Origin of the sequence: Massilia sp. PAMC28688 (assembly GCF_019443445.1) — a bacterium.
Lineage (GTDB): Bacteria > Pseudomonadota > Gammaproteobacteria > Burkholderiales > Burkholderiaceae_D > Telluria_A.
The window spans coordinates 173,015-227,815 of record NZ_CP080378.1; the positions used below are offsets into that span (position 1 = coordinate 173,015).

The 54,801-nt window shown below is 63.9% G+C and carries 59 protein-coding genes (2 of these 59 only partly in view); 24 read left to right on the plus strand and 35 right to left on the minus strand.

Translation table 11 applies throughout. The annotated features are described in order from the left end of the window. Window positions 1–1,066: the 3' portion of a TolC family outer membrane protein gene (locus tag KY495_RS00635; protein WP_229518664.1), read on the plus strand. Its footprint begins 539 nt before the window's first position; 1,066 of the gene's 1,605 nt are visible here — the last part of the coding sequence; its start codon lies off the left edge, out of view; it ends in the stop codon at window positions 1,064–1,066. Here KY495_RS00635 and KY495_RS00640 read toward each other — a convergent pair. The 6 genes from KY495_RS00640 to KY495_RS00665 form a co-directional block, all read right to left on the minus strand. Further along, the gene (locus KY495_RS00640; RefSeq protein WP_219881866.1) at window positions 1,063–1,605 is read right to left on the minus strand and encodes a TIGR00730 family Rossman fold protein; all 543 of its coding nucleotides are present in this window, start codon (window positions 1,603–1,605) and stop codon (window positions 1,063–1,065) included. The two genes, KY495_RS00635 and KY495_RS00640, sit on opposite strands and share 4 nt — an antisense overlap. Then, window positions 1,602–2,378 carry a hypothetical protein gene (locus KY495_RS00645; RefSeq protein ID WP_219881867.1) on the minus strand — a complete coding sequence of 259 codons (777 nt, stop codon included), beginning with the start codon at window positions 2,376–2,378 and terminating at the stop codon, window positions 1,602–1,604. The genes KY495_RS00640 and KY495_RS00645 overlap by 4 nt, the downstream gene beginning before the upstream one ends. A 10-nt stretch (window positions 2,379–2,388) precedes the next feature. Continuing rightward, window positions 2,389–3,054, minus strand: a complete 666-nt coding sequence (locus tag KY495_RS00650; protein ID WP_219881868.1) for a TetR/AcrR family transcriptional regulator — start codon at window positions 3,052–3,054, stop codon at window positions 2,389–2,391. A 74-nt stretch (window positions 3,055–3,128) separates the two neighbouring features. Further along, window positions 3,129–4,340 (minus strand): patatin-like phospholipase family protein, encoded by a 1,212-nt coding sequence (locus KY495_RS00655; RefSeq protein WP_219881869.1) that lies wholly within the window; start codon window positions 4,338–4,340, stop codon window positions 3,129–3,131. Window positions 4,341–4,409: 69 nt separating this feature from the next. Then, entirely contained in the window at window positions 4,410–5,081 is a 672-nt protein-coding gene (locus KY495_RS00660; protein WP_219881870.1) for a phasin family protein, read from the minus strand. 125 nt (window positions 5,082–5,206) lie between these two features. Further along, the gene (locus KY495_RS00665; protein ID WP_219881871.1) at window positions 5,207–5,638 is read right to left on the minus strand and encodes a hypothetical protein; all 432 of its coding nucleotides are present in this window, start codon (window positions 5,636–5,638) and stop codon (window positions 5,207–5,209) included. Window positions 5,639–5,800: 162 nt separating this feature from the next. Here KY495_RS00665 and KY495_RS00670 point away from each other — a divergent pair, with 162 nt between their 5' ends. Continuing rightward, window positions 5,801–7,786 carry an SDR family oxidoreductase gene (locus tag KY495_RS00670; RefSeq protein ID WP_219881872.1) on the plus strand — a complete coding sequence of 662 codons (1,986 nt, stop codon included), beginning with the start codon at window positions 5,801–5,803 and terminating at the stop codon, window positions 7,784–7,786. A 70-nt stretch (window positions 7,787–7,856) separates the two neighbouring features. On the opposite strand, the gene KY495_RS00675 is transcribed toward KY495_RS00670, so the two are convergent. From KY495_RS00675 to KY495_RS00705, 7 genes are all read right to left on the minus strand, one after another. Then, on the minus strand, window positions 7,857–8,489 hold the full coding sequence (locus tag KY495_RS00675) for a hypothetical protein (RefSeq protein WP_219881873.1): 633 nt from the start codon (window positions 8,487–8,489) through the stop codon (window positions 7,857–7,859). Window positions 8,490–8,587: 98 nt separating this feature from the next. Further along, window positions 8,588–9,202, minus strand: a complete 615-nt coding sequence (locus KY495_RS00680; RefSeq protein WP_219881874.1) for a phasin family protein — start codon at window positions 9,200–9,202, stop codon at window positions 8,588–8,590. A gap of 194 nt (window positions 9,203–9,396) precedes the next feature. Then, window positions 9,397–12,411 (minus strand): EAL domain-containing protein, encoded by a 3,015-nt coding sequence (locus tag KY495_RS00685; protein WP_219881875.1) that lies wholly within the window; start codon window positions 12,409–12,411, stop codon window positions 9,397–9,399. 1 nt (window position 12,412) lies between these two features. Next, entirely contained in the window at window positions 12,413–16,075 is a 3,663-nt protein-coding gene (locus tag KY495_RS00690) for an EAL domain-containing protein (protein ID WP_219881876.1), read from the minus strand. 146 nt (window positions 16,076–16,221) lie between these two features. Further along, complete coding sequence (locus KY495_RS00695; RefSeq protein WP_219881877.1) at window positions 16,222–17,160, minus strand: triacylglycerol lipase; 939 nt, start codon at window positions 17,158–17,160, stop codon at window positions 16,222–16,224. A 7-nt stretch (window positions 17,161–17,167) separates the two neighbouring features. Then, window positions 17,168–18,790, minus strand: coding sequence for a GMC family oxidoreductase (locus KY495_RS00700; RefSeq protein WP_219881878.1), 1,623 nt, complete (start codon window positions 18,788–18,790; stop codon window positions 17,168–17,170). Then, window positions 18,787–19,287: a hypothetical protein gene (locus KY495_RS00705; protein ID WP_229518449.1), complete on the minus strand. Its 501-nt coding sequence runs from the start codon at window positions 19,285–19,287 to the stop codon at window positions 18,787–18,789. The genes KY495_RS00700 and KY495_RS00705 overlap by 4 nt, the downstream gene beginning before the upstream one ends. 129 nt (window positions 19,288–19,416) lie before the next feature. Here KY495_RS00705 and KY495_RS00710 point away from each other — a divergent pair, with 129 nt between their 5' ends. Then, a complete protein-coding gene (locus KY495_RS00710; RefSeq protein ID WP_219881880.1) occupies window positions 19,417–20,112 on the plus strand; it encodes a hypothetical protein in 696 nt (231 codons plus the stop codon). A 44-nt stretch (window positions 20,113–20,156) separates the two neighbouring features. On the opposite strand, the gene KY495_RS00715 is transcribed toward KY495_RS00710, so the two are convergent. Then, complete coding sequence (locus KY495_RS00715) at window positions 20,157–20,909, minus strand: RNA methyltransferase (protein ID WP_219881881.1); 753 nt, start codon at window positions 20,907–20,909, stop codon at window positions 20,157–20,159. A gap of 178 nt (window positions 20,910–21,087) precedes the next feature. On the opposite strand from KY495_RS00715, the gene KY495_RS00720 reads away from it, so the two are divergent. From KY495_RS00720 to KY495_RS00730, 3 genes are all read left to right on the plus strand, one after another. Next, a complete protein-coding gene (locus KY495_RS00720; RefSeq protein WP_219883996.1) occupies window positions 21,088–21,867 on the plus strand; it encodes an inositol monophosphatase family protein in 780 nt (259 codons plus the stop codon). Between the two features lie 213 nt (window positions 21,868–22,080). Next, window positions 22,081–23,448: a DEAD/DEAH box helicase gene (locus tag KY495_RS00725; RefSeq protein ID WP_219881882.1), complete on the plus strand. Its 1,368-nt coding sequence runs from the start codon at window positions 22,081–22,083 to the stop codon at window positions 23,446–23,448. 132 nt (window positions 23,449–23,580) lie between these two features. Next, the gene (locus KY495_RS00730; RefSeq protein WP_219881883.1) at window positions 23,581–24,027 is read left to right on the plus strand and encodes a MarR family winged helix-turn-helix transcriptional regulator; all 447 of its coding nucleotides are present in this window, start codon (window positions 23,581–23,583) and stop codon (window positions 24,025–24,027) included. Window positions 24,028–24,040: 13 nt separating this feature from the next. Here the strand turns inward: KY495_RS00730 and KY495_RS00735 are convergent, their stop codons facing one another. Further along, the gene (locus tag KY495_RS00735; protein ID WP_219881884.1) at window positions 24,041–24,541 is read right to left on the minus strand and encodes a GNAT family N-acetyltransferase; all 501 of its coding nucleotides are present in this window, start codon (window positions 24,539–24,541) and stop codon (window positions 24,041–24,043) included. 50 nt (window positions 24,542–24,591) lie between these two features. On the opposite strand from KY495_RS00735, the gene otnI reads away from it, so the two are divergent. Continuing rightward, a complete protein-coding gene (gene otnI, locus KY495_RS00740) occupies window positions 24,592–25,371 on the plus strand; it encodes a 2-oxo-tetronate isomerase (protein WP_219881885.1) in 780 nt (259 codons plus the stop codon). Between the two features lie 56 nt (window positions 25,372–25,427). Here otnI and KY495_RS00745 read toward each other — a convergent pair whose 3' ends face one another. Then, complete coding sequence (locus KY495_RS00745; RefSeq protein WP_219881886.1) at window positions 25,428–25,742, minus strand: hypothetical protein; 315 nt, start codon at window positions 25,740–25,742, stop codon at window positions 25,428–25,430. Next, on the minus strand, window positions 25,739–28,213 hold the full coding sequence (locus KY495_RS00750; RefSeq protein ID WP_229518450.1) for a M43 family zinc metalloprotease: 2,475 nt from the start codon (window positions 28,211–28,213) through the stop codon (window positions 25,739–25,741). Before KY495_RS00750 ends, KY495_RS00745 begins: the two co-directional genes overlap by 4 nt. Window positions 28,214–28,642: 429 nt before the next feature. On the opposite strand from KY495_RS00750, the gene KY495_RS00755 reads away from it, so the two are divergent. The 3 genes from KY495_RS00755 to KY495_RS00765 all read left to right on the plus strand — a co-directional run bounded on the left by KY495_RS00755 (window position 28,643) and on the right by KY495_RS00765 (window position 30,435). After that, entirely contained in the window at window positions 28,643–29,494 is an 852-nt protein-coding gene (locus KY495_RS00755; RefSeq protein ID WP_219881887.1) for a hypothetical protein, read from the plus strand. Window positions 29,495–29,509: 15 nt separating this feature from the next. After that, the gene (locus KY495_RS00760; RefSeq protein WP_219881888.1) at window positions 29,510–29,968 is read left to right on the plus strand and encodes a hypothetical protein; all 459 of its coding nucleotides are present in this window, start codon (window positions 29,510–29,512) and stop codon (window positions 29,966–29,968) included. Window positions 29,969–30,072: 104 nt separating this feature from the next. Continuing rightward, window positions 30,073–30,435 (plus strand): TraR/DksA family transcriptional regulator, encoded by a 363-nt coding sequence (locus KY495_RS00765; RefSeq protein ID WP_219881889.1) that lies wholly within the window; start codon window positions 30,073–30,075, stop codon window positions 30,433–30,435. 63 nt (window positions 30,436–30,498) lie between these two features. Here KY495_RS00765 and phbB read toward each other — a convergent pair whose 3' ends face one another. After that, window positions 30,499–31,275, minus strand: a complete 777-nt coding sequence (phbB, locus tag KY495_RS00770; protein WP_219881890.1) for an acetoacetyl-CoA reductase — start codon at window positions 31,273–31,275, stop codon at window positions 30,499–30,501. A 129-nt stretch (window positions 31,276–31,404) separates the two neighbouring features. On the opposite strand from phbB, the gene KY495_RS00775 reads away from it, so the two are divergent. Next, window positions 31,405–32,259: a universal stress protein gene (locus KY495_RS00775; protein WP_219881891.1), complete on the plus strand. Its 855-nt coding sequence runs from the start codon at window positions 31,405–31,407 to the stop codon at window positions 32,257–32,259. A gap of 117 nt (window positions 32,260–32,376) precedes the next feature. Here KY495_RS00775 and KY495_RS00780 read toward each other — a convergent pair whose 3' ends face one another. From KY495_RS00780 to KY495_RS00800, 5 genes are all read right to left on the minus strand, one after another. Continuing rightward, window positions 32,377–32,934 carry a hypothetical protein gene (locus tag KY495_RS00780; RefSeq protein WP_219881892.1) on the minus strand — a complete coding sequence of 186 codons (558 nt, stop codon included), beginning with the start codon at window positions 32,932–32,934 and terminating at the stop codon, window positions 32,377–32,379. A gap of 84 nt (window positions 32,935–33,018) precedes the next feature. Further along, window positions 33,019–33,882 (minus strand): zinc-dependent peptidase, encoded by an 864-nt coding sequence (locus KY495_RS00785; RefSeq protein WP_219881893.1) that lies wholly within the window; start codon window positions 33,880–33,882, stop codon window positions 33,019–33,021. Then, a complete protein-coding gene (locus tag KY495_RS00790; RefSeq protein ID WP_219881894.1) occupies window positions 33,883–34,896 on the minus strand; it encodes an LLM class flavin-dependent oxidoreductase in 1,014 nt (337 codons plus the stop codon). A gap of 9 nt (window positions 34,897–34,905) precedes the next feature. Beyond that, complete coding sequence (locus KY495_RS00795; protein WP_219881895.1) at window positions 34,906–35,661, minus strand: glutathione peroxidase; 756 nt, start codon at window positions 35,659–35,661, stop codon at window positions 34,906–34,908. Window positions 35,662–35,850: 189 nt separating this feature from the next. After that, window positions 35,851–36,465, minus strand: a complete 615-nt coding sequence (locus KY495_RS00800) for a winged helix-turn-helix domain-containing protein (RefSeq protein ID WP_219881896.1) — start codon at window positions 36,463–36,465, stop codon at window positions 35,851–35,853. 346 nt (window positions 36,466–36,811) lie between these two features. On the opposite strand from KY495_RS00800, the gene KY495_RS00805 reads away from it, so the two are divergent. The 3 genes from KY495_RS00805 (at window position 36,812) to KY495_RS00815 (ending at window position 39,294) form a co-directional block, all read left to right on the plus strand. Then, entirely contained in the window at window positions 36,812–37,081 is a 270-nt protein-coding gene (locus KY495_RS00805) for a hypothetical protein (RefSeq protein WP_219881897.1), read from the plus strand. 189 nt (window positions 37,082–37,270) lie between these two features. After that, the gene (locus KY495_RS00810) at window positions 37,271–38,305 is read left to right on the plus strand and encodes an OmpA family protein (RefSeq protein WP_229518451.1); all 1,035 of its coding nucleotides are present in this window, start codon (window positions 37,271–37,273) and stop codon (window positions 38,303–38,305) included. Between the two features lie 68 nt (window positions 38,306–38,373). Next, window positions 38,374–39,294, plus strand: a complete 921-nt coding sequence (locus KY495_RS00815; protein WP_219881899.1) for a YihY/virulence factor BrkB family protein — start codon at window positions 38,374–38,376, stop codon at window positions 39,292–39,294. A 190-nt stretch (window positions 39,295–39,484) separates the two neighbouring features. On the opposite strand, the gene KY495_RS00820 is transcribed toward KY495_RS00815, so the two are convergent. From KY495_RS00820 to KY495_RS00830, 3 genes are all read right to left on the minus strand, one after another. Then, window positions 39,485–40,717: an AI-2E family transporter gene (locus KY495_RS00820; RefSeq protein ID WP_219881900.1), complete on the minus strand. Its 1,233-nt coding sequence runs from the start codon at window positions 40,715–40,717 to the stop codon at window positions 39,485–39,487. A gap of 82 nt (window positions 40,718–40,799) precedes the next feature. Beyond that, on the minus strand, window positions 40,800–41,111 hold the full coding sequence (locus KY495_RS00825) for a BON domain-containing protein (protein ID WP_219881901.1): 312 nt from the start codon (window positions 41,109–41,111) through the stop codon (window positions 40,800–40,802). 113 nt (window positions 41,112–41,224) lie between these two features. Continuing rightward, window positions 41,225–41,776, minus strand: coding sequence for a hypothetical protein (locus tag KY495_RS00830; RefSeq protein ID WP_219881902.1), 552 nt, complete (start codon window positions 41,774–41,776; stop codon window positions 41,225–41,227). A 190-nt stretch (window positions 41,777–41,966) separates the two neighbouring features. On the opposite strand from KY495_RS00830, the gene KY495_RS00835 reads away from it, so the two are divergent. The 3 genes from KY495_RS00835 to KY495_RS00845 all read left to right on the plus strand — a co-directional run bounded on the left by KY495_RS00835 (window position 41,967) and on the right by KY495_RS00845 (window position 43,124). Next, window positions 41,967–42,443: a glycine zipper 2TM domain-containing protein gene (locus KY495_RS00835; RefSeq protein WP_219881903.1), complete on the plus strand. Its 477-nt coding sequence runs from the start codon at window positions 41,967–41,969 to the stop codon at window positions 42,441–42,443. 63 nt (window positions 42,444–42,506) lie between these two features. Continuing rightward, window positions 42,507–42,665: a DUF3309 family protein gene (locus KY495_RS00840; protein ID WP_219881904.1), complete on the plus strand. Its 159-nt coding sequence runs from the start codon at window positions 42,507–42,509 to the stop codon at window positions 42,663–42,665. A gap of 63 nt (window positions 42,666–42,728) precedes the next feature. Continuing rightward, complete coding sequence (locus tag KY495_RS00845) at window positions 42,729–43,124, plus strand: hypothetical protein (RefSeq protein ID WP_219881905.1); 396 nt, start codon at window positions 42,729–42,731, stop codon at window positions 43,122–43,124. 33 nt (window positions 43,125–43,157) lie between these two features. On the opposite strand, the gene KY495_RS00850 is transcribed toward KY495_RS00845, so the two are convergent. The 7 genes from KY495_RS00850 to KY495_RS00880 all read right to left on the minus strand — a co-directional run bounded on the left by KY495_RS00850 (window position 43,158) and on the right by KY495_RS00880 (window position 47,597). Next, window positions 43,158–44,288, minus strand: a complete 1,131-nt coding sequence (locus KY495_RS00850; protein WP_219881906.1) for a patatin-like phospholipase family protein — start codon at window positions 44,286–44,288, stop codon at window positions 43,158–43,160. A 165-nt stretch (window positions 44,289–44,453) separates the two neighbouring features. After that, entirely contained in the window at window positions 44,454–44,873 is a 420-nt protein-coding gene (locus KY495_RS00855) for a hypothetical protein (RefSeq protein ID WP_219881907.1), read from the minus strand. A gap of 18 nt (window positions 44,874–44,891) precedes the next feature. Continuing rightward, entirely contained in the window at window positions 44,892–45,278 is a 387-nt protein-coding gene (locus KY495_RS00860) for a phage holin family protein (protein ID WP_219881908.1), read from the minus strand. Window positions 45,279–45,296: 18 nt separating this feature from the next. Beyond that, window positions 45,297–45,632: a YqjD family protein gene (locus tag KY495_RS00865; RefSeq protein ID WP_219881909.1), complete on the minus strand. Its 336-nt coding sequence runs from the start codon at window positions 45,630–45,632 to the stop codon at window positions 45,297–45,299. A 55-nt stretch (window positions 45,633–45,687) separates the two neighbouring features. Further along, window positions 45,688–46,224 carry a ferritin-like domain-containing protein gene (locus KY495_RS00870; RefSeq protein ID WP_219881910.1) on the minus strand — a complete coding sequence of 179 codons (537 nt, stop codon included), beginning with the start codon at window positions 46,222–46,224 and terminating at the stop codon, window positions 45,688–45,690. A gap of 15 nt (window positions 46,225–46,239) precedes the next feature. Further along, entirely contained in the window at window positions 46,240–47,151 is a 912-nt protein-coding gene (locus KY495_RS00875) for an OmpA family protein (protein WP_219881911.1), read from the minus strand. 59 nt (window positions 47,152–47,210) lie between these two features. Further along, entirely contained in the window at window positions 47,211–47,597 is a 387-nt protein-coding gene (locus KY495_RS00880; RefSeq protein ID WP_219881912.1) for a DUF4398 domain-containing protein, read from the minus strand. A 255-nt stretch (window positions 47,598–47,852) separates the two neighbouring features. On the opposite strand from KY495_RS00880, the gene KY495_RS00885 reads away from it, so the two are divergent. From KY495_RS00885 to KY495_RS00895, 3 genes are all read left to right on the plus strand, one after another. After that, on the plus strand, window positions 47,853–49,943 hold the full coding sequence (locus KY495_RS00885) for an AsmA family protein (RefSeq protein ID WP_219881913.1): 2,091 nt from the start codon (window positions 47,853–47,855) through the stop codon (window positions 49,941–49,943). Window positions 49,944–50,067: 124 nt separating this feature from the next. Beyond that, window positions 50,068–50,379, plus strand: coding sequence for a BON domain-containing protein (locus KY495_RS00890; protein ID WP_219881914.1), 312 nt, complete (start codon window positions 50,068–50,070; stop codon window positions 50,377–50,379). Window positions 50,380–50,409: 30 nt separating this feature from the next. Further along, window positions 50,410–50,631: a glycine zipper 2TM domain-containing protein gene (locus KY495_RS00895; protein ID WP_219881915.1), complete on the plus strand. Its 222-nt coding sequence runs from the start codon at window positions 50,410–50,412 to the stop codon at window positions 50,629–50,631. Window positions 50,632–50,727: 96 nt separating this feature from the next. Here the strand turns inward: KY495_RS00895 and KY495_RS00900 are convergent, their stop codons facing one another. Continuing rightward, complete coding sequence (locus tag KY495_RS00900; RefSeq protein WP_219881916.1) at window positions 50,728–51,462, minus strand: Crp/Fnr family transcriptional regulator; 735 nt, start codon at window positions 51,460–51,462, stop codon at window positions 50,728–50,730. Between the two features lie 279 nt (window positions 51,463–51,741). Between KY495_RS00900 and KY495_RS00905 the strand changes: the two genes are divergently transcribed. The 4 genes from KY495_RS00905 (at window position 51,742) to KY495_RS00920 (ending at window position 54,398) form a co-directional block, all read left to right on the plus strand. Continuing rightward, on the plus strand, window positions 51,742–52,563 hold the full coding sequence (locus tag KY495_RS00905; RefSeq protein ID WP_219881917.1) for a glycine zipper 2TM domain-containing protein: 822 nt from the start codon (window positions 51,742–51,744) through the stop codon (window positions 52,561–52,563). Window positions 52,564–52,748: 185 nt separating this feature from the next. Then, on the plus strand, window positions 52,749–52,895 hold the full coding sequence (locus KY495_RS00910; RefSeq protein WP_018059223.1) for a lmo0937 family membrane protein: 147 nt from the start codon (window positions 52,749–52,751) through the stop codon (window positions 52,893–52,895). A gap of 106 nt (window positions 52,896–53,001) precedes the next feature. Further along, window positions 53,002–53,664: an OmpA family protein gene (locus KY495_RS00915; RefSeq protein WP_219881918.1), complete on the plus strand. Its 663-nt coding sequence runs from the start codon at window positions 53,002–53,004 to the stop codon at window positions 53,662–53,664. A 167-nt stretch (window positions 53,665–53,831) separates the two neighbouring features. After that, window positions 53,832–54,398 (plus strand): DUF3617 domain-containing protein, encoded by a 567-nt coding sequence (locus tag KY495_RS00920; RefSeq protein ID WP_219881919.1) that lies wholly within the window; start codon window positions 53,832–53,834, stop codon window positions 54,396–54,398. Here the strand turns inward: KY495_RS00920 and KY495_RS00925 are convergent, their stop codons facing one another. Further along, window positions 54,399–54,801, minus strand: partial view of a branched-chain amino acid aminotransferase gene (locus tag KY495_RS00925; protein ID WP_219881920.1) — the 3' portion only. Its footprint extends 434 nt past the window's final position; 403 of the gene's 837 nt are visible here — the last part of the coding sequence; its start codon lies beyond the right edge, outside the window; its stop codon occupies window positions 54,399–54,401.

A 54,801-nucleotide genomic window follows, 5' to 3' on the forward strand; every position in this document is an offset into this window, starting at 1 on the left:
GATCGCCGGTCGCCTGGCACTGGCCGAATCCAACCTGCTGCAGGAGACGGCCAACCTGCATGATGTCTCGGCCCGCTTCCAGCGCCTGGTAGGCGTGGTGCCGTCGCCTGCGATGCAGCCCCTGGCACTGTTGGACAAGGACCTGCCGCCGACCATGGCGCAGGCGCTTGGCACCGCCCTGCGCGCCCACCCTTCGCTACAAGCGTCAGTGGAAAACGTGCGCGCCAACGAAAAGGCGGCCCGCCTGCGGCGCGCCACTTACCAGCCGCGCGTAGACCTGCGCATGCGCTCGGACAATGGCAGCAACCTCAATGGCCTGCCCGGCTCGTCCTCGAACAAGGCGCTTGAAGTGCAGCTGTCGTGGAACCTGTTCAATGGCTTTTCCGACGTGTCGCGCGTGCGCCAGCAGGCGGACCTGATCAACGTGGCGCGCGACCAGCGCGATAAGGCCTGCCGCGACGTGCGCCAGACCCTGTCGATTGCCTACAACGACACCACCAAGCTCACCGAGCAGCTGGCCTACCTGGACCAGCACCAGCTGTCGATTGAAAAGGCGCGCGACGCGTACCGCAAGCAGTTCGATATCGGCCAGCGCTCGCTGCTCGACTTGCTCGATTCGGAAAATGAGTTGTTCCAGTCGCGCCGCTCGTACGCCAACGCGGAATTCGACCGCCTGTTCGCGTTTGCCCGCGCCCACGCCGGCATGGGCACGCTGTACCAGGCGCTCGGCCTGGCGCGCCGCCAGCCTGCCAGCCTGCCGGCCGTGGCGGACAAGAACGATGGCGAAAACATCGCCAGCAACTGCCCGGTTGAGGCGCCGCCGGTCTACACCATTGACAAGGAAAAGCTCAATGCCCGCGCGCGCGAATACGTCTTCGAATCGGCCAGCGCACCAGCGCCGGCCCCGGCAACCCTGCTCACGCCTGCGCTGATGCCGGCACCCGCGGCGCCTGCCGTGGTGGCGCCGAAACAGGACGCGGCACCGGCCAGGCCGGCGCGCAAGGCCCGCACTCCGGCCAGGACGGCACCGGCGCCGGACCAGTTCAAGCTGTCGGAAGAAAGTTAGCGCGAAGCCAGCAGGCGTGCAAGCAGCGCCTCTGGATCACTCTCGACCATCATCAGGTCGCGATGCTGGGCTCGGATGAAGCCTTCCGATGCAGCGTGCGCGATGAACTGCGCCAGCTGGTCATAGAAGCCGGCCACATTGAGCACGCCAATCGGCTTGGCGTGAATCTCCAGCTGCGACCAAGTAAGCATTTCAAACAGTTCTTCCAGCGTCCCCATCCCGCCGGGCATGGCCACGAAGCCGTCCGCCAGTTCGGCCATCATGGCTTTACGCTCGTGCATGTTGCGAACGACGAAAAGCTCGGTCAGGCCGGCATGGGCCAGCTCGCGGTCGACCAGCTGCTGCGGGATCACGCCGATCACTCGCCCACCCGCGGCCAGCGCAGCATCTGCAATCACGCCCATCAGGCCCACATGGCCGCCGCCGTAGACCACGGTCATGCCGCGCTGCGCCAGCAGCCGCCCAAGTGCACGCGCAGCCGCCGCGTACACCGGATCGGTGCCGGGATTGGCACCGCAATACACTGCAATCGACTTCATTCGTCCTCGAGTTCTTCCCTGGCCGCTTCCACGTCGAGGCGTTCCATCGCATCCTTCGGCTCGACCGCGGCCGCCGCTTCGTACAGCTTCACGGCGTCGTCCATTTTCTTCTTGCCGTCCAGCGTCACCAGCGCATTGGCGTACTCGATGCGGCCGATGGCGGTGTCGGGGTTGAGCTCAATGGCCTTCTTGAAGGCCTTGTAACCATCCTCCTTCTTGACGCCATATGTGAGGCCGCCGATCATGGCGCCCACGCTGTTGATGATCTCGGCGTGGAAGGCGCCCAGTGCAATGTGGGCGTCCGAATGCTTGGGCGCAAGCGCGATGGTTTTATCCAGGCTGGCGCGCACCTTGGGCGCGATGCCCTGGGCCAGCGCCTTGACGATGGAAATCCCCTGGGCGTAGCGGCCCAGCGCATAGGCATGCCAGTAGTAGCCGGCCGGGTTGTCAGGCTGCTCGGCCTGCTGGCGCTCGCAGCGCTCGGCCACTTCCTCGAACATGGCGATTTTCTTCTTGTCGCTCTTTTCCAGGTAGGTGGCGTACATGCAGCTGGCCTTGTGCGCCACCGAGTAGCCGTCCACACCCGCGTCCAGACCGAGCTTGGTGGCTTTCTCAAACTCGCCCGCATGGAACGCGATCCACGCATCGACCAGCGCCGCCTTTTTGGGAAACGGCTCGGCATCTCCCACGTGCAGGCGTGGCCAGGCTTTTTTCAGCGTGGCCGCCGTGTACACGTAGGCATCGTCAGCGTGGGGGAACTTGGTCCATGCCATGGTTGGCTCCTTATTTGAGTTGTTTGAGATATTCTTCGGACAGCTTTTCGAACAGCAGGTGGGTGTCGCCGCGCAGGTAGGGGCCAATCAGCGACAGCACCTGGTAACAGCCGCGCGCCAGCGCGTCCGACATAGCCTGCTGCTCGGTGTATTTGCGCGGATTGCGCACGTATTCATACGACAGCCAGTAGGTCGCCACCACCACCATGTTGGTGGCCAGGGCGGCGATGTCGGCGTCAGACGCTTCCAGCGACTTTTCGGTGCGCAGGTCTTCGCACAGCTGGCGCGCGACCTTGATCTTGTGCGCCAGGATGACCTTGAAGTGCAGTTCGAGCTTGCGGTTGCGCGACAACAGGTCATTGAGGTCGCGGTAAAAGAAGCGGTAGCGCCATACCAGCTCGAACATCAGGTGCAGGTACAGCCACACGTCTTCGATGTTGGAGCGGCGCCCGTCCGGCACCGTCAGGATGCGCTCGATCTCCGCCTCAAACTGCACGAAGATGGAGTTGACGATGTCGTCCTTGTTGCGGAAGTGGTAGTACAGGTTACCGGGCGAGATGTTCATCTCTTCGGCAATCACCGTGGTGGTGATGTTCGGCTCCCCGAACTCGTTGAACAGCCGCAGGGACAACTCGAGGATGCGTTCGCGGGTGCGGCGTGGAGCTTTCTGTAGCATGGCGGGCGGTCTGATGTTTTACTCACACAAGCATAACACCGAAACTGCCCGCTTCACCAGTGGCAGCGCCAGGTTCAGGCCGAGCGCGCCACCTTGAGGTAGCGTTCCAGATCGTCCAGGGTCTGGCGCAGCCGGGCCAGGGCCTGGCGCGATGGTGCCTGCTGCACCAGCGACAGGCTGGCGTCGCGCAGCACACCGAGCTTGAGCTTGAGGCCATGGCGTTCGAGCTTGGGGGCGATCTCGGCGCGCCGTTCGAGCAGCATGAGGCGCGTGTTCTGGTACGCCTGCTCGCACATGCGGCGCCGGTTGGCATAGCTGAAGATATTGGTGAAGAACAGCTCGGCGTCGTCCTGGTTGGGCTGGAACAGCAGGATATCGACACCCGGATGGCTTCTTTCGTAGCTGGCCATGCCCGAGGCGATGCGCGAGTGCAGGATGGAGCGCAGGGTCTGCGACATGACGTCGAGCAGGCCGCCGTCGAGCAGCTTGCCGCCCTTCTTGCGCGACGCCTTGCCCAGGGCGTTATAAGGGACGATGGCATTCACGCAGAACAGCACATCGACCCCGGCCTCGAGCGCGATCGAGGCATGCATGCTTTTGCGCAGCGCACCATCGACAAAATGGTGGCCGTCCAGCTCCACCGGCGGGAACAGCCCGGGAACGGCGGCGCTGGCCTGCACCGCGCGCGAGATGGGCGTGTGGTCCCATTCCGGCTGGTCGCCAAAGCGCACCGCTTCGCCGGTATCGAGATCGGTGGCGACGATCACGAGGCGGTTGCGCAGCTTGCGAAAGTCGTTGGTGCGGCCTGCACGGGCAAAGGTGGCCGCCATGTAGCGGTGGATGCCGTCGCCCGAAATCAGTCCTGCCGGCAGCGCTTCCTTGAGCCGCTCGAAAGAGGAAAACACGCTCTGACGGTTGCGCGCGTAATGGAACAGCGACGAGGCAATCAGGCCGGGCAGCTTGACGGCGCGCCGCGTCAGTTCTGCCGTGGCGGGGCGCAGCAGCAGTTCGGGCTTGAACAGGGCGGCGCCGTCGGCGGCATCGACATCGCTTTCGATGAACAGGCGGCACATCTGGTGCGGCGTGATGCCGTTGGCCAGCGCCGCGGCGATGATGCCGCCGGCCGAAATGCCGACATAGATGGCCGCGTCATTGACGTCCAGCCCTTCGATCGACTCTTCCAGCGCGGCCAGCACGCCAATTTCATACACTGCAGCCAGGGGGCCGCCACCGGCCAGTGCCAGGCCGATTTTGGGAGCGCTGCTGCGCGGAGTAGTCTTTTTCATTGGATGCACCTTTTACACGTGAAAAGGGCCTGCGCAAGCACAGGCCCTTCGTCTTGCCAGCCGTGGCGATTACGCTGCGGTGCTGCTGCTCTCTACTGCCACGTCATTGACCTTGGGAGCGCTCTTCCTGACCGCTGCCTTGCGTGGCGCGGCGGCCTTTTTAGGCGCGGCTGCCGGTTTGACGGCGATTTTTTTCGCGGCCGGCTTGGCCGATGCAGCCTTCTTCACTGCAGGCTTGGCGGCGGCCTTTTTGGCTGCCGGCTTGGCTGCGGCCTTGGCCGAAGCAGCTTTCTTGACTGCCGGCTTGGCGGCGGCCTTGGCGGCCGGGACCTTCTTGCCGGTGGCTGCCGCCACTGCACGGCTGAGCTGCTCGACGCGGCGGGTCAGCTCCTGGATGTCTTTCTGGGTCGGCACGCCGATGGTCGACAGGGCGCGTGCCACGCGGTCTTCAAACACCTGCTCAAGCTTGTCCCAGGAACCGGAGGCTTGCTTGGACACGCCATCGGCAACCTTGGTGACGGTGTCGGTGACTTCGGAGACCTTGTCTTCGGCCATCGAGCGGGTACGGCGCTGCAGGTTGTTGCCTTCTTCGACCAGCTTGGAGAAGACGCGTCCGCCCTCTTCCTGGGCCTTGGCGAATGCGCCCAGGCCAGCCTGCCAGATCTGGGAAGCGGAGGTACGAACCGCGCTAGCCAATTGTTTGTCTTCGGTTTTTGCCAGTGTCTTCAGTTTCTTTACCATGGTGGAGCTCCCAGTGTGGATGTGTCGAGGTCTTACCCTTCTTTGATGATGCCATTCTAGATAGCTATTCTAGAGATCGGACACTAAAACCATAGAGAGCAGCTTCTAAACCCCACACCGGATCATCAGCGCCCAAAGGCCTTGAAGATGGCGTCGACTTCGTACTGGCGGGTGCACATGGCGATGCCGGGGCCGGTGCGGCTTTCACCGGGGCCGCCGAACCAGCGCAGTGCCACCACATCGCCCTTCATGACGACGTGGAAGGCACCGCCCTGGGCCGACCACAGCGTGGTGCCCATGCGTGGCCCCAGGCGTTCGTCGCCGCTGATGGGAACCGGGTCGCACACATAGCGGGCGCAGGGCGCCGCCTGGCCGTGCTGGCAGGCCGAGGGCTTGAGGCAGGCGTTGGCAAACACGCGGCGGCACTCGGCGAAGTCGGCGGCCGATGGCGGAATGGCGGTGGCCGGCGTGGCCATGGCCGCTGCCATTGGCAGCAATCCCAGGGCCAGGGCGGCAGATAGAGTCTTGACGGCGTTCTTGAGGGCGTTCACGTTCATCCTTAACAATGGTCCACCGGGCGATGCTACAGCACCAGTCTATATCCTGCAACGGCGCACGACTGTTTCTGGCCGGGGAAGGCGTACAACTCCTTGCCAAGCGTCCAATCCCCTGTAATGATTGGCACATCAATTCATTTAACCGGCATAAGGGGAACCACGATGCAGTATTTCGTCACGGGTGCGACAGGGTTTATCGGCAAGCGGCTGGTCAGGAAGCTGTTAGCGCGCAAGGGCAGCGTGGTCTACTTCCTGATGCGCGAAGGCTCCCGGGACAAGCTGGCCGACCTGCTTGACTACTGGGGCGCGCCCAAGTCGCGTGCCATCCCCGTGTACGGCGACCTGCGCGAATCGAAACTGGGCATTTCCAAGGACGACAGCAAGAAGCTGTCCAAGGAAATCGACCATTTCTTCCACCTGGCGGCCATCTACGACATGACGGCCGACCCGGATGAGCAGGCCGAAGTGAACGTGGCCGGCACCCGCAATACCGTGGAGTTTGCCAACGCCATCGGCGCCAAATGCTTCCACCACGTCAGCTCCATCGCCGCTGCCGGTATGTACGAAGGCATCTTCCGCGAAGACATGTTCGAGGAAGCAGAAGGCCTGGACCATCCCTACTATATTTCCAAGCACGAGTCCGAGCGCATTGTGCGCAGCGACATCAAGGGCGCCTTTCGCGTCTACCGTCCGGGCCTGGTCATTGGCGACTCCAAGACCGGCGAGATGGACAAGATCGATGGCCCCTACTATTTTTTCAAGCTGATCCAGCGCATCCGCCAGTTGCTGCCGCCATGGATGCCGACCATCGGCATCGAAGGTGGCCGCATCAACATCGTGCCGGTTGACTTCGTGGTCAACGCCATGGACCACATTGCGCACCAGGCCAACCTGGACGGCCAGTGCTTCCACCTGACCGACCCCGAGCCGATGCGCGTGGGCGAAGTGCTCAACGTGTTCTGCCGCGCGGCCCATGCGCCGACCATGAGCATCCGCATCAATGCGGCCCTGCTGGGATTCATTCCCAAATCGGTCAAGAAGGGCATCATGGCGCTGTCGCCGGTGCGCCGCGTGCGCGATGCCATCATGAAGGACCTGGGCTTGCCGCCCGACGTCATGGGCTTCATCAACTACCCTACCCGCTTTGACAGCCGCGAAACCCAGCGCGCGCTCAAGGGCAGCGGGATCGCGTGTCCGCCGCTGGAATCGTACGCCGCGCCGATCTGGGACTACTGGGAGCGCAACCTCGACCCGGACCTGTTCATCGACCGCACCCTGCGCGGCACGGTGGCCGGCAAGGTGGTCCTGATCACGGGCGGCTCGTCCGGCATTGGCCTGGCCGCGGCGCACAAGATGGCGGAAGCCGGTGCCACCACCATCATTTGCGGGCGCGACGAAGACAAGCTGGCGGAAGCGAAAAAGGAAATCAACGAGCGCGGCTTCGACTGCATCATCTACCAGGCCGACGTGGCCGACATGGCCGACTGCGACCGGTTTGTGCAGCTCCTGATCGAGAACCATGGCTGCGTCGATGTGCTGGTCAATAACGCCGGGCGCTCCATCCGCCGCGCCATCGAATCGAGCTACGACCGCTTCCACGACTTCGAACGCACCATGCAGCTCAATTACTTTGGCTGCCTGCGCCTGACCATGGGACTGCTGCCGACGATGATCGCGCAAAAGCGGGGCCACATCATCAACATCTCGTCGATCGGCGTGCTGACCAACGCGCCGCGCTTTTCGGCCTACGTGGCGTCCAAGGCGGCGCTGGAAGCGTGGACCCGCTGCGCCTCGTCCGAGCTGTCGGACGTGGGCATCAAGTTCACCACCATTAACATGCCGCTGGTACGCACGCCCATGATTGCGCCGACCAAGATCTACCAGAACGTGCCGACCCTGGCGCCGGAAGAAGCGGCCGACATGATCGCCGAAGCCGTGGTCTACAAGCCGGTGCGCATTGCCACCCGCGTGGGCGTGTTCGGCCAGGTACTGCATGCCCTGATGCCGCGCGTGGCGCAGATCGTGCTCAACACGACCTTCCGCATGTTCCCGGATTCGGATGCAGCCAAGGGCGGCGACAAGAAGGCGCCGCAACTGAGTTCCGAACAGATCGCCATGCAGCAGCTGCTGCGCGGGGTGCACTTCTAGGCCGGCTTGCCGGCATATCCAGCGCCGCCTGCGGGCGGCGTTTTGCATTGCCTTGCCGATGCCGGTGTGCTTAGTTGCAGCTCACGTTCCACGGATCGTAAGCCAGGCCGGAACGCCGTACCCATACCGTGGCACTGGTATGGCGGTCGCTGCGAAAGATCAGCTCCGCCATCTCCTCGCCGCCCGATACGGGAGCCCCCACATCGATCGCATGCAGCCGGAACGGCAAGGAGCGCTGCACCGCGCACGAGGTATTGCCGGCAAAGAGCAGGCGTGCGCGTTTCAGCACGGCCGGGGCATGCGCTGCCAGCGCCGTGACATCGGTGTCCGGCATGCTCTGCAGGATCAGGATATGCTGCGGCGGCGCTGCGGCGCAGGCCACCGGGTGGAACCAGGCCAGCCCGATGGGCCGTTCCATGGCCCATTCGCTGCCAAAGACAAAGCGCATGCGCTCCATGCGGCACAGGCCACGCGCTGCGCGCCGCGCTTGGGCGTCGACCCGGGCCGTCAGGCGCCAGGGCTGGCCCGGTCCCCCGCGCTCGATCGTGAAGACCGGGCCTGGGGCTTTGGCGCCGGGAAAGCGGGAGCGGTAGAAATCAGCAAACGCGGCCCGCTCTGCGTCCGTGGCGGCGCGGGTCTCGAGCGCGCACGCCGGCAGCGCAAGCGCGTACAGGAAAGCTGCCAGCGTCATCATGCGTACCATCTTCGTCCCCCTTTGCGTAGAGACGAGCATGATACAGAAAAGCCGGGGCCGGCGGGGCATGGCGCCCTGCCGGCCTGCGTTGGCGTTATGCGATTTCGTCAGTTCGATTTGCCGGCGCCCTTGCCGGTGGATGCATGCGCAGGCTGGCCCTGCACGTTGCCCTGGAATGAAGCGTGCTGGCCGTCGAACTGCCCATCGACCTGGACACTGGCGCTGCTGCTCTGCATATTGCCGTGGGCATGGGCGCCGTTGCCGCGCTGGTGTTCGAACGGATCGCGGAAGTTCTTCATCGATTCCTGCTGCTCGCGCAGCGACCTGTCCTTTTCTTCCGACGCCGTGCGGGCGACCTGGTCGGCCAGCTCACGCGCGGTGCGGCCCGTTTCCTGCACATGCTGCTCCGTCACGCGCGCCAGTTCAACCTGGGTGTCGGCCACGGCGCGCGACATGTGCTGCTGGTAAGCGCGCAGCTTGTCGGTTGCCGGCTGGGCGCGGGCGGCGGTGACGGCGATGGCGTCGGTCGGGCTTTGCATGGTCAGCAGCTGGTGGCTGGCAATCGTGCTCTCTTCAAGCATGGTCTGGCCCAGCTGCATATTGAGCTCGCACAGGTGCTGGAACGAGCGTGACAAGGACTTGGAAAAGTCGTTGAAGAACGAGACCTGGGCGTCCAGGTGGGTGCGAACGGCAGGCGTAACAGATGGCGAAAATGGATACATGATTGACCTCTATAGTGTGCGTTGCAATGGGCGGACCAGTCCGGCGTACCGGGCCGCGCCTGGAATGGGGTCTGACTGCCGGGATATTGCGGTCTTGTTCATTTACCGCAGCTGTAGATTAGGATGCCGTCATGACAGCCGCGTGACCGAAATACGCATCGGAAACAGATCGGCAAAAGAGGGGAAACAGGCGGCTATGTCCGGGGTGTGGCCGCCCGCGCCAGGAAGGTGGCAGCCGCCTCCCCCGCCACCGGCCGGCTGTACAGATAGCCCTGGATGTCGTCGCAGTGTTCGTCGCGCAGCAGCGCGAGCTGTTCCTGGGTTTCCACGCCCTCGGCCACCACTGTCAAGCCCAGGCCGTGGGCCAGGCCGATGGTGGCGCGGGCAATGGCAAGGCTCTTGACGTCGTCGGTGATGTGGCGCACCAGGCACTGGTCGATCTTGATCTTGTCGAGCGCAAAGCGGCTCAGGTAACTGAGGGAAGAATAGCCGGTGCCAAAGTCGTCCAGCGCCACCGTGATGCCCATGGCGCGCAGCTGGTCGATCTGGCGCATGGCGGTATCGGCTTCGCTCATGAGCACACTTTCGGTCAGCTCGATGCCCAATGCCGACGGTTCCAGGCCATTGACGGCCAGCGCATCGGCAATCAGGGCCGGCACGTTGCCCAGCATGATCTGGTGGCCGGACACGTTCACCGCAATCGGTACCGGCGCCAGGCCGGCATCGCGCCAGGCGCGGGACTGGGCGCAGGCGGTGCGGATCACCCATTCGCCAATCTGCACAATCAGGCCGGTATCCTCGGCCAGGGGGATGAATTCGGCCGGCGATACATTGCCCAAGGTTTCATTGTTCCAGCGGATCAGCGCTTCCATGCCGCACAGGTGCCCGCTCGCCAGGTCCATCTGCGGCTGGTAATGCAGCGCCAGCTCGCCCCTGGCCTGGGCCCCACGCAGGCGGTGCTCCAGCGACATCCAGTGCAGGGCGCGGATGTTCATCTGGCCGGTGTAGTAGCGAAAGCTGTTGCGCCCACTTTCCTTCACATGGGCCAGCGCGGTATCGGCGTTCTTGATCAGGTCCACCGGCGTGGTGCCATCGCCCGGATAGAGGGCGATGCCGATGCTGGCGGTGACGGTCAGTTCATGCCCCAGCGCGTGCACCGGCTGGGCCACCAGTTCCAGCAGCTGCTGGGCACAGGCGTTGACATCGTCCAGGTCATCGAGGTGGGTCATCAGCAGCACGAATTCATCGCTGCCAAGGCGCGCCAGCGTGTCCCCGGGCTCGATGCGGGTGCGCAGGCGTTCGCCGATTTCGCGCAGCAGCAGGTCGCCCGCATCGTGGCCAATGCCTTCATTGATGCGCTTTAAGCGGTCCACGTTCATCAGCAGCACGGCCAGCTGGCGCTGCTCGGGCCCGGCGCCGTCAATGGCCTGCTGCAGGCGGTCATTGAGCAGCGAACGGTTGGGCAGGCGCGTGAGCGGGTCGTGGTTATTCATGAACTGCAGCTGCTCGGTGGCGCTGCGAATGGCGGACAGGTCGCTAAACACGCCCACATAACCTTCCACCTCGCCCCGTTCGCTGCTGATCGCGCTCATATTGAGCCATTGGGGGAACAGCTGGCCGTTCTTGCGGCGGCTGCGGATCTCGCCGCGCCACTGGCCCTGGTTCTGCAGGCTGTGCCAGAGCGTGCCGGCCAGGGCGCTGTTGTCCACGTCCGCGTGCAGCATCAGCGCCGACTGGCCCAGCACCTCGGCCTCGGTGTAGCCCATGATGCGTTCAAACGCGGCGTTCACCGCCACGATCATGTTGGCCGCATCGGTGACCACGATGCCGTCGCCAGTGTGCTCGAACACGCGCGCCGACAGGCGCAGCTTGTCCTGCGCCAGACGCTGCTCGGTGATGTCCTGCAGGGTGCCCAGCAGTGCAGTGGGCCGCCCGTCCGCGCCTTTGACCAGCGAGGCACGGGAATGGAAATAGCGGATCGGCCCCAGTGCCGGGTTCGAGCGCAGCTCCTGCGACCATTCTTGCACCGTGGGGTCGCCGTGATAAATCTCCGGAACATCATCGGGATGCAGCATGGCGTTGAACTGCGCCATCGATGGTGGCGTAGCGGCTGGCTCGAGCCCCATGACGCGATACATTTCTTCGGACCAGTACTCTCTACCCGTATCGTATTCCAGGCGCCAGCTGCCAATCTTGGCCAGGCGCTGGGCAGCGCGCAGCTCACGGCCACTTTCCTCCAGGGCCTGGTTGAGGGCGTGGCGCGCCTTGAGTTCCTTGAAGGTCAGCCGGCTTAGCCACAACACAAGCAGCAGGAAACCCAGCGATACCGCGACGTACGCAATCGAGGCGCGGCGCCAGGAAGCGAGCGTCTCGTCGGTGCTCACGCCAAGCACCAGCACCAGCGGCTGGCGCTCCACGTGGCGGAAATGGAACTGGCGCTCGATGCCGTCAATCGTGCTGCGCGCCAGATAACTGCCTTCGCTGCGCGCCGCGCTCTCCGCGATCAGGCGCGTCAGCGGCGCCGGCCTGGTGTCGGTACCGGCTTCGGGCACGCGCAGCATCAGCACACCGTCCTTGCGCGCCAGGGTGACCACGCCGTCGCGTCCAAGCTTGATCGCCTCATAAAATTTGCGCAGCGCCTGGGGCTCGAGCGCCGCCACCGCCACGCCGCCAAAGCTGCCGTCGGGGCGATTGATGCGCCGGCTCAGGGCGATGGTGGACACCCCATGCTTGCTCACGAAGGGCTGGTCAATGTACAGCCCCGCGTCGGCGGCGCGATGGGCCTGGAAATAGGCGCGCTCGGCGAGATTGTATGCGCCGGGCAGGCGCTCGCTGTCATGGATCATGTTGCCGTCGGCGTCGAGCACGAACAGCGCGCGCACGAACGGCAGGCTGGCCAGGTGATCACGCAAGGTGCCATCGACATCGGCATTGCTGCCTTGCGCGGCCAGGGCCGCGCGCTCGGCCGAGCGCAGCGCCAGGTCCGCCGCGTCGAGCGTGGCACTGGTCTGCTTTTCGAGCACGCGCACCATCGCGGTGGCGCTGCGAGCGGCGCTCTTGAGCGCGTCGGAACGGGACTGCAGCAGCTGGAACGCCAGGTTGCCGAGAATGGCCGCCGAACACAGCAGCGAAAACGCAATGACGGGGGAACCTGCCGCAACGCGCAGCCGTGACGCAAACCTCTTGATCGCCCCCGGCAAAGCGCCCACCCTACTGGATCAGGTTGCGGCCGGTGCCAAGGCTGTTCCCGTCGCCGTGCAGCTGGCTGTGCAGGCGAAAGCCCTCGCGGATATTTTCACGCAGTACCGCGCCTTTCCACGGCTTGGTATAGAAGCGGTCGATCGCGCCATGGTTGATGGCGGCCATGATGGGCGCCAGGTCGGCATAGGCCGACAACATGATGCGGAAGGTATCCGGGCACAGGTTCTTGACCCGTTCCATGAATTCGGTCCCGCTCATGGTGGGCATGCACTGGTCGCACAGGATCACATGGACCTTGTTGCGGGCCAGGATATCGAAGCCTTCGGCTGCCGTCTGCGCGGTCAGGATGCGGTAGCCGTCCTGCGACAGGAAGTCGGTCAGCACGTCGAGCATAAAGGCGTCGTCGTCCACGATCAGGAGCGTCTGCTGCGCCAGCGAGGACTCGTCCACGGGCGCCGCCAGCGCCTTGCCATCGCCCAGCATGGCCACGAAATCGTCTTCCGACACCGGCTTGCTGAAGTAGTAGCCCTGCATCTCGTCGCAGCCGTGGCGGCGCAGGTACGCGAGCTGCGCATCGCGCTCGACGCCTTCCGCGATCACCTGCAGCTTCAGGCTGTGCGCCATGTTGATGATGGCCAGTACAATGGCCGCGTCGTCGGGATTGCTGGTCACTTCGCGCACAAAGGCGATGTCGATCTTCAGCTTGTCGATCGGGAAGCGCTTGAGATAGGCCAGACTGGAGTAGCCGGTGCCGAAATCGTCGATCGAAATCTTGATGCCGAGCGCCTTCAGGTTGCGCAGCACGGCGATGGTGTCTTCGGCATTGGACATGAGCGAGCTTTCGGTCAGCTCCAGTTCCAGCAGCTCGGGGGCGATCTCGTGGACCTTGAGCGCCCGCAGCACTTCTTCTTCCAGCCCGCCCAGGAAAAACTGGACCCCCGAGACGTTGACCGACAGGTGCACCGGGCCGACCTTGGACTTGCCCCATTTGCTGATCAGGCGGCACGCTTCATTGAGCACCCAGGTGCCGACCGGGACAATCAGGCCGGTCTCTTCGAGCACCGGGATGAACAGCGCCGGCGACACCATGCCGTGCCCGGGCCGCTGCCAGCGGATCAGCGCTTCGGCGCCGCTGATGCGCCCCGACCCGATGTGCACCTTTGGCTGCAGGTAGAGCACGAATTCCTTGTTGTCGATGGCGCGGCGCAGCGCATTTTCCAGGTCCAGGCGGGCCAGCGACTGCGCGTTCATCTCCGCCGTGAAGAAGCGGTAGGCGTCGCGCCCGGCTTCCTTGGCGCGGTACATGGCCGTGTCGGCGTATTTGATCAGGGTATCGGCATCGAGGCCGTCGTCAGGATAGATCGTGATGCCGATGCTGGACGTGACGGTGACTTCATGGCCACCGAGGTCGAACGGGCGGCGCAGCGAATCGCGGATCTTGTCCACCACGGCCAGCGCGCCCTGCGGCCCTTCCGGCAGGATCAGGATGGCGGCAAACTCGTCGCCGCCAAACCGGCCGACGGTATCGCGCACGCGCAGGCTGTCGACCAGGCGCGCCGAAAACTGGCGCAGCAGATCGTCGCCGCACGGGTGGCCAAGCGTGTCGTTGATGTTCTTGAAGCGGTCCACATCCAGGAACAGCACGCCCACCGACCAGTGATGCTCGGCGGCCTGCTCCAGCGAGCGGGTGAGCGAGGAATAGAACTGGCTGCGGTTGGGCAGGCCGGTCAGGGTATCGAAGTGGGCCAATTTGAGCAGGCGCGATTCCGATTCCTTGCGCTCGGTAATGTCGCGTGCCACTGCCACCAGAATCCAGTTGGCGCCCGAACGCAAGGTGCGGCGCTGTACCTCCACCGCCACTTCGCTGCCATCCTTGCGCATCACGGTCAGCTCCGCCATGGCGCCGCTCTGGTCACCCGAGAGCAGCTTGTCATACAGGTCCTGCAGGCGCTCGCGGTCGCTGCCGCCGACGTTGTTCGTGCCCAGCGCCAGGTAGTCATTGCGCTCGTAGCCAAACATGCGGCACGCGGTGGCATTGACGTCCACGAACAGGCCGTCGGAGCGGTCGATCAGGAAGATGGCGTCGGCGGTGACGTCCATGGCCGTACGAAAGCGCCGCAGGTCTTCGTCGAGCCGGATGCGGGCCGTCATGTCGGCCGTCAGCTGCGCATGGTGGCGCTTGATTTCGTCGTACAGCAGCAGGTTCTCGTAGGCCACCGCAATCTGGGCCGACACCGTCACCGCCACCCGTTCATCGACTTCCGAGAACGCGGCCGCGCCCAGTTTGTCGACCAGGTACAGCCAGCCATGCACCCGCTCGCGCGAGGCAATCGGCACGCCCAGGAAGGAATGGACCGGCGGGTGCGACTGCGGCAGGCCGAGGGCGCGCGGGTCGCCGCCCTCGTTCTCCATGCGCACCGGCTGGCGCTTTTCAAGCAGGGTATTGAGTACCCCCGCGCGCGGCGAACTGGAGACCACGCGCGCCTGGCGGTTGTCGCCGCAGGAGGAAAAGTAACTGAGTTCGTCGGCGCCCTCCTCCATCACCCCGATGCAGGCAAACTTGGCCACCGACACGTTCTGCGCCACGCGGCAGCCGATCTCGATCAGGGCGGCCGGGTCGCGCTCGGCCCCCAGTTCGATACCCAGCTCGATGAGCGACGTCAGGCGCAGGCTCACTGCCTGCAGGCTTGACAGACTGCTGGACAGCCGCCCCGTCATGTCGGCCAGTCCGTGGGAAGGGACGGCGGCATCGCCGTCGTTGTCGCTGGCCATGCGCGACAGGCCCTGGCTGCTGGACTCCACCTCATCGAGGTATTCGGCCACCGTGTTTTCGATCAGCGACATGGGGCTGGCGTCAACCGCCGCGCTGGCCATGGCCGGCAGGGCCTTCGGTTCGTTCATCCCCAGCGCTTCGTGGACCGTGCGCAGGATTTCATCGGGATCGGACGGCTTGCCCAGCACCCAGCGCACGCCGCACGCTTCGGCCATGTTGTGCGCTTCGCGTTCACGGTAGGTTGCGGTATAGAAGATGACGGGAATATCGGCGGTGGCCGGGTCGCCCTGCATGCGCGTGACGAATTCGTAGCCATCCATATTCGGCATGAGGATGTCGGAAATGACCAGGTCCGGTCTTTCCTTGCGCACCATGGCCAGGCCTTCAACGCCGTTGGACGCCTCCACCAGCCGGTGCCCGCCGTAGCCGAGCAGCGTGATGAGGAATTCGCGGTTGAGCACATGGTCGTCCACGATCAGGATCGTGGCCCGGCGCGGCTCCGGCGCCGGCGGTGCGGGCGTGGCGCCGCTGCGGCTGGTGAGGAAATTTTCAAGCTCGGTGACGAAGGTATCAGGCTCGATCGGCTTGCCGATGTAGCCGTCAAAGCCCGCTTCCAGCAGCCGTTCGCGGTCGCCCACCATGGCCAGCGCCGTCACCGCCAGCACGGGAATGTGGGCCAGCGCGGGATCGGCCTTGAGTGCGCCCACCACGCCGTAGCCATCGAGCTTGGGCAGGTGGACGTCGCAGATGATCAGGTCGGGCCGGGTTTCACGGGCCGCCTCCACGCCGCTGGTGCCGTCGATTGCCATCAGGGGTGTATAGCCGAACGCTGTCAGCAGGTACACCATCAATTCCATGTTGGTGGGATTGTCTTCAATAATAAGAATCCGTGCCGACACGATTTCCGCTCCCGTCCATGATCAAGCGCCTGGAATTTGAAACCGAAGGTTACAAATTACCACATTTGAAATGCGAAAGTGCTTGTCCATGACAATACTTTCGGGTCCACTCTATCACGGCTGGGAGGGATGTTGCCGAAGATTATCTATGGTGTGAACAGGTCGGCCAGTTCCTGCATGAGGCGGTTGAGGATGCGCGGGTTGCGGCCCATGGCCACATGGCCGATGCCGCCAAACTCGATGCTGCGCGCGCCGGGCAGCACGCTGGAGGTCTGGGGCGCGACGATATTGTCGTGATGGGTGAAGATGGAGGTGATCAGCGCGCGCCTGGCCGGCGTCTCAGATGCGCCCAGCTCGCGCAGCCAGTCGCATTCCGGGGCGTCCGGCCCGCCCGAGCGGCGCATCTGGGCCGCGTTCAGGCCAATACCCTTGCTGGCCAGGCTGGTGCCGAAATGGGGCGTGCCAAGCGTGAAAATGTGCGCCACGCGCGCCTCGCCATGGGCCCGCATATACGCCCTGGCCACCAGGCCGCCCATGCTGTGGGCGATGATGACGACCTTGGGGGCGTTGGTTTTAGCACACAGTGTCGCCACCGCCCGTTCAACCAGGGGCACATAGTCGTCGATGGCGCCGAGCATCGGTTCCAGGTCGAGCGAGGCGTGGCTGATGCCACCCGCGTCGAGCAGCGGCGTCAAATGCGACCAATAGCCGCTATTGCAGCCGTAACCATGCAGCAGCAGCACGGGCGGGTAAGTGCGGTTATCGTAAATACGCTCGCGCGCACTGGCGCGCGCCATGAACCACGAGGACTGCAGCAAGGTGGCGATGAATTCCTCGGCAAAAAGCTTCAGGCGCGCTCCGGCGGCGAGCTGGAAATTTGCCGGGGTGGCGCTGGAAAAACGGGCCGTCATGAGAAAGTTGTTGGCCGTGATGAGCATGCGCACCACCAGCACGATGAGGGCCCCGGCGGCCAGCGCCAGCGGCCAGCTGGCAATGGTGCCCCCGCCAACCAGGGCCCAGGCAAAGAGCAGCGCACACGCCGCCTGCACCAGCAGCAGCCATCGCAGCAGCGTACGCGTCCTCATGCCGGGACTAGGCGGCCACCAGACGCGCGGCCGGCTTGCCGGTCAGTTCCTGCGCCAGGATGCTGGCCAGGCGTGCGGTGATGCCATAGATGGACAGCTGCGGATTGGCGCCGATCGAGGTGGGAAACAGCGAGCCGTCGTGCACCGACAGGTTGCTCACGCCGTGGTAGCGGCCGTTGGCGTTGACCACACCGAGGTTCTCGTCGTCCGACATGGCGCACCCGCCCATGACATGGGCCGAGACCACGCGCGTGATGAGCGGCGCAAAGTCGAGCGACTCGATGCCCTTTTTCGCCGCTGCCCAGGTGCTGTAGCGATCGGCCATTTCATGCACCGGCTGCACGGTTTTGGCGCCGGCCGCAAACTGGATTTCGGCCATGGAGAGCATGGAGCGCTTGACGCCGTCCCAGACAAAACCGGTAATCGGATAATCGAGCACCGCCGCCCCGCCGCTGCCCAGCTGCACGGTGCCGCCCTGCGACTGCTCGTGAAAGCCGTCGCGCAGCAGGGCAAGCAGGGCATGCACGTGCGGGTACTGGCGCATCATGTCGGCGTGCGCCTGGCCATAACCGGCCATGGTGGTTGACAGCAGCAGCGGATGCAGGGGCGGCGCTTCGAGCTTGTAGCCGATCGGCCCGTCAATGGCCTGGGTGTCGAGGAAGTGGTCGGAATAAATGGTTTGCGGCGCGCCCGCATAGCCATCCACGCGCTGCTCGAAGATGCCGGCCGAGATCACGGTGGGATGCAAGAAGGTACGCTTGCCCAGCAGGCCATGCGGGTCGGGCGCCTTTGAGCGCAGCAGCAGGCCGGGCGAATTGATGGCGCCTCCGGCCACCACGAAGTGCCTGGCGCGTAGCACGATGGTGCGACCGGTCGGCGCCAGGCCGTCGGCATCGAGGGCCGTGACCACCAGGCTGTCCACGCGCTCGCCCTTGAACACCAGGCGCTCGGCGCGCGCATGGGTCAGGAGCGTGGCCTTGTGCTCGAGCGCGGCGGGGATGGTGGTGACCAGCATCGACTGCTTGGCGTTGGTGGGACAGCCCATGCCGCAGTAGCCCAGGTTCCAGCAGCCCTTCACGTTGCGCATGATGGCGGCGGCGGGAATACCCAGCTGCGCGGCGCCGCGCTTGAGCAGGTCGTTGTTTTCGTTGGGCGGCGTGAGCCAGGTACTCACGTGCAAGCGCTGCTCCATCATGAGAAACCACGGGGCCAGCGCTTCGGCGCTGTAGCCGGCCAGCCCGAAATGCTTCTGCCAGTATTCGAGCGTGGGGGTGGGCGTGCGGAAGCTGGACGTCCAGTTGACAGTGGTGGAGCCGCCCACGGTGCGGCCCTGCAGGATGTTGATTGCCTTGTCGCGCGTCTTGCGCGCCGCCGACTCCTGGTACAGGGTCGGATAGGCTTCTGCCTCGCGCATCTTGAAGTCCCGGGAAGACTTGAGCGCGCCCTCCTCCACGATCAGCACCTTCAGGCCCGAGCGGGCCAGGATTTCGGCCGTGACCCCGCCACCGGCACCGCTGCCGACAATGACCACATCCGCTTCCATGGTGCGGTCGGATGTGAGCGTGGCCGCATCGGTGACGCTCCAGCCGCCTGCCACGCCGGCCTGGATCGGATCAGGAATCACACTCATGCCAGCTCCTTCATGGGGCCGGGATAGCCAATGCTGTCCCAGGTGGAGGGATCGGCGTACCATGCGCCGATGATCAGGTCGTGCAGGGCATGGTAAGCCGTTTGCAGCATGTCGAGCCGGTGGAAGCGCCACGCCTGCAGGAACTCGCCCACCTGGTCGGGCCGCGCCGCACGCCAGCCGCCGGACACGCCCGTGAGCAGGCGGCGCGCGGGCGCCAGGGCCAGCAAGCCAAACAGATCCTGTACTTCCTTCTGGGCGGCCAGGGGCAGGCCCAGGATAGCCTGGTGGACGCGGCCGGTGGTGGCGACGATGGCAGTGGTGCGGGCGGCCCCGTCCACGGGCAGGGCGCCGGCGAGCATGGCAGGGACGATCGCGTCGAGGGCGGCCCTGGCTTCGCCATCGAGCACAAAGCGCTGCAGGGGGCTGGAAGCCTGGGTGTAGCGATACAGCCCGCCACCGGCGGCAAGCGTGACTGCCGCCAGCGCGCCCACTTTCATGAATGTCCTGCGATTGGTCCCCATGTCCCTGATTCCATGTATTTTTTTGCTAGTGTACGCCAATCCGGGAGGCGGATTTGCCGGGAAACTAGAGTGATCCGTCTACTCGTTTCTGGTACAACGTCAGTCATGAAGAAAGACATTCTGGCCCAAAAACTGGAACAACAGCTCAGGACCGTGGCCGCCGAGCGCCTCGCTGCCAAGCGTGAACCGGGCTTGCTGGCATCGCGCACGGCGCTCAAGCAGTATCAGGCGGCGCGGCTGGCCAGCTCGCATGCGGACCTGCTGGCCCACCCCAATACCGGCGACGCGGCCAGGTTCTTCCTCGAAGAACTGTATGGCTCGCAGGACCTGAGCCAGCGCGACATTGACCTGGGACGCATCATCCCCACGCTGCAAAAAATGCTCACCTATGAAGCGCTTCACACGATCACGGACGCGATCGTGCTCGACGCGCTGTCCGAGCAGCTCGATACGGCCATGGCGCGCGTGCTGGGAACGGAATTTACCGAAGGCATGTACATTGCGGCCTACCGCACGGCCACCACGCGCGAGGAGCGCTTGCGGCAGCTGGACCTGGTGCAGGAACTGGGCGGCTCGCTGTGCGACCTGGTAAATATTCCCCTTCTGGCAATGACGCTCACCATCATGAAGGGACCGGCCAGGGTGGCTGGCCTGTCGAATCTGCACAAGTTCCTGGAACGGGGATTTACCACGTTCAAGAAAATGCGCAAGCCGCGCGACTTCGTTGCCACCATCGTCGCGCGCGAACGCCAGGTGATGGAAAACATCTTTGAAGGCCGGATGGATTCGTTTGGCCAGTAGCGTGCCCATCGGTCCCGGGCGGGCGCCATGGCAGTGCTGGCCAGCTACTTGGCTGCCTTGATGATTTGCCGCGCAATGCCGCGCAAGATATTGACTTCTTCCGTTTCCAGCTGCGTGCGGGAAAACAGGCGCTTCAGGCGCGGCATGAGTTTCTTGGGATTGTTCGCATCCAGGAAATCGATCTGCACCAGCGCCTGTTCCAGGTGGGCAAACATGCCCTCGATCTGCTCCAGGCTGGCCGCGTCGCCATGAAAGCCGATATTGCTGGCCGGCGCCACCGCGCCATCGGCCACCCGGCATTCATAGGCGAGCACCTGCAGCGCCTGGGCCAGGTTGAGCGAGGAATAATCGGGATTGGCGGGAATATTGATCAGCACATTGCACTGCTCGACGATCTGGTTCGGCAGCCCGAACCGTTCATTACCGAAAATGAGCGCGGCCGACAGCTCGCCCTGCCCCGCCACGTGGCCTGCGAATTCGCGCGGCGTCCATACCGGTGGCGAGAATTCGCGGAGCCGGGCCGAGACCGCGGCCGCAAAGTTGCATCCTTCCAGCGCTTCGGCCATGCTGCTCACGGTACGCGCGCCTTCCAGGACATCGAGCGCGCCGCTGGCAAAGGCGATGGCTTCGGCATCGCGCGTCATGTCCGGGAAGCGGGGATTGACCAGCACCAGCTCGCCAAAGCCCATGGTTTTCATGGCACGCGCTGCAGCGCCAATATTGCCGGCGCGGCTCGTTTCGACCAGGACGAATCGGAGGCGCTGAAAAACAGAAGTGGGTGTTTGGGGCATGTTCATTTAAAATAGCGGCATCGCGCAGGTTCGGGCAAGTAAAACAAGGCTTATCAAGGCCGCGATTTTACCCAGTTCGCTGACGCACCGCTCTTTAATTCATTCTTATTCTCTATCGTTTGCTGCGCCCGCCCGGGCGCTGTGGGCGTTAGCGTTCTCTTACCGGAAGCCAAACATGCACCCAATGCTCAACACGGCCATCAAGGCCGCCCGCCGCGCCGCCACCGTCATCCAGCGCGCCTCGTTCGACGTCGACCGCCTCAGCGTTACCGAAAAACAACACAACGATTTCGTGACCGATGTGGACCAGGCGGCAGAACAGGCCATCATCGAGACCCTGCTCAAGGCCTATCCCGAGCATGCCATCCTGGCCGAGGAATCGGGTGCTTCTTCCAATTTGAACGATGAGAGTGAATTCGCGTGGATCATCGACCCCATCGATGGCACCACCAACTTCATGCACGGCTATCCCAACTATTGCATTTCCATCGCCCTGTCCCAGCGCGGCGTCATCACCCAGGCCGTGGTGTACGACCCGGTGCGCAATGACCTGTACACCGCGACCAAGGGCGCCGGCGCCTACCTCAACGACAAGCGCATCCGCGTGACCAAGCATGACCGCCTGTCCAACACCCTGTTGTGCACCGGCCACGCGGCCGGGCCGCGCGCCCTCGAAGACTACATGCGCATGTACAAGGCGGTGGCCGAGCGTTGCCAGGCCGTGCGCAGTTCGGGCTCGGCCGCGCTGGAACTGGCCAACGTGGCTGCCGGGCGCAGCGACGGCTTCTACGAAAAAGGCTTGAAGGCCTGGGATATCGCGGCCGGTGCGCTGCTCGTGACCGAAGCCGGCGGCATCGTTGGCGAGTTCAATGGCGAGTCGGCCTACCTCTACAAGGGCGACATTATTGCCGCCAGCCCGAAGGTGTTCGGGCAAATGGTGACCCTCCTGTCGCCATTCGCGTAAAATACGGCACTAAGTTGTAACGGGAGTCACAAATGATTCCCGCACCCACCTTAAAATTTCCACAGCGAAATCCATTTGGTTTAGACTTGCTGTTGTGATACTGCATTGCCCGGTGGCGCTCTCCCAGTGCCTGCGCCACCACGGATTCTTAATTCGATTGCCTGTGACTGGCGCCCTATTGCGGCGGCGGGCCGATCTCACCATAAAGCTAACATGTCCTTTTCTCAACTCGGCCTGTCCGATGCCATCGTTCGTGCAGTGACCGAACACGGATACACCGTCCCGACCCCGATCCAGACGCAGGCCATTCCGGCCGTGCTCGCTGGCGGTGATTTGCTCGCGGGTGCGCAGACCGGTACGGGCAAGACCGCCGGTTTTACGCTGCCGATCCTGAACCGCCTGTCGACCGACAAGGTGGGCGCGGCCCTGACCAGCAAATCGTCCACCCGTTCCGTGCGCTGCCTGATCCTGACCCCGACCCGCGAACTGGCGGCCCAGGTCGAAGAAAGCGTGCGCGTCTACGGCAAGTACACCCAGCTCAACTCGGCCGTCATTTTCGGCGGCGTGGGCATCAACCCGCAGATCAAGCAGCTCAAGCATGGCGTGGACATTCTGGTGGCCACGCCGGGCCGCCTGCTCGATCACATGGAACAGCGCACGGTGGACTTGTCCCGCATTGAAATCCTGATCCTGGACGAAGCCGACCGCATGCTGGACATGGGCTTTATCCGTGACATCAAGAAGGTGCTCGCTGCCCTGCCGCCGAAGCGCCAGAATTTGCTGTTCTCGGCCACCTTCTCGGACGAAATCAAGGCCCTGGCCGATGGCCTGCTCAACAAGCCGGCCATGATCGAAGTGGCGCGCCGCAATTCGACCGTGGAAGTGATTTCGCAAAAGATTCACCCGGTGGACCGCGACAAGAAGCACCAGATGCTGTCGCACCTGATCAAGACCCACAAGTGGACCCAGGTGCTGGTATTTACCCGCACCAAGCATGGCGCCAACAAGCTGGTGGAGCAGTTGAATGGCGACGGCATCGGTGCCATGGCCATTCACGGCAACAAGAGCCAGTCGGCACGCACCAAGGCGCTGTCGGAGTTTAAGGATGGCCAGCTGCAAGTGCTGGTGGCCACCGATATCGCTGCCCGCGGCATTGATATCGACCAGTTGCCGCACGTGGTGAACTATGACCTGCCGAACATTCCGGAAGACTATGTGCACCGCATCGGCCGCACCGGCCGGGCCGGCGCGACCGGTGAAGCCGTGTCGCTGGTGTGCGTGGACGAGCACATCATGTTGAAAGACATCGAAAAGCTGATCAAGCAAACCCTGCCACGCGAAGTGATTGCCGGCTTCGAGCCCGATCCCAATGCACGTGCCCAGGCCATCCAGCTGCGCAGCGGGGCCCCGGGTCATCGCAATGGCGGTGGCCGCTCCGGCGGCGGTGGCGGCCAGGTGGTCAAGGTGGGCGCGGGCCGCAATACGGCCAAGCCGCGCAGCGCCGGTCCTGCAGGCGGTGGCGGCGGCAACCGCGGCCCCCGCGCCGCGCCAGCCCATCGCTCCGGTGGCCGTGGCCGCTAAGCCGGGCGACTGAAGTGGAAACTGCCCCCGGCCTGTCCGGGGGTTTTTGTTGGTGCATGCTGCTTGCCTCGCTTGCGCGCAAGCAGATCCTGGCATACACTTGACCACTCAAGCATTTATGAAGGATTAATCATGCATCAGCAAACTACTGCCACCGATTTTTGCCTGCGGCTGGCGCGCGCGCACGCCGTGCTGGTGCGCCGCTATGACAATGCGCTGGGCAGCCAGCACGGCATCAGCTTTAGCGACTTCCAGCTCCTCAATCACCTGGCGCGCGCCCCGGGTGGACGATTGCGGCGGGTGGACCTGGCCGAACGGGTGGGCCTGACCGCCTCCGGCGTCACCCGCACCCTGCTGCCGCTGGAAAAGATCGGCCTGATCACGCGTGAAGCGGACCCGCGCGACGCCCGCGTCGGCTATGCCGTCATCACAGCTGCGGGGCAAGAGCTGGCAGGCAATGCGACCGATGTCGTGGACCTGGTCAGCCGCGAAGCGGTGCGCGGGCTTGCACCGGAGCAGACCGTGGCCATGGCCACCGTGCTGGGCGACATTGCAGGGATGCATTCGACGAACAGCTAGCAACAGCCTCACATCAAGCCGGGCTCTCTGTTGCCGGATTGGGGATGGCAAGCCCGCGTTTGACGCAAGTGCCAAGGTCGATGACAAAATGGGCTTCATCACCGGTGCTGGCCAGGCTGCGCTGCCAGCCGCGTGCGGTATAAAAGTGCTCGGCACGGGTGCCCGTGCCGGTATAGAGCTGCGCGCTGGCATGGCCAATCCCGTGCAGCCAGGCGCAGGAGCGATCGAGCAGTCCGGTGGCCACGCCCTGCCCTTCCCAAGCCGGCTGGACGAACAGTGCCCAGATCGACGCATCCACCTGGAGCGCGTAACAAAAGCCGATCAGCTGCAGCCGACAAGCCGCGCCCGCTTCGCACACCCAAGCGCGACCGAGCTCGTCCATATAGTCCCGGTACATCTGCGCGGTCACCCGGGCCGGCTCGGTCAGTACGTTCTCCGTCACTGCCAGGCGGATCGCCGACATGGCCGGGATATCGGCCGGCCGGGCCAGCCTGAAATGCAAAGGTGCGGTCATGGCGAGATGGATCATTGTGATGGCAGCATTCTGCCAGTTAAGATAGCGCCATGCCAAAATTTGCCGCCAATCTCAGCTTGATGTTTGCCCACCTGGACTTTCCCGACCGTGTCAAGGCAGCGCGCGATTGCGGCTTTAAGGCCGTGGAATGCCTGTTTCCCTATGCCTGGCCGGCCGAGGTGCTGGCCGCGGCACTGCGCGAACACGGGCTGGCCCTCGTGCTGCACAATCTGCCTCCCGGTGACTGGGACAAGGGCGAGCGCGGCATGGCTTGCGATCCAGCCCGGGGTGACGAGTTCCGCGCCGGCGTGGCGATGGCGGCCCAGTACGCGAATGCGCTCGGGGTCAAGCGCCTGCACTGCCTGGCCGGACTGCTGCCGCCCGGGGTGACGCCGCAGGCGGCGCGCGCCTGCTATATCGAGAACCTGCGCCATGCCGCACGCGTGCTGGCGCCGGACGGCATGGCGCTCCTGATCGAGCCGATCAACACGTTCGACATGCCCGGCTACTTCCTCACGGGGAGCGATCAGGCAGCCGACATCATTGCCGCCTGCGCTGAACCCAATCTGTTCATGCAGTTCGATATGTACCACCTGCAGCGCATGGGCGAAGATGTCGGGGCGGCCCTGCGCAGGCACTTGCCCCTGATCGGCCACATGCAGCTGGCCGACGTTCCGGGCCGCCACGAACCGGGTACGGGCGAGATGGATTATCCGGCCCTGTTCCAGCTGATCGATGCGCTCGGCTACGATGGCTGGATCGGCTGCGAATACCACCCGCTGGGCGACACGGCGGCCGGCCTGCGCTGGCTGCGCAAGTGTCAGCCTTGACTGACCGCGCCGGCGCGGGGGCACCGCACCGGCCGCCCCTCGCGCCGGCGCGTACCCTACTGCGGACGCAGCATCAAGCGCTCGCCACTCGCTTCCACCACCTCGTAGGTCTGCCCTGCACGCTCCCCTCCTTCAAAGCGCACCAGATTGGGCGCGAGCGCCGTGACGCTGGCCGTGGCGTGCCGGGTCCGGTCATCAGGGCCCGGCATGCCGGTAGTGACTTCATCACCATCAAACGCCAGCGTTTCACGCCCCCGGCGGCTGGGCGGGAATGGAAACGACTGGCTCGGCCGGAATACCAGCAGGCTGCCCTGGTCTTCCTCGAACGAATGGGTCCATGCGCCTGCCAGCGCCCCGGTCTGCCCGTTCATTGGACACTCGTCGAGGCCATCGGGATGAAGTCGCGCTGCGCTGCAAACTGCGGCAGTTCCAGTGTTGCCAACGGCGCGTCAGCGGCTTGTTCCTGCGGCGGCTGCACGGTCCTGAAGGCCGAGACGATTCCTCCCATGTATTCGTAGCCGGTGACGGAGGGGCCCCAGCTGCTGCCGTTCCACCACTTGTGATACAGCGCGCTGTCGGTACCGGTGAGGAAGACGTCGAGCCGGTTGGGTCCCCAGGCGACTACCCGTGGCGCCGAGGTGGCCACCCCACCCATGGCCTCATAACCGGTCAGCGACGGCCCCCATGCCGAGCCGTTCCACCACTTGTGATAGAGGGCGCTGTCGGTACCGATGACAAACAGGTCGAGCCGGTTGGGTCCCCACGACACCGCTTCGATGTCGCCGACGCAGACGCCACCCATGCGTTCAAAGCCGTTCACGGATGGCCCCCATGCACTGCCGTTCCACCATTTGTGGTACAGCGCGCCGTCGGTGCCGGTGACGAACACATCGAGCCGGTTCGGTCCCCAGGACACGGCGCGCGGGGCCGACATGCAGATGCCGCCCAGCCGTTCGTAGCCGGTCAGCGAAGGCCCCCAGTTTGATCCATCCCACCACTTGTGATAGAGCGCGCGATCGGTGCCGACGACAAATACGTCGAGCCGGTTCGGACCCCAGGAGACGATTTCCGGCTGGCCCACGCACACGCCACCCATATTTTCATAGCCGGTGAGCGACGGCCCCCAGCTGCTCCCGTTCCACCATTTGTGATACAGGGCGCGGTTGGTCCCCAGCACGAACACATCGAGCCGGTTCGGTCCCCAGGAAACGATGCGCGGGTCGCCCATGCACACGCCGCCCATGTTTTCGTAGCCGCTCAGCGACGGTCCCCAGCGCGAGCCGTCCCACCACTTGTGATACAGGGCGCTGTCGGTGCCGGTGACGAAGACATCGAGCCGGTTCGGTCCCCAGGCCACTGCCTGCGGCGTGCTGGTGCAGACCCCGCCCATGCGTTCATAGCCGGTCACCGAAGGGCCCCAGCCCGCGCCGTTCCACCATTTGTGATACAGGGCGCGGTCGGTGCCGAGCACAAAGGCGTCGATCCGGTTCGGCCCCCATGCCACGACCGGCCCCGAACTCGGCCGCGTGGCGCCCGCGCCCAGGCCTATCGTGCGGCGCGGCCCATCCAGGCAGGCTTGCATGCGTGCCACCTGGCCGGCCGAAAACATGACCATGGCGCGGTCGTCGACATAGTCCATGTAATTCATGTACATGTCGCCATTGGGCCCGTTGCTGCACGATACGCGCGGGAAAGTGGGGGCGCCGGTGTTGGCGCCGCCCTGGTTGGGCGTGTCGCCGACATTGTCGCTGCCGCCACAGCCGGTGCCGTCGTCGCCCCAAATATGGTTGAGATTGAGCCAGTGGCCGATCTCATGGGTGGTGGTGCGGCCCAGGTTGAATGGCGCCGCGGCGGTGCCGTTGGTACCAAAGCCGGTATGGGTCACCACCACCCCGTCGGTGGCAGCCGGACCGCCCGGGAACTGGGCGTAGCCCAGCAGCCCGCCCCCAAGCTGGCAGACCCAGATATTGAGGTAATCCGCCGCCGGCCAGGCATCGAGCCCGCCGGCGGCGCTGCTCTTGACCAGGTCGTCGTCCGAAAACTGGGCGATGCTGGTCTGGCGGCGCTCGATACCGGTGGTGCTGTTGCCGGCCGGATCAGTGTGGGCGAGGTAGAACTCGATCCGGGCGTCGGTCGCCAGCGGCAGGAAGGGTGCCGGCGTGGTGTTGACATCGGCATTGGTGCGGCGGAAGTCGCGGTTGAGCACATCGATCTGGCTGTTGATCTGCGCCACCGAGATATTTTGCTGGGCCGTGTTCCAGACCACGTGCACGACCACGGGGATGCGGGTGATGCCGGTACGCTCGGCGGTGCGGGCCCCGGTTTCGTACAGCCGCGCCTGGTTTTCAATGCGGTCACGGGCGCGCGCGTAGTCGGGCATCGTTGATAACAGGCGCCGGTGCACTGCCATGGTGGCACATTTGCGCACCGGCGGCGCGTCTTCCGTGCTGCCGCGCGCATCATGCTGGCCAGCGCCACCGCTGCCATTGCCGCCGTTCATGCCATTGCCGCCGCCATGGCCGCCTCCCTGCCCTTCCTGGCGCCCCCCATCCATGCGCTTGCCGGGCATGTCCTGAGCGCGACCAGCTGCCGCCGGCGCCACCATGTCGCCGGAGGGCATGGCCGCGATGTCTTCGCGCGCATACAGGCCAGGCATGCCGCGCTCATCCGGCGCGCCGCTCACCTCGGTCTCGCCTGGCATGGCAAAGCCTTGGGCGCCACTGTGCCCATTACCCTGCTCTGGCGTGGCCGCTGCCTCCGCAGGATGCTCGTGCGACTCTTCAGAACTGCCGATGCATGCGTCAGTGGATACTGAAGCGCTTTTTGCCGATTTCGTTTTCATGTCATCCCTTTCGTCTGTTATGCCTTTCGTCCCTTGTCATCCGTGGTCCCCACAATCGGTCGTGACTGCGCCACTGCCGGTAAATACAATCTACTCTTCACGTGTGGTTAATCTGCTATTTATTTTTTAATGAAAAAACGAACTTCATAGATCACGTCTACCAGGCGAAGTCATCGCTTCTGCCACGCCCTTGAACAGCATGCCGGGCGGTTTTTGACCAGGAAAATGGCGACGCCGCCAGCATCTGGCGAGGCACCACCAGAGCAGCCGATGTGTCGCAAAATTGCAGCAATTTGCGGCGCGAGGGTGTCCAGTAACCTTACATTGGATGAGGTCGCTTTTGACTTGACGCGGAGCAAAATGGGGCCATCCGGGTAGCGCAAGAATGGGATTCCCGCATGCCACTTTCGCGCATGCCCGAAAGGTCCCATGAACGCTTGCCGCTCCCTCGCCGCCCTTGCCCTGCTTGCCACCTCGCTGCTCCTGGGCGGCTGCGCCAGCACCAGCGTCAGCCTGGTGGAAGTGCGCGAATTTGCCAGCGCCTCCACCAAACTGGGCGGCTATGCGGAACTGTCGAAGCGCTACCGCGACACTTACCAGCGCGAAAAACCCTATCTGACTCCGCTGACCGAACGGATGGCAAAGGAAAACGATGTCAAGCGCCGCGCCGCCTACGACGACTTTGCCAGCGCCCAGAAGGCGCTGGTGCTGTACATGCAGACATTGAGCGTATTGGCCAGCGATACCCGCTACGACCTCACGCCCCAGCTTGACGACATGGGCAGCGGCATCAAGGCCCTGGCCGGGAGCGGCATGGAACAGAAACACGCGGTGGCCTATACCGGGCTGACGCGCCTGCTCACCCGCGTCATTGCCTCCGGTTACCAGGGCCGCAGTGTGGAAACCATGGTGCGCGACGGCGAACCCCACGTGCGCGTGCTGCTCGACGGCATGATGGCCCTCACCCGCCTGTACAGCAAAACGCATGAAAACGAGAAAAAGACCGTGCTCGGCATTTTTGATGTGGAGATACCTTTCGCCAGCAAGCCGCAAGACCGCATGCTGGTCACCATGGCCAAGGTGCATTACCAGGACAAGGTCAACGAATACAAGGCGCTCGACAAGCGCTATGACCTGGCCATGCAGGGCCTGACCAAGGTTGCGCTGGGCCACCAGAAGCTGCGCGAGCGGCTGGACAAATTGCACACGGACGAGGTGCGCCACATGCTGGCCGACTATGCGCGCGACCTGCGTCTGATTTACCTCGGCCTTCATCAATAATTCCAGGGAGTGCATATGAACAGCGAACCATCCGGCCTGGCCACGGCCGTACAAATCGAAGCGCTGGCCGACCAGCTCACGCTGGCAGCGGACGAACTGCACGCGCGCGTGATGAAGTCGATCAAGGCCCACAAGGATGGCGCCATCAGCGAAGCCGAACAGGCGGTCGCGCGTTTGCTGCTGGAAGATGAGCTGGTCCTGCGCCAGCGCGCCAACGGCTTGCTGGCGGACGCCGCCAGCTACGTGGTGGCATCACTCGGCCAGTCACAACAGGCGGTCATGCAGCTCACTGCCGACGCTGCCGAAAAAATCCGCAAGATCGAACGCCTGCGCGATATAACTGGCCTGGTCGGTGGCCTGCTGATGCTGGCGGGAGCCGCCGCCACTGGCAAGGTGCCGGCCATCATCACGGCCATCGAGCGCGTGAGCAAGCACGTGCAGCGGGTCAAGGCCAGCACACCGGCCAAGGATTGAGGAACAGGCCACGCCCGCGCCGGCATCGCGTGCGTGGCGCTCCCGCCCTCCGTGGAACGCGCTACACTGGATAGAGCGTGCCATTTTTTTTCACGGAGTCCATCATGAACGGTCTCGACGCTACGCAGCTCGCGCTGCTCACTGCCCTTCTCGAACGCCGCCATGCCGAACTGAACGGGCAGGAGCGCGTGCACAGCCAGGCCGACGCACGCGAACTGGCGGTGCAGGAAATCGAAACGTCGCCGGCAGACAAGGCCACGGTACGCCTGCTCAACGAACTGGCGCAGGAGGCGGCCGGCCTGCATCACCAGCAGCTGCGCAGCGTACGCCATGCGCTGGCCAAAATTGCCGACGGCAGCTTCGGCCAATGCGAGGAGTGCGGCCACCCCATTGGCTTTTCGCGCCTGCAGGCCAGGCCCGAAGCGCGCCTGTGCATTGCCTGCCAGACGCGCGCCGAGCGCCCTTAAGTGCAGCTCAATGGTGCCTGCTCATCACAGTGTCAGCTTCCCCTGGTGTCAGCTCCCCTGGTGTCAGCTCATGTGCTGCCCACCGTTGATGGCGATATTGGCGCCAGTGACAAAGCCTGCTTCCTGGGAAGCAAGATAGGCCACCAGAGCCGCCACCTCGTCCGGCTCGCCCAGCCGGCCCATGGGAATTTGCGGCAGGATCTTTTGTTGCATGATGTCGTCGGGCACCGCCATGACCATCCTGGTGCGCAAATAGCCTGGCGAGACGGTGTTGACGGTAATGCCGTGGCGCGCCACCTCCTGCGCCAGCGACTTGGTAAAGCCATGCATGCCGGCCTTGGCAGCGGCGTAATTGGCTTGCCCGAAAGCGCCCTTTTGCCCGTTGACGGATGAAATATTGATGATGCGTCCCCAGCGCTGTGCCAGCATGGGTTCGATGGCCTGGCGGCTCATGTTGAAAACGCTGTCGAGATTGGTGCGCAGGACGTCGTGCCAGTCCTGCAGCGCCATCTTGGCCAGGCTGCGGTCGCGGGTAATGCCGGCATTGTTGACCAAGACATCGAGCCGTCCCATGTCGGCCAGCAAAGTTTGCATCATCCATTCGGCCTGGGCAAAATCGGCCACATCGGCCTTGTAGGCGCGAAACCGGTAGCCGTCGTCGCGCTGGGCCGCCAGCCAGCCTTCCGGCGCCGTGTTCGATGGCGAATACGTTGCCGCAACCCGGAAACCGGCATCATGCAGCCTGCGGCATAGTGCCGTACCCAGTCCACCCATGCCGCCGGTCACCAACGCCACACGTTGTACAGCCTCTCCTGAAGGGCTCACCCCTGTCTGTTCCATGACACTTCCTTTTTTATTGGTAGGAGGCCAAGTCTAGGAGGGACGAGAACGCGTAATATTGAGCAATGTCAAAGCTGCCGCGATCTGGTTTAACATGATGGTGATCAATCCTAGCCAGAAGGTAGCCTGATGCCATTCAATACTATTCTTGTGCATATCGATGACAGTCCCTACCTGGCGCGCCGGGTCGATGTGGCGGCCGCGCTGGCGCCTCCCGGGGGGCACCTGATCGGCGCTGCCGCCACCGGCGTATCGCGCTTCCTGTACCACAGCATGCCGCCGGAACAGGATGACCCCACCCTGGCCCTGCACCTGGACATGCTGCGTGAACAGGCGCGCACGGCCCTGGCAAGCTTTAGCCAGCGCTGCGGCGAACTGGGTGTGGCATCGTTTGAAGAACGCATTGTCGACGACGATACGGCGGCCGGCATCAGCCTGCATGCGCGCGCCGCCGACCTGGTGGTGGTGGGCCAGGCCGAGCCCGATGGCAAGCCGGCCAATGCCGAGATTCCCACTGCCGTCATCACCCACGCCGGGCGCCCCGTGCTGGTGGTGCCCTGGGCGGGCGGGCTGGCCGGCGCCGGCCAGCACATCCTGGTGTCCTGGGATGGGGGGCGTGAAGCGGCGCGCGCCATGCAGCTGGCGCTGCCCTTGCTCAAGGCGGCGCGCAGCGTGTCCATTGCCGTGTTTGAAATGCCCGCCACCGCCCATACGGCAGCCGATGCGCTGGCGGCCGATCCGCGCCCATGGCTGGCCAGGCACGGCATCGAGGCCGAGTTATCGGTGCATGCGGTGGAACATCATATGCGCCTGTCGCGCCGCCACGAAGTAGGCGAACGCCTGCTGTCGCTGGCCACCGAGCGCGGGCACGACATGCTGGTCATGGGTGCCCACGGGCATTCGCGCCTGCGCGAGTCGCTGCTGGGCGGAGTCACGCGCACGGTGCTCGCGTCGATGACCGTGCCGGTCCTCATGGCGCACTAGGCAAGATACCGGAAGCGCATCGGGGCGACGGGTAGCGCGGTGGCGCGGTGGCGCGCTGGCGTTAACGCAAAAACGCTTCCGCAGAAGCGTTCTTGCTGGCTGCGATGCTGCCCCCGCTTAGTGGTACAGCTTGGGCAGGCTGGTGGGATCGAAATCGGTCCAGTCGCCATTGCGGATGGTGCCGCGTGCCCGCTCGATCTGGTCCGAACCGAGGCGCTGCAGCACTTCGAGCGCGCGCTGTTCGTCCGCTTCCTGCTCGAACGCCACTGCCACGATCATGCCCGCATGGCGCTGCACGAACTCATTCTTGACGCCGCCTTCTTCTTCCTCCCCCGCTTCCTTCATCTTGGAGAAACTGAACAGGGAACCCACGTGGGCACCCACCAGCCCGCCAATGACGGGACCGGCCGGGCCGGTAAACGGGGAAGTGGCCAGTCCGACCGCGGCGCCCACTGCACCACCGGTGGCCAGGCCTTCCACCACCCCTTCCGGTGACTCCTTGGCGCCCGGGGACGTGATGTTGTCGCCGCCAATGGGGGTGGCATCATGCTGGCCGGGCTGGCTCAGGTAGAAGCTGCTGATCTGGTCTTCAGCGAATCCAGCGCGCATGAGCTCGATTCTAGCCTGCTCGACTTGGTCCTGAAGTTGAAAGTGTCCTGCAACGATGGTCGACATGCTGAATTCCTCCTGCGTAAATGAGCTTTCAGGATGCGCCTGTCGCCTTGCTTTTTCTGTACGCCAGCGCACCTAGCAATTGCATCATTGCCATTGACCATAACCGCCGGCGGCCCAGGGCGACGGCTCCGGCTGGGGCAGCCAGGCGCGCGGGTCCACGCGGTAGAACTTGAACAGTTCCTGGTACAGGGCGCCATGCTGCTCGGACAGTTGCCACGGCTTTTCAAAAAAGGTTTCGGTGGCCACGGCGAAGAACTCCGCCGGGCTGGTGGCGCCGTAATGGTCCATCACGCTGTGCTGGCGGTACAGGGCGTCGGCCTGCAGGCTGGCAAAGTCGCGCGAGAGCACGGCCGACCAGTTGCGGTAATTGTCTTCGCTGCCCAGGTAAGGCGCACCATTGTTGCTGCCCGATTCACTGTCGAGCTGGTGGGCAAATTCATGCAGGACCACATTCTGGCCGTCGGTCCAGTCCGCTGCACCGCGCTGCACGTGGTCCCACGACAGGATCACCCGTCCGTCGCCCCAGGATTCGCCCAGCAGGTCCTGGCGCTCCTCGGTCACCACGCCCGCTTCGTCCACCTGCTTGCGCGGCACCATGAATGCGCTCGGGTACACCAGCACCGCATGCAGACCGGGATACACCCGGGTGGGCCGGTTGAGCAGCAACAGGCAGGCCTGGCCGGCAATGGCCACCCGCATCTCGTCCGTGATCTCCAGTCCCGCGCAGCCGACAAATTTTTTTTCGTGCAGAAATTGCTGTATCAAGCCGTGCAGCTGATGCTGGAGATCACCGGACATCTGCTGGTAAATCGGCATGGTGCGCAGCAGCGTCGCGCGCCACGCAGCCGGCAGGGGACGGGCACGCACGCGCTTCACGCGCCAGCCCGGCAAGATGAACGCGAGCGCAATGCCCGCGCTTGCCACGGCAATCAAGAGCAGCACATCCATTCAGGCTTCCTGCTGAAGATGGAATTCCCGGGCGAGCAGGCGGTAGGAATGCAGCCGCACCTGCGGATCGTGGGCCCAGGTATTGACGACAATATGGTCGAGACCGAGACTTGCCGCCAGTGCCCGGATCTGCGCGGCCACTTCCGGCCCGGTGCCCACCAGGGCATTGACGCGCAGCTGGTCTATGCGAGCCTGTTCGGCGGGGGAAAACGCATATGCGGCCGCTTCGTCCGGCGCCACCAGCGGACCGAGCAGGCCCTGCTCGAAGCGCACGCGCCAGTGTTCGCGCGTCATCAGCTGGCGCTCCGCCTCGGCCGTGCTGTCGGCGGCCAGCGCCCACACGCAGATGGTGGGACGCGCGCTGGGGAAGCGCTCGCTGGGGCGGTAATTCTGCCGGTACAGGTCGAGCGCCTGCTCCACGCCCAGGCCATCACTGAAGAAATAGGCAAAGGCATACGGCAATCCCAGGTGGGCAGCGAGCTGGGCCCCGTACCCGGAACTGCCGAGAATCCACATTTCCGGACTGGTCGGCCCTTGCGGCTGGGCCGTGATGGCACGGTAGGGATGGCCTTCGGGCAAGCGCTCGCCATCGAGCCAGCGCTGCAGGTCCGCGATCTGGCGCGGGAAATCATCGGCCGAGGGGCTGGCATGGGGATTGAGGGCGCGCGCTGTCAGGCGGTCGGACCCGGGCGCGCGGCCCAGGCCGAGGTCGATGCGCCCCGGCGCGATGGCTTCGAGCACGCGGAACTGCTCGGCCACCTTGAGCGCCGCATAATGGGGCAGCATGATGCCGGCACTGCCCACCCGGATCCGGCGCGTGGTGGCCGCCACGGCCGCCATCAGCACTTCCGGCGCGCTGCCCACGATGCTGCTGCTGTTGTGGTGCTCGGAGAGCCAGTAGCGTTCGTAGCCGAGGCGGTCGCACGCGCGCGCCAGCGCCAGCGAGGCGGTGATGGCATCGGCCGGGGTGCTGCCCTTGGCGGCGGGCGACTGGTCGAGGACGGACAGTTTCATGACGGCCGATCAGGGGTTCTGGCGCGCCGTCTTGAACCAGTTCTCCAGGGCGTCTGCATTGCCGATCAGCTTGCCGCCCATGAAGACCTGGGGCCAGGTCGATTCGCCCGAGACGGCGCGCAGCACGCTGGAATTGATTTTCTGATCCTGGGAAATTTCAGTGAACTTGATATCGTGCGACTTGAGCGCTTCCTTGGCGCGCGCGCAATGCGGGCAGCCAGGCTTGGAAAACACGACCACAGGTTCGGGAATCTCGGCGGCAGGATTGATATGGCGCAGCATGGTTTCAGCATCCGACACTTCAAACGGATCGCCGTCTTTTTCAGGCTCGATGAACGCCTTTTCGATAATCCCATCCTTGACCAGCATGGAATAGCGCCACGAGCGCATGCCAAAGCCCAGGTTGCGCTTGTCCACCAGCATGCCCATGCCCTCGCTGAAGTCGCCATTGCCGTCAGGGATGACGGTAATGTTCTCTGCATCCTGGCCATGCTTCCACTCGTTCATGACAAAGGCGTCGTTGACGGCCATGCAAATGATGTCGTCGACCCCGTTTTGGCGGAAGACAGGCGCCAATTCGTTATAGCGGGGCAAGTGCGTGGACGAGCATGTCGGCGTGTAGGCGCCGGGAAGGGAAAACACGACGACGGTCTTGCCCTTGAACAGATCGTCAGTGGTGATGTCCTGCCACTGGTTGTCCGGGCGGGCCTTGAACGTCACCTTGGGTACGGGTTTGCCTTCCAGCGATTCAGGGGTCGGTAGCATGACGGTATTCCTTTCGATATAGGGGGCGGGAGTGCGCCCGGCTTGCCATTCATGCACAAGTGGGGCCCCGCAACAGGATTTCAATCACCTTGCAAGGCTTGCCTGCAAGATATTTGCAGCCACAATGGCGAAAGCCCGGACCAGCCGGGCTTTTACGACAGGGAAGGCATCCGGCCGGATGCCCTGCCATCAGGACTGCTGTTCCTTGTTGGCCGAAGGCGCGGCGCCAAACAGGGCGGCGACCAGCGGATCGCGGGTGACCGGGCTGCGGTTGACGCGAATGGCATAGTGGGTGTCATCGGCCAGGATATGGAAGTGACGGCCGGTGCCTGCCATGCTTTGCTCGCGCAGGCCTGGACGCTCCTTGCGCGGGGCGGCACCTTCACGCTTCGGCTGCACAATGGCTGCCAGGAATGCCTTGACGCGCTCAGGGTCGGGCGAAATCTGGTACACGGCCTTGCCCAGGTAGGTGGCGGTGCCTTCAATATAGCGCGCCAGTTCGATAACGCCGGCTTCGCGCAGGTCACGGATGTACTTGCGTGCGCCGGAAGGCGAGAATTTCAGGAACCATGCGATCTCGTCGGCCAGCATTTCGTGGGTGGACAGTTCGCCAATCAGTTTTTGCATGTTCTCGATACGACGCTGCGTGGCCGAGGTGGAGCGCACACGCTCGATGGGTGCCATCGAGATGGGTGGGCGTTCCGCTGGCTGTGGCGCGACGCGTTCGATGAGGGAAGAATTTGCGGTGTGAACTGCCGTCAGATCGCCTTGTGCCACGTTACGCTGGTTGTTTGATGCATGCATGTTGAGTACTCCGTCAGAGAAGATAGTCATTGGACCGGTCCCGGCTCGTATCGTTTGACAGCCTGACAACACAAGGGTTCCGTCCTTCTTGGGAGCATATTGCCTGCGCCAGATCAACAGTTCTGTGCGCCATCGAACGTTCGAGCACAATTTACTTCCGCCCGTCATCTTTTTTAAGATTTGCAAAATCGCCACAGCAGATCGCTGCAATGTGCGTTGACGTACAGATGAGGGTGACGGGAGTACGTACTCTGGCCCTGTTCGCGCGATAGTGCGTGTGCAACGAAAAATCGAAGTCCAGTCCGCCTGCCATATGGCATGTGACACTTTATAAAAGGAAACCACCATGAAAATGACCACCCTCTGTGCCGCACTGCTGGCTGTCGCCACTCTGTCCGCCTGCGAAAAAACCACCGTCAACCCAGCACCAACCGTCGTGACCCCGGCCGTTGAAGTGCCAGTTGCTGCCCCGGCGCCCGTCGAAGTACCCGTACCGGTACCAGGCCCTGCCGGTGAGCCAGGCGCTCCCGGCGCCACCGGTGCACCTGGCACCCCAGGCGAGCCAGGCAAGGATGGCGACACCGTCATCGTTGTGCCAGAAAACAAGCCTAACTAAGACTCCGGTCTAGTTCCCAGGCGCCGCCGCCTCCTTCGGGACGCGGCGGCGTTTTGCTTTCCGCAGCGTTTTACACGATTTTTGCCTCAGCCCGCAGGCCACGCTGAACTCATCCCGTCCTCCCCCAGTCGAACAGGGCACGCAATTGCGATGTCGCCTACACTTTTTGACAACAATAGGGGAGTTTTCGTGAAAAAAATCCATCAGACCGTCAGCGCCGTCGTCCTGTCCTGTTGCCTCGCCTCAGCCCTTGCACAGGACATGGTCAATCCCTCCTGGTATTTACAGCCCCATGTGAGCGTGGCCCGCCCAGACCCCGACTTCGGCGTGGACGAACGCGACTACGGCGCGGGGATGCGACTTGGCAAACCCGTGCATCAGCACTGGGATATGCAGGTCGCTCTGAGCCAGCTGCGCGCCGAGGATGCAGGGCGCCGCTACCACCAGACCCTGCTCGAACTGGACGCCCTGCTGCTGGTCTCGCGCGGGCATTTCCGCCCTTTCCTCCTGTTCGGCCTTGGCGCCCAGCGCGACAAGGTGGAAAACCCGCTGCGCAGCGTGGGCCGCAATTCACCGTTTGCCACTGCGGGGCTGGGGTTCCAGTGGGCCATGGGTGATCGCTGGTCCATGCAAGCAGACTTGCGTACCGTGCGCGGCTGGCTGCGCGACGAAGAACTGTTCGGCATGAGCCGCAGCAATAATAAATACTTGTCCTTCGGCCTCAACTACGCACTCAGTCCCCCGCCGGCACCGCCGGCGCCGCCCCAGCCTGCTCCGGCCCCGTTGCCCGCCGCCCCCGTGGCGGAGACGCCACCACCACCGCCCCCACCGGCACCGCCGCGCTTTGAAAAAGTCACCTTGTCGGCCACCGAGTTGTTTGCGTTTGACAGCGCCAGCCTGTCCCTGCCCCAGCCGCGCCTCGATGCCATTGCCGCGGCGCTGCAGGCAGACCCCGGCATTACCGACGTCGACATCATCGGTTACGCCGACCGCCTCGGCTCTGCCGACTACAATCTGCGCCTGTCCGAGCGGCGCGCCAACGCCGTGCGTGCCTACCTGATCGGCAGGGGCGTCGACGGCGGCCGCCTCCAGGCTCACGGGCGGGGCGAGGCCAATCCTGTCGTCATCTGCGACAACAAAAACCGGCAAGAACTCATTCAGTGTTTGGAACCGAACCGACGGGTGGAGGTCGAGCAGATTACAGTGGAGCGTCGCGTGCCCTAGCACGCCGTCCGCTGCCGGGCCTTGCGGGTACGGGGCCGGATGCCTTCCACTACCGAGGAGAACTACCTATGCTGCAGATCACGGACTGGCGCCCCTATTCCAAGCAGTTGTTCAATGTAATGAAGTGCGCGCTGGACCAGTGGTTCGTCCACCGCGCCTCAAGCAAGGGGGCTGCCCTGGCCTTTTACACGGCGTTCTCGATCGCCCCCATCCTGGTGCTCGTCATCGCCGTGGCGGGATTTTTCTGGGGCGCCGAGGCTGCCCAGGGACAATTGCTCGCCCAGTTGCGCGACCTCATGGGTCCGCAGGGGGCGGAAGCGGTGCAGCTGGTCCTGGCCGGCGCCCGGGACCAGGAAAGCGGAATCTTAGCCACCGTCATTGCCACCGTGCTGCTGCTGGTGGGCGCCACCACCGTGTTCGCCGAGCTCAAGGACAGCCTGGATGAAATCTGGAATGTGCCGCCACCGAAAGGGGCGACCTGGTGGGTAGTGCTGCGCACCCGCCTGCTCTCGTTCGGCCTCATCCTCGTACTGGCCTTTCTGCTGATGGTCTCCCTCGTCGTCAGCGCGGCCCTGGCCGTGGTGGAAGGCTATGTCAGCGGCATGTGGCAAGATGCCGCAGTGCTGCTCGGCTGGCTGGCCTGGCTGATCAGTTTTCTCGTCATTGCCGTGCTGTTCGGCGTCATTTTCAAGCTGCTGCCGCGCATCAAGCTATCCTGGCACGATGTGACCATCGGTGCGCTGGGCACGGCGGCCATGTTTATTCTGGGCAAGGGCTTGATTGGCCTGTACATTGGCAACAGCGGTGTGGCGAGCAGCTTCGGCGCGGCCGGTTCCGTCATTGCCATGCTGCTGTGGGTGTACTACTCGTCCCTGGTGTTCTTTTTCGGTGCAGAATTTGCCCGTCAATATGCCCTGCAGCTGGGCAGCCTGCGCAACAAGCCTGACGAAGTGACGGGCGCCGCCAAGGTGACCAAGCTGCGGCAATAGAGATGCCGGGCGCGCGCCAGTGCGGGGCGCGCCCGCGCGGGCAAGGCATGCAAGCATTGGACTGCTGGGAGCTGGCGAGTCCTCTGCGGCACGTATTTGCTGTACGCATGTGCCGCACGCATCTGCCGCACCGGGTACCGGCGGGCGTCTTGCTGGCAGCGCCTCGGCCGCACGTCCCGCAATGTCGCGCTTATTCGCCCAGCAGTTCGGCCACCACTTCCAGCCCTTCGACGCGTTCGGCAACCACCTTGATCATCACCACGATCGGTACACCGAGCAACAAGCCCCACACCCCCCACAACCAGCCCCAGAACAGCAGGCTGACAAACACGGCCGCCGCATTCATCTTGGCGATGCGCCCCGTCATCCAGGTGGCAATGAAGGTGCCGACGAGGGTGGCAATGGCCAGCGAACTGCCGGTGACGAGCAGCACCATCTTGAGCGACTCGAACTGCATGAAGGCGGCAAGGCCGGTGGCCGTGGTGATGAGAAGCGGCCCAAAATACGGCATGATGTGCAACAGCCCCGCCACAATGGCCCAGGCACCGGCATTTTCCAGCCCGATATAGCGCAGCGCGATCCACATCATCACGCCCAGCAGCACATTGGTCACCAGCAGCATGAACATATAGGCCTGGATGGACGTATTGATGTCGTCCAGGATGTGCACCGTGACTTTCTTGCGGCTCAGTGAAGGGCCGGTCAGCTTGACCAGCTTGCGCTTGAAGGTATCGCCCGCCAGCAGCAGAAAGAAGACGAGAAAGACCACCATGGTGGCCTGGGTGACGAAGCCGATCAGGCTCATGGAGCCTGCCAGTACCCAGTCCATCACCTTGAAGCTGCTGCCGCCGCCGGCCACGGGCGTGACTTCCTTGCGGGACGGGGATTTCTTGTCATCGATGCCGGCGCTGGCCGTGGCCTGCTCGATCTGGTTGGCGGCCGCCTGGACCTGGGCAATGGTGCTGGGGGTGCCATTATTGGTGTCGCGCATCAGCTTGGTCACCTTCTGGGTGATGCGCGGCAAGTCGTCGATGATATTGAAAAATTCACCCTGTACCCGGTGCAGCACGCCCGCCATCACGCCCAGCAAGGCGACGGTGACAAACAAGGTCCCCACCGCCCGGTGGATTTTGATTTTTTCCAGCCAGCTCACCACCGGATTGAGGGTATAGGCAATCAGAATTCCCAGCAGCAGCGGCACCAGGAATTCCTGGGCCCACTGCAGGGACCAGATGAAGGCGATGGTGGCGATGCTGCCCAGCGCCAGGCCGCGTGCATTGACATGAACCGGAAAGCGCGTGCCGGTGCCGCCATCGGTACTGTCCGGACCATCAACGGGGGCTGGGGTAAACACGGGCGGCTCCTCCACCTTCACGGAGGCAGGAGTGGGGGGCGCGGGAGTCTGGCTGTCTGCGAGCTGCATGATGTCATTCAAAAAAGAGGAACCGGCCGCGCGCAAAAAACCGGCCGCTGGGGCCGGCGCAGGTCATCGCGGCAGTGGCGGCTTACTTGACCCGAACGTCGTTCTTGACCGATGTTACACCCTTCACGCCCTGGGCGATCCGGGCTGCCTTGGCGGCATCGCCCGGATCGGTTACAAAGCCCGACAGCTGGACGTCACCCTTGTAGGTTTCCACATTGATTTCCGATGCCTTCAGCGTCGGCTCGTTAAAAATGGACGCCTTTACCTTGGCGGTGATCACGGTGTCGTCGAGGTACTGGCCGGCCCCGACCCCGCCTCCGGTAGAGGCGCAGCCCGACAGGGCAAGCAGGGAAGCGGCGAACACGGCGGTGGCGAGGCGGTGGGCAATGGTCATGATGGGCTCCAAAATCAAGGTCAGGAAATGCCCGCAAGCGGCGGGCGTGGTTAAGTTAGCAAACAGCACTGCGCTTTTTACTGTGCGCCGGCGCTGCCGTCAATCAAAGCTGTCTATTTGGCGAATTGCGTCTTGGCCGCTGCCACGCAGCCATCCTTGGCGGCACCGGCGAAGGCATCACATTTTTCCATCGCCACCTTGAACTCGGCTTCGCGCTTGTCTTCACGCGCATCGGCCCTTGCTTCAATGGCGCGCTTGTCCGCCTTGGCATCGGCCTGGGCCGCCACCAGGGTGGCCTTGGCCTGGGAAACGCAGACGTCCTTTGGATTGCCGGTCAGTCCTGCGCATTTGACCTTGTCCAGGTCATAGTGTGCCGACGCGATTTTCATGCGCGAAGCAGTGTAGGCTTTCAGCGTATTCTTGTACAGGGCCGTGGCTTCTTCAACCGTGCGCACCTGCGCCGCCTTCGCTTCTGCCACACAAATGTCCTTGGGATTGCCGGTAATCAAGTCGCAGCGGGCGCGCGCGACCTTGTAATCGGCCTTGGCACGGTCCTTGGCATGGGTATAGGCAGCCTTGGCTTCGGCGCTCGGGCCTGCGTGAACGAGGCCGGCACCGGCCAGGGCCAATGCCACCAGGGTGATCTGTAAGCTCGTATGTGTCATGTTGTTCTTCTCCGTGAAAGGTGCTGTTACCGTTGTACGGGATTTGGCCGCTCGTATCTGTACGGTGCCGAACACAAACAATTTTTCAAATGCAACGGCCATTGCCCAGCCCTGCACTCGGTGTGGCAGCGCACAGACCCGGGGGTGGTGCCTGATTATTCTGGACCTACACTTTTGTCAGGAGAACAACATGAAATCGACTCACACCTTCGCCGCCATTGCCCTGGCCGCCAGCGCCCTGCTCACCGGTTGCGCCAGCACGTCAAGCGACCCGTACAACAACGGCTCGTACAACAACGGCGCCTATAACAATTCGTCTTCCTCATCCATGGGCTACGGCACCATTGATTCCATCCAGGTCACCCGCGCCGGCGGCAATGCCAGCGGCGCCGGTGCGGTCGTTGGCGGCGTGGTGGGCGCCCTGGTCGGCAGCCAGATCGGCAGCGGCAGTGGCCGTACGGCTGCGACCGTGGCCGGCGCCGTGGGCGGCGCGGCGATTGGCAACAATGTGGAAGCGAACCGCGCCGCCAACAATGGCCGCGACATGTACCAGATCGGCATCCGCCTCGATAATGGCGACTACCGTACCCTGGTCCAGGACAGTGTCTATGACCTGCGCGTGGGCAACCGCGTGCGCGTGGTGGACGGCCGTGCCTATCGCTATTAATTGATCGCCGTACAAAGCGAAAAAGTTTACCCCACCTACTAATAACAAGAACAGGAGCCCCTCATGGGTATCGGTACCATCCTCCTCATCATTCTCGTGCTCGCCTTGCTGGGCGCGCTGCCGACCTGGAACCACAGCCGCAGCTGGGGCTACGCCCCGACCGGCATCATCGGTATCCTGGTCGTGGTGCTGCTGATCATGGTGCTCACGGGCAGACTGTAAGGGCTTCATCGTGACCGGCGCCGCGTGCGCCGGTTTTTTTTCACGCAACAACAAGGAGTTGCCATGCACCAGCCTGTCCAACTTTTTCAGCGCGCCGCACTCGGCATCGGCGCCCTGCTGCTGTCCTGCACCGCCCACGCCCAGACGACGCCCGCCGTGCAGGAATCCATGCCCGAGGCGCAGCGCGCGCCCGCCGTCATGGCGCGCGACCAGAATACGCCGGCACCGGTGGCGCGCCAGCAGCGCGCCGAACTGGCCAAGGGCGACCCGGCGCGCTGGTATCAGGAAGACGAGACCATGGCTGAACGCATGCGCACCATGCGCAAGGACATTGCCGCCGGCCTGCAGGAAAATCTGGGCGCCTGCCGCTCCCGCCCCGCAGCCGAGCGCAGCGCCTGCATGCGCGACGCGCGCGCCACCTACCGGCAGGAAATGGCTGACGTGGGCCGCATGCGCTGAGGCAGCGACCGGGCGCAGCTTGTCCGGCGCCCTTTACTGCACCGGCGGCAGCTCGTGCACGACCACCGCCGTATCCTCGGCCACATGCTGCAGCCACAGCGCGCTCTTGAGCGCGCGCATGGCATCGCCATAGCCCTGGTCCCAGCGCCACGCGATGGAACCCCTGGAAAAATTGATGTCCTTGGCCGCCATATGCCAGTCGCGCCCGCTATAAGGCAGGCGCACGATGTGCAAAGTGGCGTCGCAGCCCAGCGCCAGCAATTCCTGCTCGTCCTGCTCGGTGCGGCTGTCCGGGGGCAGGCGCGCATACAGTTCGCGCAGCTTGCGCTGCATGGTATGGGTGACAGTGTAGTCGTCGATATGGCGCTGCGAGCGCGACGCGAAGGTGACATCCTTCAAGCGTGTGCGCACCTCTTCCATGCTGACAGGCTCCAGCCCGTCGGCGCTCCACAGGTCGACCATGAAGCACAGGGTATCGCCGCTGGGCAGCTCATTGAGGACCGATTCGAGCGGCGTGTTCGAGTACAGGCCGCCGTCCCAGTACAGCTCGCCGTCGATGCGGACCCCGGCAAAACCCGGCGGCAGGCTGCCGCTGGCTCGGACGTGATCGGCGCACAAGGTGCCGGTGCGGCTGTCAAAATGGGCCAGCTCGCCCGTGCGCACATTGACGGCGTTGACGGTGAGGCGGATATCCTTGTCCTGGTTCAGGTAATCAAAGTCCACCAGCTCTTCCAGCGTGGTATTGAGCGGGCAGGTGTCATAGAACGATGCCTGTTCCGGCGCCACGTCCATCCCGAAGGGGAAACCGCTGAACAGGCGCGGGGCGAAAAATCCCGGTGCGCCGCGCACCACGGTATCGATGGTATTGAACCAGATGTTGGACTGGCGCATGGCGTCGCTGACCCGGCTCATGTCGACATGGTCGGGATGCGACACCCGGTCCCAGAATTGCTTGATCCGTTGGAGCCGGTGCTCCTGGCGGTTACCGGCAATTAAGGCGGCATTGATGGCGCCAATCGAGGTGCCCACGATCCAGTCAGGCACCAGGTCGTGTTCGTGCAGGGCCTGGTACACGCCGGCCTGGTAGGCGCCAAGTGCGCCCCCGCCCTGCAGCACCAGCACAATCGGTAATTGCTTCGGATTGAGGTGATTGCTCGTTTTCATGATATTGGTCTTCACAATAAAAAAGACGGCGCCGAACCCGAAGGTTGCGACGCCGCTCAAGCCCCACCATATCCTGCATTATTGTTGCGAGGCCAGGTCCGTATGCCTGGCGGGGGTAATCAATACAACGCGACACACCAGCAAAGTACGATATCGGGCACCGATCTAGTACGCCGACTTATGGCGGCGATGCTGGAAGTAATACGCCAGGCCCGCCGCCGCCGCGGCCATCACGCCCATGGCAGGCTTGACCAAACCGCGCTGGCGCAAAAAGCCCAGCGCCGTGACTGCGTACGGCATGACCGTGGCGACATTGATGCCGGTGGGGCGCAAGATGTTGTCGACCCGGCTGCGGATGGCAAAGGCAGCATGGTCCACAGCATTGTGGAACAAGGTTTCCGGCCGCGCGCCCTGCTTGATGGCTGCCTTGGCGCGGACAATGCCGACCCGGTAAAAGTCACCCTGCCGCTTGAGGCGCGCCTTGCAGGCCTCGTACGACTCTTCCTTGCCCTGCTCTTTCACGGGCACGGTCGCGGCCACCGGTGCGGTTTCCTTGTCGAGGCCGATGATCTTCTTTTCTTCCATATTTCTCCCCTTTGCCCGTTACAGAAGCATGTCGCGGTCGTTCTTGAGTTCGCTCATCGTTTCAGGGAAGGCCAGCTTGCCTTCCTTGAGCATGGCCTTGGCCTTGAAGCCGAGGAATGCCGTGATGGCGACGAACACTAGGAACATGACCAAAAGGATCTTCCACCCCATGGCTGGCCACGCAAGCGCGACAATCATCGCAGTTCCGTAGGCGATTGCGAACCAGCTGCACAGTACTGCCAGCACGGCAATGACGAGCAGCGAGATCACATGGTTGCGCACTTCGGTCAGCTCGAGGGCGGCCAGTTCGAGCCGCGACACGAGCAATCCGAATACGTTTTTAGCCAGGCCGGTCAGGCCGCCCATGAGGCCGGGGCCATGCACTGTTGCAGTCGATTTGTCCATGGCTTTCCCCGGCTCAGATTATTTACGGCCCAGGATCACGCCGACCAGCAGGCCGACGCCGGCAGCAGCGGCGACCGTGCGCCATGGGTTGTCCTTGACGTAGACATCGGCGCTGTGGGCCAGTTCCTTGCCCTTGACGACAGCCTGGCCCTGGACTGCGGAAGCCTTGCCCAGTGCCACGTCCAGCATCTGCATGCCGCGGCCGCGCATCTCTTCGGCCTTCTCGCCCGTCAGGGCGGCCGCTGCCGTCAGCAGGGTCTGGGCATCCTTGACCAGGGTCTTGACGTCGGTTTGCACGGCATTCATGTTGCCGTTCAGGTTGCCATTGGTGCGGGTGGTGGTGGTATCTAACATGGGAATTCTCCTGGTGGTTAATTAAAATGTGGTCTTGCGCTATGGTGGGTACTGCTTACTTGTCGAGAAGATCGCGCATGTCGTCAGCGTGTTCTTCTTCAACAGCCATGATCCGCACCAGCATGTGCTTGGTGGTGGGATCCTTGTCGCCAATGGCGGCAATCATCTGGCGGTAGGACTCGATGGCCACGCGCTCGGCAATGAGGTTGGCGCGGATCATCGAAGGCACATCCGTCGATTCGTCGTATTCGGCATGGCTGCGGGCCGTCAGCGTGGCCGGATTGAAATTGGGCGAGCCATTGAGCTGCACAATGCGTTCGGCAATGTCATCGGCGTGCTCCTGCTCCTGCTGGGCGTGCTCGAGGAACTCGGCCTTGACGGCCGCATTATTGCGCCCGCTGACCGTGTAGTAATGACGCTTGTAGCGCAGCACGCACAGCAGCTCGGTTGCCAGGGCGTCATTGAGCATGCGGATCACGGCCTCGCGGTCGGCCTGGTAGCCGTCGGTCACGGCGCCGTCGTCGAGATTGGCAGCCGCTTCGCGGATTGCCTTGACGTCGAAGCCGTGGCCCAGTTGGTTCATGTCTTCCATAATCTTCCTTGTCGGTTAGCGCGGAGCGATCGGGCTGCCTGCGTTGGACAGCACAATTTCAACGCGGCGATTGATCTGGCGATTGCCCGGCGTGTCATTGCTGGCGACCGGATACATTTCGCCATACCCTTTCATGGCTACCCGTTCCGGTGCCACGCCCATGCCCAGCAAGGCATTGCGCACGGACGCGGCACGTTTCTCGGACAATTCCTGGTTGTAGGCATTCGAGCCCACGCTGTCGGTAAACCCTTCGACCAGCACGGTGCGCTCCGGGTTCTGTGCCAATGCATCGGCCAGCTTGCGCAGATTGGCCATGCCGGCATGCGTGAGCGTGGCCTGGCCGGTGGCAAACAGGACGTCGCCAATGGTGATGATCATGCCGCGATCCGTCTTTTTCGCTTGCAGGTCCACCATCATCGCTTCCAGCGCGGCGGCGCGGGCCTGGGCTTCGCGGGTGCGCGCCTCGGCATCGGCGGCCTGGCGCTGGGCATCGGCGGCGGCATTTTGCGCGGCTGCGGCCTGGGCCTGGGCGGCCTCAGCCTGGGCGCGGGCACGGTCAGCCTCGGCGGTGCGGGCCGCCAGGCGTACCTGGTCGCGCTCCTTGCCGGCGTTGGCAATCTCGGCCTCGGCAGCCTTTTGCTGCGCCACGGCCCGTGCGGTGGCAATCTTTTGCTTGGCGATATAGGCCAGCTTGTCGATATCGGCCAGGCTGTCATTGCGCGCTGCCGCGGCGTTGGCCAGTTCCAGCGCCTCGCTGGCAGCCTTGAATTCCATCGGTGCCAGGCTCGACACCTGCGGCGCGTTGTTGGCGGCGATGAAGTCGCCGCGGGCCTGGTCCAGCAGCGGCGTGGTGGTGGGCATGGACGAGCAGGCGCCGAGCGCCAGGGCAGTAGCCAGTACGGCCGACTTGAGCATCATTGATTTCATGGTCTATCCTTTTTCTTGTGTTTTGTTGCGGCACCGGCGCTCACGCCGTGGGCAGGGTCTTATTTGGTGTTGGCGCGGTCAAGTTCCTCGCGCAGCACCCGCAAGTCGTTATTGAGCGCATCGGCAGCGGCAGTGGCCTTGGCCGAGCGCGACTTGCTCTGCGCCAGCCGGGCATCAGCCTGGGCCTGGGCGGCAAGGTCACGCGCCAGGGTGTAGTCGCGGGCCGCCAGGGCGGCGTTGGCGCGTACCATCTTTTCGCGCGCTGCATTGATTTCCATCGGGGCCAGCTCGGCGGCGCCGGCACTGACGGCGTTTTCCACGGCATTCCTGGTCACCGCCACATCGGCCGTGGCAGGCGCCTTTTCGGGACTGGTGCAGGCTGCCAGCGCAAGCACGGCACCGGCACAGGCCAGACGGCTCAGCTGCGTCAGAGTTGGATGGGTCATTATTGTTTCTCCTGGTGTGAATGATCTCGTGTTAACGTTATATGCTGATTCTTTAACAATATCCGTACGCTGGCGCACATAGTTCCCGGATCCGGAAATGCAGCGCCGCCGTGGGTGCGGCAGCGCACGAAAAGGGGCCAGGCATCGGTCTACACTGGCCTCACATTGTTAACAGGGATACCCATGACTGACGCTGCAGCGACCGCACCGGGCGCCGGATCCGGCAACCATGCCCCGCCCCCCCGCAAACGCCCGATGAGCAGAAACACCAAGGTCATCCTGTGGGTGCTTGGCCTGCTCATTGCCATCCCCGCCATTGCGCTGGTGATCCTGCTGACCTACGACTGGAACAAGGCGCGTCCCTGGCTCAACGCCAAAACCAGTGAAGCGATCGGGCGCGAATTTGAAATCCGGGGCGACCTGTCGCTGACCTGGGAAAAGCCGGCCAGCCGCATGGCTGGGCGCGACAAGACCTGGCGCGACTGGATTCCCTGGCCGCACCTGGTGGCCAAGGATGTCCGGGTCGGCAATCCCGAAGGCATGGCCAGGGAAAACATGGCCCATGTGGACCAGTTCTCGTTTTCGCTCAACCCGCTGGCCCTGCTCGACAAGCGCATCGTGGTGCCGGTGCTGCGCTTTGCCGCGCCCGATGTCAACCTGGTGCGCCTCAAGGACGGCACCAACAACTGGACCTTCAAGCACGAGAACAAGCCCTCGCCGTGGCGGCTGGACGTGGAACGGGTGGTATTCACCAAGGGCGTGGTGCGTTACCGCGACGCCATCGAGCAAGCCGACATCACGGCCGACGTCGATCTGCTCGAGCGCGATCCCACCTACGGCGTGGGCTGGAAAGTGCGCGGCACCTTCAACGACGCGCCCGTGACCGGCTCGGGCAAGGCCGGCGCCGTGCTCTCGCTCAAGCAGCAGCTCACCCCCTATCCCTTGCAGGGCGACGTGCGCATTGGCGCCGTGCGCATTGCCGCCGAGGGCACGCTGACCAAGCCCACGCGCCTGGCCGCCCTCGACTTCAAGCTCAAGCTGGCCGGACCGAGCATGGCGCGCCTGTACCCGATCATCGGGGTGGTGCTGCCGGAAACCCCGGCCTTTTCCACGGAAGGCCGCCTGCTGGCCGCGCTCGATGATGAGAGCAGCCGCTGGGACTATGACAAGTTCCGCGGCAAGGTCGGCTCCAGCGACATTGGCGGCCAGCTCGTGTACCAGACCGGCAAGCCGCGCGGCAAGCTGACCGGCAATGTCGTCTCCAGCCTGCTGCAGTTTGCCGACCTGGGCCCCCTGATTGGCGCCGACTCCAATGCCAGCAAGACTGCGCGCGGCGTGGCGCCGGTGCAGCCGTCGGGCAAGGTGCTGCCGGTGGAAACCTTCCGCACCGGGCGCTGGACTGCCATCGATGCCGACGTGCGCTATTCGGCCAGCCGCATCATCCGTGACGAAGCGCTGCCCATCCGCAAGCTGAGCACCCACCTGATTCTCAAGAACGGCGTGCTCCATCTCAATCCCCTCACCTTCGACATGGCCGGCGGCACGCTCAGTTCCGTCATCAAGCTCGATGGCAGCGGGCGCGAAGGCAAGAATGCCATCCGCGCCACGGCCAACGTCAATGCGCGCCGCATCAAGATCAAGGAACTGTTCCCCACCATTCCGGACATGCAGGCCACCATTGGCGAGATCAACGGCGACGCCCGGCTGTCGGCCACGGGCAACTCGGTGGCCTCGCTGCTGGCTGCCTCCAACGGTGAAGTCAAGACCATGATCAACCAGGGTGCCGTCAGCAAGCTGCTGCTTGAAAAGATGGGCCTCAATATCGGCAACATCATCCTGACCACCCTGTTTGGCGACAAACAGGTCAAGCTCAATTGCATGGCCACCGACTTCGGCGTGCGCGATGGGGTGATGCAGACCCGCGTGTTCGTGGTCGACACCGAGGAAGCCTTGATCACGGCGGACGGCACCATCAACCTGGCGACCGAGCAGATCAACATGACCTTGCGTCCGCGCACCAAGGGCTTGCGCATCGTGTCGCTGCGCGCGCCGCTGTATGTGCGCGGCCCCTTCAAGCAGCCTGATGTAAGCGTGGACAAGGGTGTGCTGGCCATGAAGGCCGGCGGCGCCATTGCCCTGGGCCTGGCCGCGCCCCTGGCGGCCCTGCTGCCCCTGATCAACGCCGGACCGGGCAAGGACAGCGATTGCGCCCGCCTGCTGGCCATGGCGAGCGAAAAGCCGCAAGCCCCGCCGCCCGGCAAGACGGCAGCGAACAGTGCCGCCCGGCTCCCCATCGCAGGCCCGAATGCACAGAATGTGGTACCGCGCGCAACACGTGGCCGGTGAACGGAAGATTATGTGCGTTGCCGTACAGACCGGATTGTCTGGTTGGCACTACTCTGCATCTATCGGTACGGCAATTGCCTTGCCGGACGCTTGAACCAAACGCTCACCATTTAAGGAAAACAACATGAAAAACCTGCGCATCGTATCCTCCCTGTTGGCTGCAATGATGTTGACCACCGTTGTTGGCTGCGCGCCAACGGCCAAGACCGAAAGCGTTGGCGAGTACGTCGATGACAGCCTGATCACCGCTGGCGTGAAATCGGCTTTCGCGATCGACCCAACCCTGAAGGCAACGGAAATCAACGTCGAGACCTACAAAGGTGTAGTACAGCTGAGCGGCTTTGTTGCCCAAAGCTCCGACATCGCCAACGCGACCAATGTGGCACGCAGCGTCAAGGGCGTGAAGTCGGTCAAGAACGACATCCGCATGAAGTAATTACCTGAACAGACAGAAAAGAGGCCCCCCATGAAATCGATCAAACAATTCGTCGCCACCGCATCGCTCGTCACCGTCGCACTCGGCCTGGCCGGCTGCGCAGGCATGTCCCAGCAAGACAAGAACACCGCCATCGGCGCCGGCGCCGGTGCGGTAGTCGGTGGTGTACTGACCGGTGGCAGCCCAGTGGGCACGGTTGGCGGCGCTGCAGTTGGCGGCGTCATCGGCAACCAGGTCAAGCCAGCACGTTAATACCCCAAGTTTTGCCTGCAAATACGGGCCCGCTGATGCGGGCCCTTATTTTTTGGTGCAGTGGAAAAACGCCGGCGCTGCGCTGCAGCCCGGCGATCAGACAAAGGCAGTGGTCGATGGCACGACGGCCCCGGCATCCTTGACGATTTCGTAGCACTTGCACGATGCGGCTGCCAGGCCGGGCACATCGAGAATCTCGATATTGCCGCGGCTGTAGATGATCAGGCCCTGCTGCTGCAAGGCGCTGGCCGCCTTGGTCACGCCCACGCGGCGCACGCCCAGCGCATGGGCCAGAAATTCGTGCGTGAGGTGGAATTTGTCGGCCTGCACCCGGTCGCGCGTGATCAGCAGCGAACGGGCCAGGCGCGCCTCGAGCACGTGGAAGCGGCTGCACACGGCAATCTGGATGGCTTGCGCCAGCAGGCTGTCGGTGTAGCGGTACAGCACCCGCTGCAAGGCCGGATTGCGCGCGAACTCGGTGCGAAAGCGCGCGCTGCTCATGCGCGAGGCGGTGCCGGCGCGCTGCACGATGGCGCGCACCTGCGACACGTCGTGGCCAAGGGCCACCGTGGCGCCGAGCATGCCCTCGCGCCCCACCAGTCCCACTTCGAGCGTCATGCGCCCTTCGGCCACGCCGAGCAGGGAAATCAGGCTATCGTTGGGAAAGTAGATGTGGCGAATCGGTGCGCCCGGTTCGGACAGCACTTCGCCTACCTCAAGCGGTACCGGTTCAAGCGCGTTCGCCAGGCGTGCCAGGTCGGCCGCTGGCAAGGCTGCAAGCAGCATGTTCGCGCCGGGATGTGCAACTTCGAGGGACGACACGATACTCATGTTGTGCTCCCACTGACGCTGCGCAGATTGTCATTACGGTTAATACGGATGGCAGTCATTGGGTACGTAATCTATTGGTGGTGCGCAGATACATTTACAAACAATTTTCAATCAGACTACCGGTAATAATAGGTAAGGTATGTACGGTGACGCACGGAAGCGCCCGTCCCTTGACTGGACAATGGCCAGCGTCAAATTGGTATGGCGCCTGTCCTGCCAGGCGACGCCGCCCGCGTCGCGATCGACCGTAAGACATCCAACAACAATAAAGGAAGCTCCATGAACACTCCCCTCCATCACCCGCACACACCGGCCGCCCGCACGCGCCAGCATCCCATGATGATGCTGGCCGCGCTGGCCGTCATCGTGTTTTGCCTGGCCGGCACGGCAGCCATCCTGGGCTGGATTCCCAGCTCCTTCGGCGGCGCCAGCTCGGGCGAACTGACCGCCAGCGACCGCGCCGCCCTGGCCTCACGCCTGGCTGACACGGCCAGCCCGCCGCCCGGCGCCGGCAACCTGGCGCCCTCGCGTGACAATGAACGCCTGGCCCTGCTCGACAGCGAGCGCGCAAGCAGCGAGCGCCTGCACGCGGAACGCGAACGTGAACTGGCCGACCTCGAACGCGAGCGCAGCCTGGAACGCGAACGCGCGCTGGCCGATCTCGAGCGCGAGCGCGCACGCGACCGGGCACTGGCAGCGGCGCGCGAACGCGACACCGAGCCGGTCGTGCGCGAACGAGTGGCCCAGGCCGCGCCCAAGGCCACCTGCAGCAATTGCGGCCGCGTGATCGGCGTGCGTACCATCAAGCAGCGCGCCGAAGGCAGTGGCCTGGGCGCCGCCGGCGGGGCCGTGCTGGGGGGCCTGCTGGGCAACCAGATTGGTGATGGCAGTGGCCGCAAGATCGCTACCGTGGCCGGTGCCGTGGGTGGCGCCGTGGTGGGCAACCAGGTGGAAGGCAATATGAAAGCGCGCACCAGCTACCAGGTCAGCGTGCGGCTGGACAATGGCAAAGAGCGCAGCTTCACGCTGCAAAACCTGAATGGCTTTTCCAGCGGCGACCGCATTCGCATCGTCGATGGCAGCCTGCGCCACGCCAACTGAAACAGCGCCCCTGTGCCCGCCAAGGCACATGCTTACTTTGTAAGAATATATTGCGAATAGGACAAAAAATTGGCGGGCAGTGTACGCTAACGTACGGAATCGGGAAGGTGAAGAATGGATACTGCATCCATCGACTGCTGCAGGCATTGAACGGTCGTCTATAACAACCCACCGAGGACAAAATCATGCTTTATACAATCGCTGTCGTACTGTTGATCCTGTGGCTGCTCGGCCTGGTCACATCCTACACCGTGGGTGGATTCATCCACATTCTGCTGGTCGTTGCCGTCATCATGATTCTGGTGCGTCTGATCAGTGGCAGAGGCATATAGTTTTGCAGCACCTGGTCATCATGTGATGACCGATCCGTTTCGCGGTCGTGCCCGGCTGACCGCGGTGTGACAGCGAAACGGATTCAATATTCAAGGAGAACTCTAGATGAAGAAAAATATTGCTAAAACATTCGTTGGGGTCGCCGTCCTCTCCCTCGCAGCCGGTTGTGCCGACATGTCGGCCACCCAGCGCGGTACCGCTACCGGTGCCGGCGTCGGTGCAGGTCTCGGTGCCATCCTGGGCGGTACCACGGGCGGCGGCGGCGGTGACCGCGCAGCCAAAGGCGCCGTGCTGGGCGGCGCGGCCGGTGCGATCATCGGCAACATCTGGTCGACCCGCATGGAAAAGCAAAAGCAGGAAATGGAAGCTGCCACGCGCGGCACCGGCATCGAGGTCAGCCAGACCTCGGACAACCGCCTCAAGCTCGCCATTCCGGCCGACGTCTCGTTCGACACCGGCCGTTCGGACATCAAGTCCAACTTCCGCCCCGTGCTTGAGCGCTTCGCCCAGACACTCAATGACAATCCGGCGACCACGGTGTCCATCATTGGCCACACCGACAGCACCGGCAGCGATGCCATCAACAATCCCCTGTCGGTCGACCGTGCCGCCCGCACCCGCGACTTCCTGGCGCAGCGCGGCGTGTCGCCTAACCGCGTGATGATCGACGGCCGTGGCGAGCGCGAGCCGATCGCCTCCAACGACAGCGATTCCGGCCGTGCGCGCAACCGCCGCGTCGAAATCTACGTGGCAGAACGCCAGGGCTGATCCCCGCGCTTGGGCGCCTATGAACCGGCATCACGCGTTTGCGGATGCCGGTTTTTTCTTGGGCGCCCTGTGCGGCGCCGCTGGCCTGACGGTATTCCAGGCGCGAAGTTAACGATGCAAAAAGAATAAAAACTGGACTACACTGCAGGTTCACCCGAGGAGCCGATATGAAAACCACACTGATTGCCGCGACCCTGTTTTCCGCCGCCCTGTGCGCCGCCCAGGCGTCGGCCCAGACCCTCAGGCCCGGCCTGTGGGAAATCAGGTCCAGCACGCCCGGCGGCGCCGGCAGCGGCAAGGCCATGGCCGAGCACATGGCGCGCATGAAAAAGGAAATTGCCGCCATGCCGGCCGCGCAGCGCCAGCAGATGGAAGCGGCGCTGGCAGGCCAGGCAGCGAGCGCGCTCCAGTTCACCGACGACGGCATGATCATGAAGCATTGCATCACCCCGGATGATGTAGCCGCAATGGACAAGCTGATCATCAAGGAAGGCGGCTGCACCACCCAGCGCTCGCCCATGATCGGCGGCGTGGTCAAGATGAACATGAGCTGCACCACCCCGCCGTCGACCGGCAACGGCACCATTCGCTTCAGCGGCGATACCGCCTATACCATGGAGATGACGATGAATACGCGCTTCCAGGGCCAGAACCATACCGCCAAGGTCAGCAGCTCCGGCAAGTGGCTGGCCAGCAGCTGCGGCAAGGTCAAGCCGGTGCCGCGCGCCCGATAATCAGCTGGCCTCGGTAAAAGCCAGGTAGCGTTCGCGCGCGAGGGTGGCAACCGGCCCGATCGGCAGGGTGCGCTCCTCGTAGCGCACGCAGGGCGTCACCTTGCCATAGTTGCCGGTACTAAAAATCTCCAGTGCCGTGTCCAGTTCGGCCGGCTGCACGGTGCGCTCCTCCACCGCCACGCCCGCCTCGGCCAGCAAGCGCAGCACGCGCGCCCGGGTAATCCCCGCCAGGAAAGTTCCGTTGGGAACCGGGGTCACCACGGCTCCGGAGGCAGTGACAAGGAACAGGTTGGACGTGGCAAACTCCGCCACCGCGCCGGCGCTGTCGCGCACGACCGCATTGTCGAATCCCCGCGTTTTGGCCTCGCGCAGCACCCGCGTCGAGTTGGCGTACAGGGCCGAA

Coding starts and splice junctions, on each gene's coding strand:
- KY495_RS00640 (WP_219881866.1), bottom strand. CDS start 1,605: ATGAAGTCGATTGCAGTGTATTGCGGTGCCAATCCCGGCACCGATCCG.
- KY495_RS00645 (WP_219881867.1), bottom strand. CDS start 2,378: ATGGCATGGACCAAGTTCCCCCACGCTGACGATGCCTACGTGTACACG.
- KY495_RS00650 (WP_219881868.1), bottom strand. CDS start 3,054: ATGCTACAGAAAGCTCCACGCCGCACCCGCGAACGCATCCTCGAGTTG.
- KY495_RS00655 (WP_219881869.1), bottom strand. CDS start 4,340: ATGAAAAAGACTACTCCGCGCAGCAGCGCTCCCAAAATCGGCCTGGCA.
- KY495_RS00660 (WP_219881870.1), bottom strand. CDS start 5,081: ATGGTAAAGAAACTGAAGACACTGGCAAAAACCGAAGACAAACAATTG.
- KY495_RS00665 (WP_219881871.1), bottom strand. CDS start 5,638: ATGAACGTGAACGCCCTCAAGAACGCCGTCAAGACTCTATCTGCCGCC.
- KY495_RS00670 (WP_219881872.1), top strand. CDS start 5,801: ATGCAGTATTTCGTCACGGGTGCGACAGGGTTTATCGGCAAGCGGCTG.
- KY495_RS00675 (WP_219881873.1), bottom strand. CDS start 8,489: ATGGTACGCATGATGACGCTGGCAGCTTTCCTGTACGCGCTTGCGCTG.
- KY495_RS00680 (WP_219881874.1), bottom strand. CDS start 9,202: ATGTATCCATTTTCGCCATCTGTTACGCCTGCCGTTCGCACCCACCTG.
- KY495_RS00695 (WP_219881877.1), bottom strand. CDS start 17,160: ATGAGGACGCGTACGCTGCTGCGATGGCTGCTGCTGGTGCAGGCGGCG.
- KY495_RS00700 (WP_219881878.1), bottom strand. CDS start 18,790: ATGAGTGTGATTCCTGATCCGATCCAGGCCGGCGTGGCAGGCGGCTGG.
- KY495_RS00705 (WP_229518449.1), bottom strand. CDS start 19,287: ATGAAAGTGGGCGCGCTGGCGGCAGTCACGCTTGCCGCCGGTGGCGGG.
- KY495_RS00710 (WP_219881880.1), top strand. CDS start 19,417: ATGAAGAAAGACATTCTGGCCCAAAAACTGGAACAACAGCTCAGGACC.
- KY495_RS00715 (WP_219881881.1), bottom strand. CDS start 20,909: ATGAACATGCCCCAAACACCCACTTCTGTTTTTCAGCGCCTCCGATTC.
- KY495_RS00720 (WP_219883996.1), top strand. CDS start 21,088: ATGCTCAACACGGCCATCAAGGCCGCCCGCCGCGCCGCCACCGTCATC.
- KY495_RS00725 (WP_219881882.1), top strand. CDS start 22,081: ATGTCCTTTTCTCAACTCGGCCTGTCCGATGCCATCGTTCGTGCAGTG.
- KY495_RS00730 (WP_219881883.1), top strand. CDS start 23,581: ATGCATCAGCAAACTACTGCCACCGATTTTTGCCTGCGGCTGGCGCGC.
- KY495_RS00735 (WP_219881884.1), bottom strand. CDS start 24,541: ATGACCGCACCTTTGCATTTCAGGCTGGCCCGGCCGGCCGATATCCCG.
- otnI (WP_219881885.1), top strand. CDS start 24,592: ATGCCAAAATTTGCCGCCAATCTCAGCTTGATGTTTGCCCACCTGGAC.
- KY495_RS00745 (WP_219881886.1), bottom strand. CDS start 25,742: ATGAACGGGCAGACCGGGGCGCTGGCAGGCGCATGGACCCATTCGTTC.
- KY495_RS00750 (WP_229518450.1), bottom strand. CDS start 28,213: ATGAAAACGAAATCGGCAAAAAGCGCTTCAGTATCCACTGACGCATGC.
- KY495_RS00755 (WP_219881887.1), top strand. CDS start 28,643: ATGAACGCTTGCCGCTCCCTCGCCGCCCTTGCCCTGCTTGCCACCTCG.
- KY495_RS00760 (WP_219881888.1), top strand. CDS start 29,510: ATGAACAGCGAACCATCCGGCCTGGCCACGGCCGTACAAATCGAAGCG.
- KY495_RS00765 (WP_219881889.1), top strand. CDS start 30,073: ATGAACGGTCTCGACGCTACGCAGCTCGCGCTGCTCACTGCCCTTCTC.
- phbB (WP_219881890.1), bottom strand. CDS start 31,275: ATGGAACAGACAGGGGTGAGCCCTTCAGGAGAGGCTGTACAACGTGTG.
- KY495_RS00775 (WP_219881891.1), top strand. CDS start 31,405: ATGCCATTCAATACTATTCTTGTGCATATCGATGACAGTCCCTACCTG.
- KY495_RS00780 (WP_219881892.1), bottom strand. CDS start 32,934: ATGTCGACCATCGTTGCAGGACACTTTCAACTTCAGGACCAAGTCGAG.
- KY495_RS00785 (WP_219881893.1), bottom strand. CDS start 33,882: ATGGATGTGCTGCTCTTGATTGCCGTGGCAAGCGCGGGCATTGCGCTC.
- KY495_RS00790 (WP_219881894.1), bottom strand. CDS start 34,896: ATGAAACTGTCCGTCCTCGACCAGTCGCCCGCCGCCAAGGGCAGCACC.
- KY495_RS00795 (WP_219881895.1), bottom strand. CDS start 35,661: ATGCTACCGACCCCTGAATCGCTGGAAGGCAAACCCGTACCCAAGGTG.
- KY495_RS00800 (WP_219881896.1), bottom strand. CDS start 36,465: ATGCATGCATCAAACAACCAGCGTAACGTGGCACAAGGCGATCTGACG.
- KY495_RS00805 (WP_219881897.1), top strand. CDS start 36,812: ATGAAAATGACCACCCTCTGTGCCGCACTGCTGGCTGTCGCCACTCTG.
- KY495_RS00815 (WP_219881899.1), top strand. CDS start 38,374: ATGCTGCAGATCACGGACTGGCGCCCCTATTCCAAGCAGTTGTTCAAT.
- KY495_RS00820 (WP_219881900.1), bottom strand. CDS start 40,717: ATGCAGCTCGCAGACAGCCAGACTCCCGCGCCCCCCACTCCTGCCTCC.
- KY495_RS00825 (WP_219881901.1), bottom strand. CDS start 41,111: ATGACCATTGCCCACCGCCTCGCCACCGCCGTGTTCGCCGCTTCCCTG.
- KY495_RS00830 (WP_219881902.1), bottom strand. CDS start 41,776: ATGACACATACGAGCTTACAGATCACCCTGGTGGCATTGGCCCTGGCC.
- KY495_RS00835 (WP_219881903.1), top strand. CDS start 41,967: ATGAAATCGACTCACACCTTCGCCGCCATTGCCCTGGCCGCCAGCGCC.
- KY495_RS00840 (WP_219881904.1), top strand. CDS start 42,507: ATGGGTATCGGTACCATCCTCCTCATCATTCTCGTGCTCGCCTTGCTG.
- KY495_RS00845 (WP_219881905.1), top strand. CDS start 42,729: ATGCACCAGCCTGTCCAACTTTTTCAGCGCGCCGCACTCGGCATCGGC.
- KY495_RS00850 (WP_219881906.1), bottom strand. CDS start 44,288: ATGAAAACGAGCAATCACCTCAATCCGAAGCAATTACCGATTGTGCTG.
- KY495_RS00855 (WP_219881907.1), bottom strand. CDS start 44,873: ATGGAAGAAAAGAAGATCATCGGCCTCGACAAGGAAACCGCACCGGTG.
- KY495_RS00860 (WP_219881908.1), bottom strand. CDS start 45,278: ATGGACAAATCGACTGCAACAGTGCATGGCCCCGGCCTCATGGGCGGC.
- KY495_RS00865 (WP_219881909.1), bottom strand. CDS start 45,632: ATGTTAGATACCACCACCACCCGCACCAATGGCAACCTGAACGGCAAC.
- KY495_RS00870 (WP_219881910.1), bottom strand. CDS start 46,224: ATGGAAGACATGAACCAACTGGGCCACGGCTTCGACGTCAAGGCAATC.
- KY495_RS00875 (WP_219881911.1), bottom strand. CDS start 47,151: ATGAAATCAATGATGCTCAAGTCGGCCGTACTGGCTACTGCCCTGGCG.
- KY495_RS00880 (WP_219881912.1), bottom strand. CDS start 47,597: ATGACCCATCCAACTCTGACGCAGCTGAGCCGTCTGGCCTGTGCCGGT.
- KY495_RS00885 (WP_219881913.1), top strand. CDS start 47,853: ATGAGCAGAAACACCAAGGTCATCCTGTGGGTGCTTGGCCTGCTCATT.
- KY495_RS00890 (WP_219881914.1), top strand. CDS start 50,068: ATGAAAAACCTGCGCATCGTATCCTCCCTGTTGGCTGCAATGATGTTG.
- KY495_RS00895 (WP_219881915.1), top strand. CDS start 50,410: ATGAAATCGATCAAACAATTCGTCGCCACCGCATCGCTCGTCACCGTC.
- KY495_RS00900 (WP_219881916.1), bottom strand. CDS start 51,462: ATGAGTATCGTGTCGTCCCTCGAAGTTGCACATCCCGGCGCGAACATG.
- KY495_RS00905 (WP_219881917.1), top strand. CDS start 51,742: ATGAACACTCCCCTCCATCACCCGCACACACCGGCCGCCCGCACGCGC.
- KY495_RS00910 (WP_018059223.1), top strand. CDS start 52,749: ATGCTTTATACAATCGCTGTCGTACTGTTGATCCTGTGGCTGCTCGGC.
- KY495_RS00915 (WP_219881918.1), top strand. CDS start 53,002: ATGAAGAAAAATATTGCTAAAACATTCGTTGGGGTCGCCGTCCTCTCC.
- KY495_RS00920 (WP_219881919.1), top strand. CDS start 53,832: ATGAAAACCACACTGATTGCCGCGACCCTGTTTTCCGCCGCCCTGTGC.